The organism is Shewanella sp. SM21, from assembly GCF_025654335.1.
Taxonomy (GTDB): Bacteria; Pseudomonadota; Gammaproteobacteria; order Enterobacterales; family Shewanellaceae; genus Shewanella; species Shewanella oncorhynchi.
Genome location: NZ_JAKKRL010000002.1, coordinates 1 through 57,671 on the forward strand (window position 1 = coordinate 1; position 57,671 = coordinate 57,671).

The window sequence follows — 57,671 nt, forward strand, 5'->3', positions numbered from 1 at the left end:
CTTTAGGTAAATCTCGCCAAGGGATACCTGTTCTAAGGCGGTAAAGAATACCTTCGAATGTTTGTCTATGTTCAGGTTTGTCATAAACACGGCCTGTGCTTTTCATTAAATGAAATAGCTTTTCCCAGCGTGCATCGGTTAGCATAAGTCTTGGCATGGCTTGAGGTTATGGTTACTTTTGGCGAAGCAAATTATAACGTCTTGCCATGCTGTCTAAAAATCACTCTCGAAAGATCAACAGACCCTAGTCGTTATGACGTTTGCCTGAACGTTTAAGTCTCTCTGCTGCCAATTTGGCTTCTTTCTCTGCTTCTTTTTCGGCCATGATACGGGCGACTTCAATCTTTTCAAGCTCTGCCATCGCAGGCGTTTCTAGCGAGAGTAAGCCTATTTTTCCCGAGCGATATTCATGCAGTAATAACTCTGATGCTTTGTGCATATCGATGCGACCACCGGGACGCAGTGCACCACGTTTACGGCCTATTTCCTCGAGAAGTGCGACATCATCCTTTGGTAATTCACTTAAGTTATAGCGCTCACAAATCTCTTTTGGATAAGCGGTTAAGAAATACTTGGCGGCGAACAGGGCCACATCTTCATATTCCATCGCCGTATCTTTAATCGCGCCAGTGACGGCAAGGCGATAGCTGCTCGCTTCATTATCTACTTTGGGCCACAAAATACCCGGGGTATCCGACAGCACGATACCGTTACGTAAATTGATCCGTTGCTGGGTTTTGGTTACCGCAGGTTCGTTACCGGTTTTGGCGATAACACGGCCAGCTAAGGTATTGATGATGGTAGATTTCCCAACATTGGGTATCCCCATGATCATAGTGCGAATATCTTTTTCGGTTTTATCGCGACTTGGCACTAGCTTACGGCAGAGATCAGGGATTTTTTTCACCATTGCTGCTTGCAGTGTCGTGATCGCCGTGGCTTTGACGCCTTGCTCACGCTCTAAGTATTCAATCCATTGTGCGGTGATCTCTGGATCGGCCAGATCAGATTTATTGAGCAGTTTGATACAAGGTTTGTCGCCTCGAAGCTGAGCCACCATGGGGTTTTCGCTACTGTAGGGAATACGCGCGTCCAGCACTTCGATAACAAGATCGACCTGAGGCATTGCCTCTTCAATCTCCTTGCGTGCCTTGTGCATATGCCCCGGATACCACTGAATTGCCATGATAACGCCTTGTCCTAAATAACTTAAAGAACGGCTATTCTACCTTGAAGGTGGCGAATGTCATAAAAAAAGCGCCCTAAGGCGCTTTAATCGCTTAATCCTTGACAGTCTCTTGCGATTGTTGCTTGGATTAATAGGCTGAATTAAGGCTTAGATCACCCCGAGTTCGCGCAATCTTTCCATCAGATAACTGTCGGCGGTATAGCGATCCGATAGCACTACAGCAGGGTTTGGATGTAAAAATAACGGCAAAGAGATCCGTGACTTGGTTTTATCCGTACCTTCAGGATTGATGACGCGGTGTGACGTCGATGGGAAATAGCCGCCAGAGGCTTCCTGTAACATGTCACCGATATTGATAATAATGTTGCCAAAATCGCTTGGAACATCTAACCAAGTGCCATCTTTGGCTTTCACTTGCAATCCAGGCTCATTGGCAGCAGGTAACACTGTGATAAGGTTGATATCTTCATGTGCTGCGGCGCGAATGGCGCCCATTTCTTCACTGCCCGTCATCGGTGGGTAATGCAGAATGCGCAGCAAGGTTTTTTGGCTGTTGGCGATCATTTCTGGCAATGGCATCGAAAACTTGGCTTTTACGTCTTCTGGTGAGTAGGTTTCGATCCACTCTAATAGTTCTGCAGCCAGTGCGTTGGCTTTATCGTAATAGGCGAGAATATTGGCACGCAGTGAATCGGGGATACGGCCCCAAGGGTACACGTGGTAGTACTCTTTAATGTCTTTGACTGTGTTGCCTTTGGCGGTTTCAGAAATCGACGCAGGGAAGAAACCGTCGTGGGTTTCTTTTTTAAACATATAGTCGTTTTTGGCTTCTGAATTAAAAAAGGCTTGCCACTCGGTGTAGATGTCTTCAACTAAGCGCTTATCAATCGGATGATTAGATAAAACACCAAAGCCAGTTTCCCGAAGTGATTCAACGAATTGCTGGGCACTGTTTTCAGCGCGGTAATCAATGGTTTCTAATTTCATTTTGGTTTCTACTTGTTATATTTAGTTGTAATTTGACCCGCTGCAAGTGTAGCCGTGCGCTGATGTGGGTGCAAATACTCAGCGACTGTGATCTGGATCAACTGCCGTATTTTCCGTCATTTATGCAGTCGCTTATATGAGCACTTATATTAGTAGTTACTTGAGTGGTAAGATTTTAGTCACTAAATCCGTTAGTATGGGCATTAGATTTGTTGTGATTGGATTGATGTCAGCCGCATTTTGAAGCCGAGTGCAAGAAATCTTACTTGGAGTGGGTCTTATGTTGGCTTCCTTATAAATCAGCTTCTTAATCAAAGAATATCGAAATACACAACGACGTGAGTCGAAAGGGCATTAATATGAATAAACTGACCGATTTTGAACGCTATGTTATCGAAGAGAAAGGCACTGAACGCCCCTTTAGTGGTGAGTATTATGAGCACGATGCTAAGGGTTTGTATTTATGCAAAAAATGCCATGCCCCCTTGTATCGCTCTGAGCATAAATTTAATGCCCATTGTGGCTGGCCTGCCTTCGATGATGAAATTGCTGGCGCTGTAACCCGCCACATAGACGCCGACGGCCGCAGAACTGAAATTGTTTGTAGCCAGTGCGGCGGTCACTTGGGGCATGTCTTTGAAGGTGAAATGTTAACACCTAACAATATCCGTCACTGTGTTAACTCAGTTTCTATGGTGTTCAAAGGGATGGATGATGCTGTTGAACCAGCACCGAATCACTTTGCGACTTTGGGTGCTGGGTGTTTTTGGTGCGTCGAAGCGATTTTTAAAAGCCTAAAGGGCGTGGTGAATGTCACTTCAGGTTATGTCGGCGGCGAAGCCCATGATGCCGATTATAAATCTGTTTGCTCGGGCCAAACCGGCCATGCAGAAGTTGTGCATATCGAGTTCAACCCTGAGGAAATTGATTTTACGACGTTATTACAGGTCTTTTTTGAGAGCCATGATCCGACCACGCTTAATCGCCAAGGTAATGATAAGGGGCCACAATATCGCTCCGTGGTGTTTACCCATAATGCTGAGCAGATAGAGCAAACTACCGCTATGCTGACTCAGTTAGCAGCAGCCAAGGTTTTTGATGCGCCGATAGTGACCCAAGTTTCAGCGTTTGATACTTTTTATCCCGCTGAAAATTATCACAATGACTACTTCGCTTTACACGGTGAGCAGCCCTATTGTCAGATGGTCGTGCGTCCTAAAGTCGAAAAAGTAAAAGCCTTGTTTGCAAGATTGCAGAAGGTTTAAGTGAATAGGGTGTTAAATACAAAAACGCCACCGATAAAGGTGGCGTTTTTTATGGGGTTTCTAAAGTGCAAAACCTAGTTGTTCTCTTAACAAGCCGCTTAGCTATCGGTTTAACGATTAGCGTAACTTTTGATTCGCTACCGACGCAACTATCGGCTTTCAGTTAACCATTGGGCGTATTGTTTGGTGTAATAGCTGACAATCAAATCTGCACCCGCCCGCTTTAAGCCGATAAACGTTTCTGTCACCACAGCACGCTCATCCAACGCGCCCGCAAGGGCTGCAAATTTAATGCCCGCATATTCACCGCCGACTTGATAGGCGGCGAGTGGCAAGTGGGTTTCTTGTCTTAAACGGCTGAGCACATCTAAGTAGGGGGTGCCGGGTTTAACCATCAGGATATCGGCGCCTTCGGCTTCATCTAATGAAGCTTCTAACAGGGCTTGACGACCATTAGCATAATCCAGTTGATATCCCTTGCGATTTCCGCTGAGTTCACAATCAACCGCGGCTCTAAAAGGACCGTAAAAAGAAGAGGCGAATTTTGCCGAGTGGGCCAGAATCGCCACATGTTCAAAACCTGCGGCATCGAGCCCTTGGCGAATGGCTTTCACTTGACCGTCCATCATGGCCGATGGTGCTAACATATCGGCGCCAGCTTTGGCGGCCGTTATCGATTGCTTAACTAAATTTTCGACGGTGAGGTCGTTGCAGACTTCATTATTGTGTACGACGCCGCAATGGCCGTGATCTGTGTATTCACAAAAACAAATGTCGGGGATCACCATCATCTCAGGCACGGTAGCTTTAATGGTGCGAACCATACGGGCGAGTAAACCATTGTCGTCCCATGTATCGCTGCCCTTATCATCCTTAGTGTGGGAAATCCCAAAGGGCATCACATAACGGATCCCAAGGGCGTAAAGCTCGCGAACTTCATCCGCCAGTGCGCTCTCAGGTAAGCGGCTGATGCCAGGTAGCGTGGAGATGGGCACGGCATGGGTGATGTGCTCTTCAATGAACAGGGGATGGATAAGATCGCTCAGTGAAATATGGGTTTCGCGCAGCAGATCGCGCATTGCTTCTGAATTACGTAAGCGTCTTAGGCGACGCAATGGAGGCGTGTTTAACATGAAATGTCCTTATCGAAGGCGGGTTAAAGCAATCGTACAATACTAAGGGAATGGCAAGGGATAAATTCGCCCCATACTTTTCTGCTCTGACAATCAAAGTTGAAAAAGTTTCCCCAAGCGAGCTATATTCATTAATGAGTTTATTGATCATTGACTTAGATCACATAAATTCATCTTGTCCAGATTTGCGACTGAATATCATACGAGCGCTATTTTAGCTGAGTTGCTTGCTTAGCCCTTTGTTTTCGGGCATTTGATGTTATTATTTGCGCCAGTTTTCTCATGGCATATTCGCGCAATACAGATTATGTAAATTTGATGCGAAATATTGCCCGCTAATCCGGTTTTGAAATGACAATAACACACGAACACTCTGCTTGTATTCTTGCCTTAGACACTTGTACCGAATCCTGCTCAGCTGCGCTGCAATACCAAGGTCAGATTTATGCTGAACTTGCCGATGCACCGCGTGAACACAGTCAACGTCTGCTGCCTATGGTCGATTCAGTGCTCAAGCAAGCGGGCATTCGCTTAGATAAAGTGACTGCGATTGCTTACGGACGAGGCCCTGGCAGTTTTACGGGGATCCGCATCTGCACTAGCATGACGCAAGGTCTGGCACTGGGGTTAGATTTGCCTGTGATTGGTATTTCAACCTTAGCGGCAATGGCACAAATGGCGATTAGCCAGTATCAAGCCGAGCAAGTTTTGTGCGCCATTGATGCGCGCATGGGGGAAGTGTATTGGGGCCAGTTTGTGGCCGTTGACGGTATTGCAACGCTTGTCGGTAAAGAAGTGGTCAGTGCGCCTGCGGACGTACTGCTTCAGCTCGATACTCAAGCGCCAATTGTGGGCTGCGGCACAGGTTTTGATGCTTATCCCGATTTGCTGGCACTCGGCAAGGGGATTTTAGCTCTCGAGGCCGTGAAATATCCCGATGCAAAGGCTATGCTGATATTGGCTGAAGCAGGCATAAAAGCTGGACTGACAACCTCGGTCGATGAGCTTGAACCTGTGTATTTACGTGATACAGTCACATGGAAAAAGTTACCCGGCCGTGAATAAGCTGTTCTTTGCTTGAGTATCTGCGATAGAATCTCAGGCAATTAATGCTAAGCATTCTTAACTATGAATGGCTTAACGATGGATAGTGCAAACTTAAGGCTTCTTGATGCAAGTTAATGTGAATCAAATGAGTTTGACGAATGCTGTAGCGAGTAATAGACCCGCTATCGCTCAGGGGCTGACTGCGCCTGAATCGTCACGCCCAGTGATTGAGCAAGATGCCGTCGAAGCCCTTAGTTTAGATACTCAGCCTAAAAGTAAAAGCGCAGCAGGAAATTTACAGTCAAGGCTTGGTGCGCACCTCGAGTATGAGCAAGATACTCGCGGCCATCAGGGAGCGATTGCCCAATATTTACAAACCCAACATGCCGCCAAACGCGATGAAATTCAGCAAATGGTGGGTGTGGACTTGTATGCTTGAGCATCAAAAAACGTCTTCTAGTTCAACCTCGCGATTTTCCTCTTCTAAACTGACAGGCTTAGCCACAAGCGGTGTGCCAAGCCGTGGTTTGTTTATTATCGAGCTAGTTTTAGCTTTATTGATAACTCGAATTCCCTATTTGAGCGTGCCGTTTAAATGGCTTGAAAGCTATTTTCATGAACTGTCCCATGCCATTGCAACGATTTTAAGCTCGGGCGTGGTCAGTCATATTCAGTTGTTTCCGAACGGCGCAGGATTTTGTTTTAGCCAAGGCGGCTCGCCGATGTTTATTGGCTTTGCTGGGTATTTTGGTGCAGCCTGTTGGGGATATTTAATCTATTTATTAGCGACTTGGCCAAAGGGGATCCGCGTGAGTTTTGCCTTGCTAGGTGCCTTAGTTGTGCTAAGCGGCTTGCTTTGGGGCAGGGATATTCTCACGTTAGCGATTTTAGCTGTGCTGACTATTATTTTGTTGTTACCGCTTAAACTCAGTCAAAACAAAATGTTGACTCAGTTTTTGCGTATTATTGGCTTGATGATCATGCTTAATGCGCTTGCGAGTCCGACAGTGTTGCTCGGGCTTGATGGTCAAGGTGATGCAGTGATGTTGGCTGAGCGTTCTTGGATCCCCGCGTGGATTTGGGTGGGATTATGGTTATTAACCAGTGCCTGCGCTTTGTATTTTGCGTGGCGCCGCGTAGATAATGCCGCAAGTCGTTAGTTCTCAAGCTTGTTTAATGCCTCAGTCGTCTAGTGTTTTCCCCATCGTTTTTCTGCTTTGAACTTTGTTGATTTAGGTAAAGGTGATTTTGCTCATCACTTTGAGCTATAAACACTTATGTCGCTTAAAGCTTAGTTTTCCGACTTCTATTCCTTGGATTTTTGGCCATTGGCTGCTAGGTTAAGCCTTCGGTATCCATGGAGAATTACAATGAAAAAAGTCACCTTAGTTGCCAGTCTGCTGCTTGCTGGTTTATGTTCGAGTGTTACCTATGCCGATGAAAGCTTAGATAAAGTCTTAAAAAGCGATTTTCGTCAGGCTAAAAATGCCAGTCGTGACGTTTATCGTCATCCCGCTGAAACCTTAACTTTTTTTGGCATTACTCCAAAACAGACTGTGATTGAACTCTGGCCGGGTAATGGCTGGTACAGTGAAATATTAGGGCCTTATCTTGCTAAAGAGGGCCAATATATCGCAGCCAGTTTCGAAATGGCTCCTGCGACAGATACTCCCGGGAATCGTTATCGCGCGAACGCGGGCACTAAGTATGCTGCGTGGATGACGGCCAATAAAGACGTCATGGGCAATGCTAAGATTGTTACCTTCGATCCTCCACATAAGATGGATTTAGGCGCTGATGGTAGTGCTGATCTGGTATTAACCTTCCGAAATCTACATAACTGGGCATCAACAGATCAGTTGGAAAACGTGTTTGCCGCGTCTTATAAAGTGTTGAAGGACGGCGGTATCTTTGGCGTGGTAGAGCATAGAGCCAACGAAGGAATGAACTTCAGCACTGGCTATATGGATCAAGCTGCTATGGTTGCTTTAGCCAAAAAAGCAGGTTTTACCTTAGTTGAAAGTGCAGAAATCAATGCGAACCCCAAAGATACGAAAGATTACGCCAAAGGTGTTTGGACGCTACCGCCCTCTTTTGCCTTGGGTGATACCGATAAAGAAAAATACCAAGCGATCGGTGAAAGTGATCGTATGACACTTAAATTTGTCAAAAAATCATCTTAATTACCTGACATCAGAGGCATTATGTGGCAATCTTTCGCCCCCAAAAATCAAATCGAATTTGTATTACCTCATATTACGGTCGCGGGCCGATTATGGGGGGCGAAGGATAAACCTTTATTGCTTGCCTTACATGGTTGGTTAGATAACGCCAACAGTTTTGAACCTTTAACAGCGCATTTACTCGATTATCAAGTGCTCGCCATTGATTGGCCAGGACACGGCTTTTCTGCACATAGGCCGGGACACTATCCGCTGCATTGGATTGATTATTTGTATGATTTAGACGCGTTGTTAACGGCATTACCGCAAAAGCCAGCGGCAATGATTGGGCATTCGCTCGGCGGTATAATCGCCTCAGCTTACACGGCGACGTTTCCCGAAAAGGTTAACAAGCTGGTATTGATCGAAGCGTTAAGCCCCTTGTCTGAGTTGCCAACGCAAGCTAAGGCGCGATTGAAAAAAAGTTTCTATCAGCATGAGAAGTATTTAACTCAGAAGCATGGGCAGGTAAAGATTTACGACAGTATAGATACTGCGGTGCGGGCGAGGGCACATTTAACAGGACTTGCCGAACCTTGGTGTCGTTTGTTGCTCGATCGTAATATGCAGCCCGAAGGTGATGGCATAGGTTGGCGTAGTGATCCTCGATTAAGATTAGATTCACCCCAACGATTAACCTTCGCCCAAGTTGATGCCTTGATGCAGGACATCAATGTTGAAACCTTATTAATTTGTGGCAAACAGGGATTTAGCCAGTTGCAGAGCGCGATACCTAAGGCCAGAACGTGGTTCAAGCATTTGTCTGAGCACATAATTGAGGGCGATCATCATGTGCATATGGACAATGCCGAAGGCGTTGCACGTTTGATCCGCAAATTCGTTTAATAGGTTGCTTATATGGGTATAAAAAAGACGCTAGGTTTTTTGTTTTTTTTATGTGATGATGATCAAAATTAAAACGCTCGTATGATTTATGACGAGTAAATTAATAACTATAAAATGTAAGCCGGTATTTTAACTCGGTATTTATCGAGTCTTGACGCTTGTATGGATATTGTTTCCGCAGTTGTGGGGATTTAGGAGAGAGTAGTGGATCAGCCTTGGATTAATCATTTGCCAGAAGATGTGCCTGCTGAAATTAATGTGGAACAATACTCATCGCTTGTCGACATGTTCGAGACAGCGGTGGCTAAGTATGAAGATCAACCTGCATTTATCAACATGGGTGCCACGCTAACCTATCGTAAATTGGAAGAACGCAGCCGAGCATTCGCTGCGTATTTACAAAATGAATTAAAGCTTGAAAAGGGCGACCGTGTCGCTTTGATGATGCCAAACCTGTTGCAGTATCCCATTGCACTGTTTGGTGTTTTGCGTGCAGGTATGGTGGTTGTTAACGTTAACCCACTTTATACACCGCGCGAGCTTAAACATCAGTTGATTGACTCTGGCGCTAAAGCCATTGTGGTGGTGTCAAACTTCGCCCGCACTTTAGAAGAAGTGGTCGATCAAACTCCCGTTGAAAGCGTGATTATCACCAGTTTAGGTGATCAATTAAGTGCACCAAAACGTACCTTAGTGAACTTTGTGGTGAAGTACATCAAGAAGTTAGTGCCAAAATACGATTTACCCCATGCCTTATCAATGCGCGATACCTTATCAACGGGTCGTCGCATGCAATACATCAAACCTGAAGTCACTAACGATGACTTAGCGTTTTTACAATACACAGGTGGCACCACTGGGGTCTCTAAAGGCGCTATGTTGACCCATGGCAATATTGTCGCAAACGTATTGCAGGCCGATGGTGCATATTCTCCCGCTTTAAACGATGGCAGTGAGTTTGTCGTAACGGCCTTGCCGCTGTATCACATCTTCGCCTTGACCGTGAATTGCCTGCTGTTTTTGCACAAAGGAAGTCAGAATTTACTCATCACCAATCCTCGCGATATCCCAGGATTTGTGGCTGAGTTGAAAAAGTATCCTTTCACCGCATTAACTGGGGTGAATACCTTATTTAACGCTTTAGTGAACAGTGATGATTTTTCTCAGTTGGATTTCTCACGCTTAAAACTCTCTATCGGTGGCGGCATGGCGGTACAGAAAGCCGTGGCGGATAAATGGCAAACCATTACTAAAACCCGTTTACTTGAAGGTTATGGTCTGACGGAAGCCTCACCCTTATTAACCTGTTGTCCATATAACTTAGACGGTTATAACGGTTCAATTGGTTTTCCTGCACCTTCGACACTGATCCAAATCCGTAATGATGACGGCAAGGTATTAGCCCAAGGCGAAACCGGCGAGCTGTTTGGTAAAGGTCCTCAGGTGATGAAAGGCTATTGGCAACGTCCTGAAGAAACCGCCAAAGTGATCGACACTGACGGTTGGTTAGCTACGGGCGATATTGGTTATATGGATGAGAAAGGTTTCTTCTATATTGTCGACCGTAAGAAAGACATGATCTTAGTCTCAGGCTTTAACGTATTCCCTAACGAAGTCGAAGAAGTGGTCGCACTTCATCCCAAAGTGATTGAAGTGGCTGCCGTTGGTGTGCCAAACGACGCCAGTGGTGAGTTAGTGAAGGTATTTGTGGTGGCAAAAGATAAATCTTTAACCGCTGAAGACATCATTAAGCACTGCCGTATTCATTTAACGGGATATAAAGTGCCGAAGCTGGTAGAATTTAGGGACGAGTTACCTAAAACCAACGTGGGTAAAATCTTGCGACGAGAGCTTAGAGACGAAGCTAAGCGCGCGTAAGATTGAAGCCGGCATTTGCCGGCTTTTGTTTTTATGGACTGTGATTGACCCACAGGATCTGGAGAAGAATTTGTCAGCGTTTCAATATGTGAGTGATGAAGCAAGCCTTAATGCCCTCGTTGCCCAATATAAACAGAGTAAGATACTCGTGTTAGATACCGAGTTTGTTCGTACTCGTACTTATTATGCCAAGTTAGGTTTGATTCAAGCCTATGATGGTAAAACCTTAGCTTTGATTGATCCGGTCGCTTTACCTGATTTAGCCCAGTTTTGGGCGCTGTTATCGGACCCGAATATCGTTAAGCTAGTGCATTCCTGCAGTGAAGACTTAGAAGTTTTTGCCCACTATGGTAAATGTCAGCCTACGCCTTTGTTTGATAGCCAAATTGCCGCCTCTTTGTGTGGTATGGGCCACGGTGTGGGTTATGCCAAGTTAGTTGAAACTTGCCTTGGTGAAGTGATCGATAAAGGTGAGTCGCGTACAGATTGGATCCGTCGTCCTTTAACGGAAGCCCAGTTAAGCTACGCCGCCAATGACGTCCTGTATTTGTATCAGCTCTATCCTCAACTGGAAGCGAAACTCAGCGCCCAAGGGCGTTTAGCTTGGTTATACGAGGAAGGGGAAAGGATGACTCAGGGCAGGCTTGCCGATCCTGATCTTGATACAGCCTATTTGAAAGTGAAAAATGCTTTTCAACTCACTGAAATTCAATTGGCTTACCTTAAAGTGCTCGCCAAATGGCGCCTTGAAAAAGCCTTAGTCCGTGATTTAGCCTTAGGTTTTGTGATCAAAGATCATGGTCTTATTGCATTAGCGAAGAAGCAACCTAAAACTTCGGCTGATTTGTTTAAGCTCAATGACTTGACCGAACAGGAAAAACGCATCCACGGCAAAGATTTATTACGTGTGCTACAAACTGCGGATTTGGTTAATTTACCCGAGTTAGTGGATGTATTGGCGTTAAAATCAGGCTACAAATCGGCCTTTAAAGCGATTAAAAGTTGTTTGGTCGAATTATGCGAAAAGCATGATGTGCCGCAGGAAATGCTCGGTTCTAAACGTCATATCCATGAGTTTTTGCAATGGCGTTGGGATAAGCAACAAGGGGATTTACCGGCAGTGTTATGTGGTTGGCGAGGGGAATTGGCAACTGAGGCTTTAGCAAAGCTTGAGGTCTAGTGCTTAATATTTCGTACTTGAATCCATCGCGGAAAAACATCCACATCAAAATGTCATCTTCAATTGAAGATGACATTTTTTGTGTCATCGACTTATCTGTCAGGCAAAGTGACGTTAAGCTCGAGTACCGACAGGTTGGCGTCGTTTTGATCTAACTGCACAGAAACTTGATCATCAGAAATCGGCACATATTTGCGAATAACGGCAATGATCTCTTGTTTCATCTGTGGGAAATAATCGGGAGTGTCCCTTTGTCCACGTTGATGAGCCACGATGATCTGTAGGCGCTCTTTTGCCATTACCGCAGTGCTAGGCTTTTTCTTGCTTTTGAAATAGTCGAGTAAAGACATAATTAGCTACCAAATATCCGTTGTAAGAAACCTTTCTTTTCTTCCGTAATAAAGCGTACTGGTACATCTTCACCCAGTAAGCGTGCGACTGTATCACTGTAGGCTAAACCTGCATCACTCTCTTGGTCGATAATCACTGGTACGCCTGAGTTAGAGGCTTTCAGTACAGATTGTGACTCAGGAATAACGCCGAGTAACTCAATGGCCAGAATTTCTTGAACATCGTCGACACTTAACATTTCGCCCGATTTTACACGGCTCGGTGAATAACGAGTCAAGAGTAAATATTCTTTTATCGGCTCTAGATTCAGTTCTGCGCGGCGTGATTTGCTTTGCAACATACCTAAAATACGATCTGAGTCGCGCACTGAACTGACTTCTGGGTTAGTGGTCACAATAGCGATATCGGCAAAATACAATGCCATCATAGCGCCTTGCTCAATCCCTGCGGGAGAGTCACACAGAATAAACTCAAAGTCTTTGGCCAAATCGTCTAAAACACGGCCAACACCTTCTTTGGTCAGTGCATCTTTATCACGGGTCTGTGAAGCGGGTAAAACGAATAACTTATCGCAGCGTTTATCTTTGATCAGCGCTTGATTTAAATTGGCTTCACCATTGATCACATTAACGAAGTCATAAACAACACGACGCTCGCAACCCATGATCAAGTCTAAGTTTCGTAAACCTATATCGAAATCAATAACGACTGTCTTGTGTCCTTGCATGGCAAGACCGGTCGCAATTGCAGCACTCGATGTGGTTTTACCTACGCCGCCTTTACCTGAAGTGACAACAATAATTTGTGCCATGTTTCTCTCTATCCTTTGTTCTGCCATTTAGAGGGGCAATGATTCAACCATAAGCGACTCACCGTTTAGGCGAATGCAGCCGCTTTTATCTGAGCTATGTTGTTGTAGATTTTCAGCGAGCCAATATTGCCCTGCTATTGAAACGAGTTCGGCCTCCAGAGAGTGGGCAATGATAACGGCGCTGGTATCGCCCGCGGCGCCTGCCATGGCTTTCCCTCGTAATGCGCCATAGATATGAATGCTACCATCTGCGATGACTTCTGCGCCATTGCCTACCGCACCAAATATGATTAAATCACCATTTTTTGCGTAGACTTGTTGGCCTGAACGAATATTTTGCTTCACTATTTTAGTTTGGCGCGGGGCTGGCGGCGGGGTACTGCTCTGTTTTCCCGCTTTGACTATGGCAAGGCCTAAGTCTTTTGCTTGTTTACTGAGTACGGTTGTCGCGCCCGTTATGCCAACAATCACTAATTGACGTGAGATCAGCAGATCCTTTAACGCACTTAAATTCAAGCTGTCGTGCTGAATGGCACTCAGATTGACGACTAAAGGAGCACCCAGAAAAAACTGAGGAGCTTGTGCCAACTTACTGTCTAATTCAGTCATGACAGCTTGTAAATCGCTGCTATTAATATGAAGCACTGAAAGAGTAAAAGAAGCGCCTTTTAACTCTAAGCTAGGTTTTGACATCCCGGCACTATTCTCCAGAAATCATCAGTCGGTTCGCTGATTTTACAATTAAATTACTAGGCGACCATGTTATAGTGTGCCCCATTGACTGGCAAGTTTGAACTATTGGATATTTGATTCTTATGCTATGTGCCGTTTATAAAAGTAGCCGAAAGGCTGATACTTATTTATTTGTGAAGAAAAGAGATTGTTTTGACGATGTTCCAGTGCCTTTGATGGAAATGTTTGGCGTGCCAAAGTTGGTGATGGTGTTTCCTATCGCTAAACGCGACGCGTTAGGTATGGCAGATATACATAAAGTCAGAGCAGCAATGGCAGAAAATGGCTTTTATTTACAAATTCCGCCACCTCAGGTGAATTTATTGGCTGAGCATAAGCTGAGCCTTGGGATCAAAGATTAACCAGGTAGCATCAAGACGCTGCTAATGAGCTCTGGCGCGTCAAACCACACTCGTTAATCTCAGTGGCATTGCGTATCTGACGACAAATTAGTGTAAAATAGCCCGCATTGAGCGGGTTTTTTATTAAGAAGATATAGTTAATCATGGCATTTTGGCAGAGTAAAACATTAGCGCAGATGAGCACAACCGAGTGGGAATCCCTGTGTGACGGTTGTGGTAAATGTTGTTTAAACAAGTTGATAGATGATGAAACCGAAGACTTGTATTACACCAATGCAGCTTGCCTTTTGCTCGATCATCAAACGGCAGGCTGTCAGCATTACAGTGACCGTTTCACCCATGTCCCCCAATGTACAGTGATCACGATTGATAATATCCATGAGTTAACTTGGTTGCCCGACAGTTGTGCCTATCGCCGCCTAGCGGCAGGGCGTGAGCTACCGAGTTGGCATCCGCTGCTCACAGGCTCCAAAGAAGCGATGCATTTAGCGGGTATGTCGATCCAAGGCAAGGTGGTGGATGAAAGACGCGTGAAGGATATTGAAGATCATATCGTGCTATGGCCACTTAAAGACGTGGATTAACAGACGTGAATTCATTTTGCCGTAGTATTTTCGATTGAAAATTAACTTATTAATTGAAACGACACTTGTTGATTGGAAAGTGACCGTCAGAATGAAAACAACAAGGGAGCGATTATCGCTCCCTTGTGCATTTGGGGTGTTAAGTGAATTTAAATCCCATCAAATAATGCTCGACTAGATTTTTAATCCCACCATCAACTGATCAAGTTGACCAGCTGTTGCTTGCAGCTCATCGCAACCTGAAACCGACTGGTTGGCCGATTGCTCCACATCATGCGATTGGTTGCGAATTTCCATTAAGTTAGTCGCAATCTCGTTGGCCACTGCCGATTGCTCTTCGGCCGAGGTCGCAATTAGCACACTCATTTCAAACACTTTGTTGCTGTGGTGGGCGATAAACTCTAAGTCTTTACCCGTTTGCAGTACGTGTTGTTTACCTTCATTGGCTTGATTCACAGTACGCGACATCACTTGTGTCAGATTGCGAGTACCCGATTGCAGTGATTCGATCATGGTTTTGATTTCAACCGTTGCGGCCTGAGTTCTCCCCGCTAAAGTACGTACCTCATCGGCCACCACGGCAAAGCCACGACCTTGTTCACCGGCGCGCGCCGCTTCAATTGCCGCGTTGAGGGCCAGTAGGTTGGTTTGCTGGGAAATCGCATTAATGGTTGACACCACTTCATCAATTTTACTGGCGTTGTCATTGAGTACACCTACCGCATTTGAGGCCGCGGAGATTTCATCCGATAACACATCGATGGCCTTAACTGTGGTTTCAATATCTTTCCCGCCCGCGCTAACCTGTTGATTGGCTTCTTGGGTTTCAGCTGAGGATTGTTCGGCATTGCGGGCAACTTCTTTCACTGCGGTAGTCATTTCTTCCATTGCCGTCGCTAAGGAGTCCAGATGTTGTCTCTGGTTTACCGCCAAGGATTGACCTTGCTGCGCTGTGCTACGAAACGATGATACAACTTCGCGTATTTTAGCGGTCGATTCTGCGATTTGCTTTACTAAGGTATGTTGACGTTCTACTAAGGTATCTATGCTGATGGCTAAGATACTGAACTCGTCTTTTACTTCGAAGAAGTTTAAACGCCCCGTTAAATCACCCGATGCGGCCCGTTTTAATGCCATCACTGTCGTATAAAGTGCGCCGCCTACGAAGGTTGAAATGTAATAGCTGAACAAAAATAGCACAAACAAGAGTGCCGCCATTAGGCCATAAACCAGCAAGTTATCGTTGGCGAGCAAGGCATCAATTTCTTTGCTGTCTAGGGGAATAATCGTGATCAGGTTTTGATCGTTAACCTGACTCACAGCTCTAGGTTGCTTACCGCTATCATCGATACCACCGCCACTGCGAGCGATGGATTGCGCTTTGCTATCGGCTTCATTTACCGAAACAATGCTGACATTACCTTCAATTTCGCGACTAAGTTGATTAAGGATAATTTGGCGTTCTTGCTCTGGTAGTTTGTTATATAAGCTGCCAGTGACTAGGTTGATTTGTTGTGAAGCATTTTGCAGACTGTTGAGCTGTCCTTGAATTAAGGTTCGCTGGGATTGGTTATCTAGGAAAAGCGCCAGTCCAACAATCATCAACATGGGAACGATAGAGAGAATAGCGAATTTAGTTTTTAAGGTCATATGGATAAGATATTGATCTATCCAGCGAAATTGTACTTCTTTCATGAGTGCCTCGATAAAATGGGCCATGAACCGAATTTATATCGGTCAGTTTGCCATAGACTTTATAGTTTTCTGTTTTGTAATGATTTATATGGTTAATGTAGTCCAATTGCAGTCGTTATTGTGTTGTTTGCTGCAATTTTGGCAAGGTACAGGTGTGAGTTTACAGTTTAGTTACAAATGCTGCTAGTGGCTGAAAGCGGAAGTTGTTTACGTCAGAATCGAGGTTTGGGTTTCCCCTTGAGCAAAACTCAGGCTCTGAACTGGGGTAACACATGAATTTGCATGATAAAAACCCCCAATAAGCCCTAGTAATATGCCGCTCGCTCGCGTAAAATTTCTATCCTTTTATTTCGTTATAGCTAGCAAAGCGTCTGGCATTAACGCCCGATAACCTGAGCACCCAAATAGCCTGAAAGTTTGGCGCCCATAGCACTTGTTTATCAAGCGCGACTATGCAGTGGAAGAGAAAATGCAGCAGTTAACTGAGATCGTAGAACAAGCCTTAGTCATTATTGACCAGGCCAGTGATCTAAAAGCACTGGATGATATCCGTGTCGATTACCTTGGTAAGAAGGGTAAGATCACCGACATGATGAAAATGATGGGTAGCTTAAGCCCTGAAGAAAAGCCAGCCTTTGGCCAAGCGGTCAATGATGCTAAACAGGCTATTCAACAAAAATTAACTGAGCGCATCGATGGTCTGAAGAGTTCGGAATTGGAAGCCAAATTAATCGCTGAAAAGATTGATGTGACTTTGCCAGGCCGCACCCAAGAGATCGGTGGCTTACATCCTGTGACTCGAACCATTGAGCGCATCGAAACCTTTTTCGGGGAATTAGGGTTCTCGGTAAAGCAGGGGCCTGAAATTGAAGATGATTTCCACAATTTCGACGCACTGAATATCTCTGAGCACCATCCTGCGCGTGCTGATCATGATACCTTTTATTTCAATCCTAAACTGATGCTGCGTACCCAAACTTCGGGCGTGCAAATCCGTACTATGGAAACTGAAAAGCCACCATTACGCATTATTTCTCCGGGCCGTGTTTATCGTAACGATTACGACCAAACTCACACGCCTATGTTCCACCAAGTGGAAGGGCTTTTGGTTGATGAGCATGTTAACTTTGCTGAATTGAAAGGCATTTTGCATGACTTCCTGCGTAATTTCTTCGAAGAAGATCTGCAAGTGCGTTTCCGTCCATCTTACTTCCCATTCACTGAACCTTCAGCGGAAGTGGACGTGATGGGCAAAAATGGTAAATGGCTAGAAGTGCTTGGCTGCGGTATGGTACATCCGAATGTGCTGCGCAGCGTTGGCATAGATCCAGAAAAATACTCTGGTTTTGCTTTTGGTATGGGTGTCGAGCGCTTAACTATGTTGCGTTACGGCGTAAACGATTTACGTGCGTTTTTCGAAAACGACCTACGTTTCCTGAAGCAATTTAAATAACGGAGCTGTAATAGCATGAAATTTAGCGAATCTTGGCTTCGTGAATGGGTAAACCCTTCAGTCAGCCGTGAAGCATTATCCCACCAGATCACTATGGCCGGTCTCGAAGTCGATGACGTTGAAGCCGTGGCTGCCGATTTTAGCGGTGTCGTGATTGGTGAAGTGGTGGAGTGTGGTCAGCATCCCGATGCCGATAAACTGCGCGTGACCAAAATCAACGTTGGTGGTAGCGAACTTATCGATATCGTCTGCGGTGCACCAAACTGCCGTCAGGGTCTTAAAGTGGCCGTGGCTATGGTTGGCGCCGTATTACCTGGCGATTTCAAAATCAAGAAAGCCAAGCTGCGTGGCATGCCATCAGAAGGCATGTTGTGTTCGTACAGCGAGCTTGGCATCAACGTCGAAAGCGATGGCATCATCGAATTACCATTGGACGCGCCATTAGGCACTGACATCCGTGATTATCTGCAACTTAATGATGCCGTTATTGATGTGGATTTAACGGCTAACCGTGCCGATTGCTTAGGTATGGCAGGTCTTGCCCGTGAAGTGGGCGTGTTAAACCGCCAAACAGTGGTTGAGCCACAGTGGCAAGCCGTCACGCCAACGACAGATACACAGGTCACGATTAACGTTAACGCGCCTGCAGCGTGTCCACGTTACTTAGGCCGTGTGGTTAAAAACGTCAATGTGAAAGCGCCTACGCCATTATGGATGCAGGAAAAACTGCGTCGTAGTGGTATTCGCTCTATCGATCCTATCGTAGACATCACTAACTTTGTGTTGATTGAATTCGGTCAACCTATGCACGCTTTCGATCTGGCCAAATTAACAGGCGATATCCAAGTGCGTTTAGGCACTGGCGAAGAGAAAATCACCCTGCTTGATGGCAGCGAAGTGACCATCCCAAGCGATACCTTAGTGATCGCTGATGATGCGCGTCCATTAGCCCTTGCTGGTGTGTTTGGCGGCGAATATTCAGGCGTGAGCGACACGACCCAAGACATACTGCTTGAATGTGCGTTCTTCGCGCCGCTTGCCATTATGGGTAAGTCACGTCGTTTAGGTTTGCATACAGATTCATCACACCGCTTTGAGCGTGGTGTTGACCCTGAGATGCAACACAAGGTTATCGACCGTGCTACGCGTTTAGTTCTGGATATCTGTGGCGGTGAAGCTGGCCCTGTAGTTGAGGCTAAATCAGAGGCTGATTTACCCAAACCTGCACAAATCGTTTTACGTCGCAGCAAGTTAGATCGAATTTTAGGTCACCATGTACCTGATAGCGATGTCGTTGAAATCCTACAACGTTTAGGTTTTAGTGTGGTTGTTGGCCAAGATAGTTGGCAGGTCACTACCGCGACTTATCGTTTTGATATGGCGATTGAAGAAGATTTGATCGAAGAAGTTGCCCGTATTTACGGTTATAACAATATCCCGAATACGGCGCCTGTTGCCGCACTGCGTATGTCAGATCATAAAGAATCTGACTTAAGCCTAAAACGCGTGCGTGCCTTATTGGTCGCTCGTGGTTTCCAAGAAGCGGTAACCTACAGCTTTGTCGATCCAAAACTGCAAAATCTGGTTCACCCTGGTTTAGACGCTATGGTGTTACCAAACCCAATTTCCAGTGAAATGTCGGCCATGCGCCTGTCAATGTTCACCGGTTTATTGGCCGCCGTTGGCTACAACCAAAGTCGTCAACAGAGTCGCGTGAGACTTTTTGAAACTGGCCTGCGCTTTGTTCCTGATATCAATGCAGAATCCGGTGTAAGACAGCAAGCAATGCTCGCTTGTGTCATTACTGGGCTCCAAAATGATGAACATTGGGCTATGGAATCGAAAACTGTTGATTTTTTCGACCTTAAAGGTGATTTAGAAGCAATTATCGGCTTGACAGTTTCCGCATCAGAATTTAGCTTTAGAGGAGCGACGCATTCTGCTCTCCATCCGGGGCAATGTGCTGAAATATTGAGAAATGATCGAGTGATCGGTCATATAGGTGCAATCCATCCTAGTTTGGAGAAGCCTTTTGGACTCAATGGTAAAACCATCGTTTTTGAGTTGGAATTGGATGCTTTATTGCATACCAGTTTGCCGCTAGCCCAAGCTGTATCTAAGTTTCCAGCTAATCGTCGTGACATCGCAGTCGTAGTAGATGAGAGTGTATCTGCAGGTGATGTAATGAAATTGATAAGAAAAGTTGGCGAAAATCAGTTGGTTGGCATAAACTTGTTCGATGTATACTTAGGTAAAGGTGTTGAACCCGGCAAGAAGAGCCTGGCGATAGCACTTACATTACAAGACACTACTCGTACGCTTGAGGAAAAAGAGATTGCTGAGACCGTTGGTTCAGTCGTTTCTGCCCTTAAGTCCGAGTTCAACGCATCGTTGAGGGATTAAAGTATGGCACTTACCAAAGCCGAAATGGCAGAACATCTTTTTGAAACACTCGGAATGAACAAACGTGTCGCCAAAGAGATGGTTGAGTCGTTCTTTGAAGAGATTCGGGGCGCACTTGAAAGTGGTGAGCAGGTCAAGTTATCTGGCTTTGGCAACTTTGACCTTAGGGACAAGAATCAAAGACCGGGAAGGAACCCAAAAACAGGCGAAGATATCCCCATTTCTGCTCGTCGTGTCGTGACTTTCCGTCCCGGCCAAAAGCTGAAAACTCGTGTAGAAGCAGCAAACACGGGTAAGTAATTTCGTTTGTTTGATGGGAAAGCCACTCCTTAGAGAGTGGCTTTCCTGTTTATTTTTTCGTGCAATATCTCCATTGTTTTTATCCACTGTCTGAGGTGAATTCTTTGTCAAGACAGCCCAAACATTTTGACCGTCGTTTTAAACTCGCCTTATTACACCCTAGATACTGGGCCACTTGGTTAGTGATTGGTCTATTAGTAATTTTCGGACTCATGCCCGCATGGCTGCGTGATCCTATTGCAAGATTATTGGCAAAAATAGTGATGCCAATTGCCAAAAAGCCTATTAGCGTTGCGAGAGCCAACTTAAGGGCGTGCTTTCCTGAACAATCTGCCGCCGAGATTGAAGTGTTAATCCGTGAGAACGTGCAAAACTTCGTTTTGGTGTTGTTAGCACAGGGCGAATTGCTGGTGCGCTCAAAAGCGCATTTACGTCGTCGAGTTAATTTAATCGGCTTTGAACATGTGACTAAAGCGCAGGCTGCGGGGCAGCCGATCATTTTTATCATGCCCCATGTGTGGCCTATCGATTATGCTGGTTTACGCCTTAACCTTGAGTTGCCTATGGTGACTATGGCCAAAGCCCATAAAAACGGCTTATTTAATTGGTTTAGTAATCGTGTACGCAGCAGTTGTGGTGGCCATGTGTATATGCGCGAGGCGGGCATTCGGGCACTATTGGCCGAGCTTAAGCGCGGTAACAGTTTCTTTTATCTTCCCGATGAAGACTTAGGTCCTGAACAAAGCGTGTTTGCGCCTTTTTTAGGCACAGTGAAGGCAACGCTACCTGTTGTTGGGCGTTTAGCGCAGGCAGGGAATGCCCAAGTGTTGCCAGTAAAGATTGGCTACAACCAAACGTCACGCCAATTTGATCTCACTGTGATGACGGCCGTTGCGCCGGAAGACATGGTGGGCAAAGAAAACGAAGCGTTGGCACTGAACAAAGTGGTCGAGCAAGTTATCTTAGCTTACCCAGAGCAGTATATGTGGTTCCTGCGGTTGCTCAAGACGCGCCCAGAGGGTGAAGTTTCTATCTACAACTGATGTAGCGTGACTGAAATAGTGTGGTTTAAAATGGCTTTGAGCGCTGATTGCTCGAAGCCATTTTTGTGTTGAAGAGCGTTCTTTATTGAGCATTCTTTATTTATAGAGCGTTTTATCAATAGCGCTGTCGTTAACCATGCGTATCGTGGATGATTAATCCTCGTTCTGTTCCATCTCAAGTTGCATCAGTAACATATCTTCGCCATCGAGTACGCGAGTACGAAAGCTTTGACACGCAGGGCAGACGACCGTGCGCTCACTCAGTACGGATTCAGTCTGGCAGTCTTGGCAAAGTATCACTAGTGGCTGAATTTGCATATTGAGTAGGGCTTCTTTGCAAATCCCATCGAGCTTAAACGTATCGAAGGCCGTTTGCAGCAGGCTAGGTTCAACCCCGCTCATGACTCCCAGTTTGATATCCACTCGGGTGATTTTATCGGCATGATTGGCCTGAGCGTGCTGTTCGCATTGCTCAATCAGGGCACTCACAATCGAATATTCGTGCATCAGCAAATCCTTGGCAGCAGTTCACCTTGGGGAAGATCGAGATAACGCTTAGTATTCCAAGGCGTTCTTAGTACGACTTTCCCCACTAAATCTTCACTCACAGTGCCGATTATCGCTGCATGCTCACAGCGCCCAAAGCGTTGCATGATCTCGAGCGCACCTAAGGCGATGTCGTTGGGAACGGCGAGAATGAAAGTGCCTTCGTTGGCAAGATCCATGGCTTCGAAACCATAGAGTTCGCACAGACCTTTGACTTCATCGCTGACGGGAATACTGGCTTCATTCACTGTGATGCCAACATTGGAGGCGACAGCCCATTCGTTGAGCACCGCCGATAAGCCGCCGCGAGTCGCATCGCGCATCGCATGAATGGGAATATTGGCGGCGATCAATTGCTCGACTATGGGCCAGAGCGTCGCGCAGTCACTTTGCAATGCCGATTCGAGTGTGAGTCCTTCACGTGCCATTAAAATCGCTGCACCGTGGCAGCCAATATCACGGGAGACAATAATGGCATCGCCCACGGTGACATTCGCCGCGGAAATATTGGGACGCAAGATACGACCAATGCCTGAGGTATTAATAAATAAACCATCGGCGCACCCCTTGGGTACGACTTTAGTGTCGCCGCAGACTATCCGTGCACCACTGTGTTTTAATTCTTTCGCCATACTGCGGACAATCGTCGTTAAATCCTTGATAGAAAAGCCTTCTTCGATGATCACACTACAACTCAAATACTGAGGTTCTGCGCCCATCATAGCGAGATCGTTGACTGTGCCTGCGATGGCGAGCTTGCCGATATCACCGCCGGCAAAAAATAAAGGGGATACGGTGAAAGAGTCTGTGGTAAAGGCGTTGGCACCGTGCAAATCGAGTTTAGCAGCGTCTTCTTCGCTGCGAAGGATTGGGTTATCAAACTCGGCAAAAAACAGATCACGGATCAGTTTATTCATTTCTTTGCCGCCACCGCCGTGGCTGAGTTGAATGGATTTATCTTTAAGCGTATCAGCCATGATGTGGCTCCTTGATATCGACACCTTGATAGCGGTAATAGGCATTGCAGGCACCTTCGGAGCTGACCATGCAGCTGCCTAAGGGCGTTTCGGGATTGCAGCCGCGGCCAAAAACTTTACAGTCCTTTGGCTTAGCAAGCCCACGAAGTATATCGCCGCACTGGCAGGCTTTATGATCGTCAATTTCCTTCACGGGTAAGCGGTCTTTAAAGCGCAGTTCGGCGTCCCTGTGGGCATATTCGGGTTTGAGCTGCAGCGCTGAATTGGGGATTGGGCCTAGGCCACGCCAGCGAAATTGCGGTCTGACATTGAAGAATTGATTTACTTTGGCCTGCGCCGTGAGGTTGCCGTCCTGTGAAACTGCGCGGCTGTATTGGATATCGAGCTCAGCTTTACCCGCGGCTTTTTGGCGCACAATCCGTAAAATCGACTCCATCACATCGACGGGCTCAAATCCTGCGACAACCACGGGCGTGCCATAGTTTTCGACTGTGCTGCGATAGATTTTTGCACCGCTGATCACGCTTACATGGGCGGGGCCGATAAAGGCGTTGACCCTCGCTTTTGGGTCGTGCATCACGGCATCAATCGCGGGTGGCACTAATACATGATTGATATGAAACAGTAGATTTTCGAGTTTTTCTTGTTCGGCCAGTTGTAACAAAATTGCTGTCATTGGGGTTGACGTTTCAAAGCCAATGGCGAAGAACACTACGGTTTTATCGGGATTGTCGCGGGCAATTTTGAGCGTATCTAAGGGATCGTAAATTGGGCGAATATCGCAGCCCTTGGCCCTAAAACTGGCTAAAGAGCCTTGAGGACCGGGCACGCGGATCATATCGCCCAGGGTCACAAGAATAACATTTTCTTGGGAGGCAAGCGCCGCGGCTTGGTCGATGCGCTCTTTAGGCATAATGCACACTGGGCAGCCAGGACCATGGATAAATTCAATATTATCCGGCAGTAAATCTAGCAAGCCGTATTTCATAATCGTATGAGTATGGCCACCACAGACTTCCATGATATTGATTTGTTGCTTAACCAATTTAGCGGTTAACTGAATATCCCGTGCTAAATTGGCAATCGTTTGGGGATCGCGAAAGCCTTGATAGAGGTGTTTTAGTTCAAGCATGCTTTTTCCTCGGTGCACTCGATAGGGGTGCGCCTTGCGACTTAATCCTGCACTACTGATGGTCAGTGTATGGCTTCATTTTCAAGCTTAGTGACGATTTCTTTGTATAGTTCAATGCTTTGCTGCGCATCTTCCTTATCAATTTTGTTCATCACAAAACCAATATGAATAAGCACATAGTCACCAATCTCCAGTGGTTCATTCATTAAATGACTGCTGACATCGCGGCGCACGCCTAAGGTATCGACGGTGACACTCTGGCGCTCAATATCGACCGCCACCACTTGGGAAGGTATGGACAAGCACATTATTGTGCACCTCGAATATTGTCTTTAAGCCAAGCGGCTACAGCCTGCATGGAGTCGCCATCTTTAATTGAGACTTCAATAATTTGAGTTGCTGGATTGAGTTTTTTAAGCTGCGCTCTGGCTTCGTCCATCTTGAAATCAAAATAGGGCAGTAGATCGCACTTTGTGATAAAAACTACATCGGCGCGGCGGAACATCACAGGATATTTTTCAATCTTATCATCGCCTTCTGGCACTGATAGCAGCACGATATTTTTGTGAGTGCCCACATCATAACTGGCTGGGCAGACGAGATTACCGACGTTTTCGACAAAGCAAATATCGAGTCCTTCAAGCGGCAGATGATGTAGGGCACCGTGCACCATAAAGGCGTCGAGGTGACAGGCGCTGCCCGTTTGAATTTGATAGGCTTTAATGCCTTTAGCGATGAGGCGGTCGGCATCGCGGGAGGTTTCTAAGTCGCCTTCGATCACCGCATAGTTGAGCTGCGTGTATTCTTTGAGATTTTCTAATAGGGTGGTTTTGCCACTGCCCGGGCTACTCATGATGTTGAAGGCAGTAATGTTATGTGCCTCAAAGTGGGCGCGGTTATGACCTGCTTCGACATCATTTTTATCTAAAATTTTGTGGATGACTGACAAGGTTTTTTTATCGTTTAACTGAGGATTTGTGTGTAACTCTTGATGGCTATGCTCATGAGTATGTGAATGGTCATGATTATGCTCATGGCTATGGGCATGCGCGCCTAGATGATCATGGTCGTGGCGGGTAAGGGAGCAGCCGCAGTCTTTACACATTTTACCTCTCCTTGTATCGGCAGAGTACGAGGACTTTGCCTGACAAATAATGATTGATGTACGAATCGTTAATTTGGTTACGCTAATGTTGAGTGTGATACAAATTGCGCTACGGATCTTTGATGTTCGTCAGGTTTATGGGGATAAAAATGGCGAGCGAACATCAGGGGTTATCAAATAAGTAAGGTTATTGACTCTGATGAATGCCATACCAAAGTTGGCCTAGGGCGATGCCGCCATCATTGATGGGTATCTGTTTACTGGATAACACTTTATTTCCTTGGGCGCTGAGCTTGCTCAGGCAGTATTCCAATAGATATTTATTTTGAAATACGCCACCGCAGAGCACGGTTGGGAGGTGTTGATACTGGGCAGCATAATCACAAATAGCATCACCTAAGGTGTGTAAAAAGGCGCGGGCGATGGCATAGCATCTATTGTCTGTTAGCGGTTGTGCTGTAATCAATTCAACAATTTGCTTGAACATCTCACTGCTTCGCCACTGGTCGATGTCAAGAGGTAAGTTAAGCGAAATGACTTCAAGGGCTAATGCATCGGCGCGATTGGCCGCGGCTTCTATTGCCATGCCCGCTTGACCTTCAAACAGTGTGGTTTCGATTAAACCTAAGGCGCAGGCGAGGGCATCGAACAGTCGCCCGACAGAGGAGGTTTTTATCGCGCTGCCGTTCTGCCAGATCTTATGTAAGTTAGCCAGAGTGTTTGGGCGCATGTTGTTTAATATAGGTAATTGTAATGCGAGCACAGCATCGAGGCTCATTTGCTCGAACAATAATGCCAGTAACAACCTCACGGGTTGCTTAATGGCTTGCTCGCCGCCTAGCAGGGCTATAGGCTCAAAGTGCGCCAGTCGCTGCGCTTTATCGAGCGTAGTTAATAGCACTTCACCGCCCCATAAACTGCCATCGTCGCCAAGCCCAGTACCGTCAAAACTAAAGCCCAATACGGGATCTCGATATTGATTAACTGCCATTACGCCGAGCACATGGGCATGGTGGTGTTGCACCGATAAACATTGATTTTGACGGGTATCGCTGAGTTTTATACTTGAGTTTGAGTGCATTTCAGCCCAGCGCGAAGGGGTATAATCTGGGTGTTTATCGCAAATAATAAGATTTGGCGTAAAGTGATACAACCGAGCAAAAGTGGCTAAGGTGCGCTCAAAATACTGCTCGGCGCTGACACTGAACAGGTCGCCAATATGGGGACTTAAAAACACATTATTGCCAAAGCCTAAGGCAATGGCATTTTTTTGTTGTGCGCCCACGGCCAAAATTGATTGGGTCAGCGGTATCTCTAAGGGGAAACTTAACGGCGCATAACCACGGGCTAGACGCAGTACTTGTACCTCTGCAGGCAAATCCATGTTGGGCTGAATCACCTGCACCACACTGTCATCACAGCCATTAATAATCGGCCGATTATGATCGACTATCGCATCCACCACATGGCTTAAGTGACTAATAAGCTCATCACAATCAGTGATGATAGGCTCACCGGAAACATTGGCGCTGGTTGCAACTAATGGCCCTTTGAAGAGACCTAATAGCAAATGATGTAGCGGTGTATAGGGTAAAAATACCCCGAGTTTATTCAGATTTGGAGCGACAGCTAAGCTGAGATCATGTTCGGCTCGGCTGCTCATCAGCACTATGGGCCTTTCCTGCGAACTCAGCACTCGCCACTCGGCATCCGTCCCTGTGACATAGTGCTGCGCCATGGTGATATCCGCCATCATCACCGCTAGCGGCTTGGCTTGGCGCTGTTTTCGCAGCCGGAGTGCGTTGACGGCATAGTCACTTCGGGCATCACAGATTAAGTGAAATCCACCCAATCCTTTAATTGCCAGAATCTGCCCTTGGCGTAATCTGTCTGCTGCGGCTTGAAGCACCGCCAAATCCGAATTTAAGTCTGTGTCCTTAGGCGTAGTACATTCACCTTGAATGCACTCACTTTGAATGCTCTGCCTTTGGCCTTGGGGTGTTTTTAAACTGAGTCTGGGGCCGCAGACTGGGCAACTCACTGGCTGAGCATGATAGCGGCGATCGAGTGGGTTTTGATATGCTTTGGCGCACTCGGGGCACATGTCAAAATCGGCCATGGCGGTATTGTGGCGATCATAGGGTAAGGCATTGATTATAGTGTATCTTGGGCCACAATTTGTACAGTTGGTAAAGGCATAGCCAAAGTGGCGGTCATCAGGATTATGTATATCGTTCATGCAGTCTTGGCAGGTACTTTTATCTGCCGATACCGCCACCAGTGCACCTATCGGTGAACTTGGGTCATCGTCCTCATGGCTGTCGCTTTTTATAATCTCAAACGTGGTTTCGCTTAATAAAATTGGCAGTGGTATTTGGCTGATATTGTCGATACGAGCGAGTGGCGGTGGAGTGGTATTGAGTACAGTGATAAAGCGAGTGAGGTTTTCATCATTACCTTGCAGCTGAATGGTCACGCCCTTGGCATTGTTGAGCACAGTACCCGTCAGTTGAAACTCAAGGGCATAACGATAGACAAAGGGGCGAAATCCCACCCCTTGTACTATGCCAGTGACGTGCAACTGACAACGCTTTAACGTGGCTCCCTTGTGGACAAGGTATTCCAATGCCAGCCTTCGTTTTATCTGCAGGTCACTGTGCTTTTTGTGGCGACTATTGTGCCTATGTGGCTTCATACGTTGTGACTTAACTTTTGGCCTCCTAATCATGGGCATTTAGTTGTCGCTGCTTAACGTAAAGTGCCCCAACGGCTAAGTTATCGCCGTCTAAATCTAGGCTGCGATTGACCACTAAGGGGAAGTTCTTTCCTAAGCGCAAGCTGATGCGTTTGCACAGGGTTTCATTGATTAATTCATTGCCCGCTAAGGCTATATTGTGCACGCCGATATTTAAGTCGATATGCTCGATCCAGTTAGATAAATAGTCCGCCAGCGAGTCTTGCATCGCAAAGGCGAGCTGACTCGGATCGTCATTACCCGCAATACGAAAACTTAAGACAGTGCCTAAGGTTTTACACCAATTTAGGCTGCGGTGGGCTTCACCTTTGGTCAGCGGATAATCGATACGCGGTGCATTAGCACCGTGGTAGCGCATGGCGGCGGCCATGAGTGCATCGCTGAGCCTTGCTTGGCTTTGAGTCTCTTCTTGTGTATTAAGGCCAATTAAAATGGCAGCAATCGCCCACAGGCTTTGTAAGTTGTCCCGTCTGCCGTGAAGCTTCAGGCTTAAAAGTTTTAGGTAATCTTCGGGGAACAGGCTCTTAAATTTTTGCGCTACGGCTTTTTGCGGACTGCTGTCCAGTTGATGGAAGATTTCGTAACCGTTATCGGGCAGCTCGGGCAGGGCAAAGAAGAGTTCAGTGTCGCCCTTATTATCGCAGGTGACAATTTGACTGGCATGGGTATGGCTTAAGTAAATGACTGCGGCATTTTTTGCCTGTTTATGACTGGTAAACTTACCGTTGAGCAGCGCACTGAATAGCGCTGCGTCTGCAAGGGTGTGATTTTCTGTGTTGACTGTATTTTGATTATTATCGCTTAGCATACTAGTGCAATGAATATCACTGTCTTCACTTGACGGTACTTGAGTTAATACTGCCACACTCAGTTCGCCTTGGTGCGATCGTGAACGTTTCGCCGCTTGCCATTGGGCTTGATAGCCGTGAAAACTGACTTTTTCCCTTAAGGGTTCTGGAGCGATAAAGTGCTTGGTTTGAACCTGTGTTGAGCTTAAATTGTGACTGGCGATTTGTGCCCAAGCACCATCGACCCAAGCTAGCTTCGGCCTATTATGCGGCCCTTTAATGTAAACCCAATCGACCCCTTTTTGTCGTAATACTTCCCCGAGCACTAAGATCACTCGGCTGTAGGCAAAGCAAATGTCGTACAGTGGCGCACTGAGTTTGTCGTGTTCTTGCGTTGGTCTCGCGCAGATAAGCGGCTTTTCAATACTCGAAAGCGCGAGTACCTGCGCATCGTTCAGACAAAAATGGGCATTCAGCGTATTGGGATTACAAATTAACAGTTGTGGCCGCTCGCCTAAGGGCTGAGCAAACGGTGTCAGACTAAGTTGCAGATTATCGGCGGCCGCTAATATCAGCGGGCCTTGTGTCAGCAGTCCCTGTGCCATGGCTTTAATATCTGACAAGGTTAACGCTTTTTGTGCGGACGTTAATTGTGTTTCGCCCTTGCAGCAAGGGCAAATTAAATCGAGTGTGCCAAACTTAGCCGACTGATTATCGCCAATCAACGGATAACAATGCTGGCAAAAAGGCACTATGGCAGGGCTTGATCCAGACTGTGGAAAGGGCAGTAAGGTTTTACTGCCCTGGGGCTCGTCGATGACTTTAATACTAGAGTCAATCAACCAAGCGGAAATCAAAAAGTCCGCTGCAATGGCATCGGCCAATTGTTCTAGTTGGTTTTGCTCGCCCTGAGCTTCAATAAAATAGCTTTGAGGGCCAAAGTCATGTTGGCCACTATATTGACCTGAGCTATGTTGACCATCACAGCCTATGCTGATATTTAGTTCATCATAATTTAGATATTGATTACATAAATGCGCGTACAAAGGCACCTGACGTGAGCAGGTAAAATCAAATCTGATGTTTTTCATCTTCTATATACTTTCACCAGTAGTAACGCCACGTTTATAAGAGTCAGGGATCAGCGAGTCGATACTATGCTCGGCAACACGCGTCGCAGTGAACCCAAGGGAGGCTAAGTGGGATAACAAGCTTGATTCCATTAAAGGTACCGCGGCGGCGACTTTAGGGGTCAAGCCTAGCACCATAGGTTCGAGCACGGTTGGGGTGACGCCAAGCACGAAGGTTTTAGGCCTGTCACCGACCATTTCCATCATATTGAGGGTTTGCAGCATTTCGACTTCATGGGCGCTGCCTTGCCAGTCGATTTCCTTCGGCGCTTTATCAAAATCGAAGAAATAGACTTCGCCGGCTTCTACGCCATTGGCGTTAACAGTATCGACCACGATTAAATAATCGTATTGGCAAATAATAGGGATAAGTCCCTGAGCCAAGGTGCCGCCATCGAGCAGCGTTAGCTGGTGGGACTCATGGGTAAACTGATAATTATCAGCTATATAATTGACAAAATGTACGCCGATGCCTTCATCGGCGTACAGGACATTGCCAATACCGAGTAGCAATATCTTCATTGGACTCCTAGTGGTGTGAGTCTGGCTTTGGGTAGTCATAGCCAGAGACAATCGAGTCAACTGAGTTATGTTTGAAGCGTATCCCTGACCAAACCGCCATATAGACGTGGATAACCACAAAGATAACAAATGCCCAAGTGAGGTAGTGATGCCAAATCCTAACTTGTGCTAGCCCACCCATTTGTGCCGTGATCCAAGCGGCGCTGCCCCAAAGCATGCCACCTAAACCTTGGTGATACACATTGGCATACAACACCAGACCCGTTATACATATCACAAGAGCGACCAGTGAGATTGCTACATAAGTCACAAATTGCAGCGGTCCATAGACACCGGCTTTATGTAAGTGCCCCATCCATAAGTAAGATTTCAGCTGAGTGATCCAGCTTTTTACGCTCATGACATCGCGAAATGAGCGCCGCTCAATGTCGCTTCGGCTGAAAAAATACAGGTAGAAGCGCACTAAAGTGATTGCGGTTAGTACAAAACCGCAGATCAGATGAGCAAAGCGGATCCAGCCTTGTACGAGTACGTCCGTACTTTCAGGCGCCACAAGAAACGGCCAAGCAATATAGAATCCGGTGATCACTAGCACCAGAATTGATAGTGCCCTGAGCCAGTGAAAAATCCGTATTGCCGGACTAAAAATTAGTGTCCGAATGCGGGTTGCAGAATGGTTCATTTTGCGTTCCCTCCCTCGATTATTGACCATTGGGACTGACACGGAACTCGCTCAATGCTTGGCCTTTGAAATCCATTACGTGTACAGAACACGCCATGCAAGGGTCAAATGAGTGAATAATACGTATCACCTCAAGGGGCTTAGTAGGATCTTCCAGTTTCAACCCAATTAAAGAGGCTTCATAGGGACCCATTTTTCCGTTGGCATCCACAGGACCTGCGTTCCAGGTCGTCGGTACCACGGCTTGATAGTTCTCAATCACTCCATTTTTAATGCGGATCCAGTGGCTTAACATGCCGCGTGGCGCCTCGATCATGGCGTGACCTACATACTCTTTATTTGGATCAATATTGGGTTTTACATAGGTAGATTCATCGGACTGGATATTCGTCAGCAGCGCATCAAAGGTTTTTAACCCTTCTTGGGCGACGATGACTGTCTGCAACATACGGGCCGCAGTGCGACCTAAAGTGGTAAATAGAGCCGCTACGGGTAGACCTGTGCGAGCGAGCAGGCCATTAACCGAATCCACGACCACCTTGTTACCGCGGGCATAACTTACCAATAGGCAAGCGAGTGGACCCACTTCGACAGGTTCACCTTGATAACGGGGAGATTTCACCCATGAGTATTTGCCATCACCATCCAGTGTTGGCAATTTGCCGTAGACGGTATCGCGTTCAACAAAACCCGTGTAATTAGGAATCGTTGTACCGTCATAGGGATGTTGTGGTGCATCGGCGCTATACCAAGCGTGGCTGACGTCTTCGGCAATCAGATCTGGATTCACATCACTGACGCCGGCAAGGTCGCCATTCATGATCACGCCTTGATTAAACATGTATTCGCCATTGGCTAACACAAAGTCATCGGTCGCCATGAAGTTTTTCACGTTTACGCCGCCCAACACGCTAGGTTCAGTACCAAAGGCTTCGGCCGCCATCACGATATCTGCTTGATAGGCACGCAGAATAAAGTCAGTTACTGTCGCATGTTTTTGCTTCCATTCCTGCAGGCGAGCAGGGCTGAGCATGTCGCGCACCGAAGTCACACCACCGACAACAACGGATTGTGGATGTGGTGATTTGCCACCAAAAATGGCTAGCATTTCTGCTGCAACACGTTGTACTTCAAGCGCTTTAAGGTAGTGAGATAGCGCGATAAGGTTTTGCTCTGGGGTAAATTTATAGGTGCCGTTGCCCCAATAAGCGTTGGCAAATGGACCTAATTTTCCCGTTTCGACAAAGCCTTTAACTCTTTCTTGTACCGCTTTTAAATCACCTTCCCCCGCCGCTATGGGATGGTCTGTGTATTTCAGGGCAACTTGTGCCGCTTTAGCAGGATCGGCGCTCAGTGCAGAAACCACATCAACCCAATCTAAGCCGTGTAGATGGTAGAAATGCACAATATGGTCGTGCATGTATAAAGAGGTTTGCATTAATGAACGTAAGTATCTCGCGTTCAATGGAATTTGAATTCCTAACGCATTTTCAACCGCTTCAGTACCGCAGCGGTAGTGGGAATAGGTACATACGCCACAGATACGTTGCACAATAAGGCCAACATCCATAGGCGTGCGGCCTTTGAGAATGACTTCAATACCGCGCCAAAGTGTGGAGGATGACCAAGCCTTGTTGATGACGTTATTTTCATCAACTTCGACTTCGATACGTAAGTGACCCTCGATACGTGTGATAGGGTCGATAACAACGCGCTTGCTCATGGGTTATTCCTCCAGCGGTTTGGCAAAAATACTGGCAACGGCATGGGCTCCAATGCCCACCACTGTCGCGCCTAAAATCACCGCACCAATAGTATCTGCGGTCGCATCCAATCCATGGAGGAGTTGACGGCCAAGGGGTTTTTCAAAGTCAGCCATATCGTCCCAGAAGTTAGGTTCTGAGCAACCCATACAACCGTGTCCAGCGAGTACTGGCCAGCTAGTGTGATGGTTAAAGCGCTCGGTTGGGCAGTTGTTGTAGGTGTAAGGGCCTTTACAACCGACTTTATAAAGGCAGTAGCCTTCTTTCGCACCGTGATCGCCAAATTCTTCAACAAACTCACCGGCATCGAAGCGGCCGCGGCGTTCACAGTTATCGTGTACCCGTGCGCCGTAAGCCCATTTAGGTCTATTAAACATATCCAGCGCAGGTAATTTTCCGAACATGATGAAGTACATCAAAGTGCCGACTATGTTCTTTTCACTCGGTGGGCAACCGCCTAAGTTAATCACGGGTTTACTGACCACTTCATGCACGCCTTTAGCCCCCGTTGGGTTTGGATAAGCGGCTTGCACCCCACCAAACGCCGCACAAGTGCCGACAGAGATAATCGCGGCGGCGCCTTCTGCAGCATGCTTGATGATTTCTAACCCTGTGTGGCCTTTACAACCCACAGTTAAGAAACTGCCGTTATTTGCAGTCGGAATCGCCCCTTCAACGGCCAGTAAATAGCGGCCCTTGTAGGTTTCGAGTGCATGTTCGAGGTTTTCTTCGGCTTGCCAACCCGCTGCAGCCATTAAGGTTTCGTGATATTCCAAGGAAATATGATCGAAAATCAGTGAGTCTAGATTGGGGGTATCGGTACGAATTAAAGATTCGGAGCAGCCAGTACATTCGGCCATATGTAACCAGATTAAGGGTACACGATCGGCTAATTCGGCAGCTTCGGCCACTAAGTTACTAAAGGGGAGGGGTAATGCGAGCATGCTCGTCACCATGGCACTCCACTTCATAAAATCACGGCGACTAATGCCGTGCTGTTGCATTTTTTCAATCAGCGATTGTTGTTGACGGGGAGCGAATTGGCGTAACGCATCTAAGCGCGCCTTTCCCTGTTCATATAGGGCTGCATGTGTGTCCATGGGTCAACCTTTTTTGTTATTTAAATGTAAATTGGTAAGGGTTTACATAATTGACAGTGTCAGTTTAGGCCGTTGGAGTGTAAAGATTATTGATGTATATCAAGAATTTTTAAGAGATGTGACTGAACTGATTTTGACATTTAATTAACATGACACAGATCTAATTTCACTTTTTCTAATGGGACAAAATGTCTCACATTTGACATTTTGGATGAAATCGGTCACTTAATCAGCACTCATGTGATTAAGGCCATGCAGATGACTATGGTTCATTCGCGTGGTGAGTCTGGGCGAGCAGGTTAATTAAACTTATATAAGCTTGTTTAAGAAAACCTTAAGATTCAGTTAATAGATTCGAACGTAATCGTTAATGCGGAATATGCTATGAAGAAAATATTATTGTTACTCAGTTTATTGGCCGCAGACGTACAAGCCGCGCCATCGCTGGACTATCAAGTGTTTAATGCGCAAAACCAAGCCGTTTCCCTGAGTGGGTTTAAAGGCAAAGTCGTCTATGTCGATTTTTGGGCATCCTGGTGTGGCCCTTGTCGTAAATCGTTTCCTTGGATGAATGAAATACAAAAAAAGTATCAAGATCAGGGATTAGCTGTCGTGGCAATCAACCTAGATACAGATAACGAGTTAGCCCAGGAATTCTTAAAACAAGTCCCTGCCAATTTTTCAGTGCGTTTCAATCCAGAAGGTGATGTCGCGCGCAGTTTCGATTTGCTGGGCATGCCGAGCAGTTTTATGTTCAATCGACAAGGTCAGTTAGTACAGCATCATGTTGGCTTTTATGCCGATAAAACCGCTGAATACGAGCAAGAGCTCGTCAATTTACTGAAGGAGTAATTTATGCTTAAACCCGCATTAGTCGCAGTAACGCTCATCATAGGTTTGAGTGGATGTTCAAGTTTAGGAGTGCAGCCGTGGGAGAAAGGCCAGTTGGCCCGCAGCGATATGGCGCTCGACAGTGAAAAGCTCGATCTTGCACTCGATGATCATATTTATTTTAGTAAAGAAGGCAGTAGCGGCGGTCGTGCATTTGCCGGTGGCGGATGTGGCTGTAACTAAACTCTCCGTTGGTGTTATTTGCCCTTAGATGTAACGAATAGATGTAACGCACAGATGTACTAAAACAAATGTGACGAGCAGATGTTCTAAAATCTGGGGCGAAATCCCGCGGTATTGAATAGATTGAAGTGACCTACAGGTGTTGTCAGTTATGACCCAAAAAAAGAACCCAATAAATACAAGACAATCGAAGCAGATAGCGGGTGCTCTCGCATTAGCCAGTTGTGGACTGTTTGCAACAAGTGGCCATGCGACTGAATTATCTAAAAAAGCTGACGACTGGAAGATCGATGCTGCGTTAATGTATTACGGTGAGCAAGATAGAGTACAAGCCATCGAAGCCATAGGCACAGCGCAAAAAGCCTTTGGCGATGACAGTGTGCTGGATCTCAAACTCGTGGTTGACAGTCTAACGGGTCCTTCAGCATCGGGCGCCGTGGCCCAAAGTACCAGCCAAACTTTTACTCGACCATCTGGTAATGGTCAATATCATGTTTCAGCGGGGGAAACGCCGTTAGATGACACCTTTCACGATACTCGCGTACAAGCCAATGTCGGTTGGAGTGAAGTGCTAACACCAGATTGGAAACTCAATGTTGGCGCATATGGCTCGAAAGAGTTTGATTATATGTCAATGGGCATCAATGCCGGAATTGAGCGAGGGTTTAATAAAGACAACACCACTTTATTTTTAGGTACGGCTTATAGTTTCGATGTGGTTGACCCCGTTGGCGGTCGTCCGGTGGATTTATCTTCGATGGTCATTCGCGATAACTTCACCAGTGAGGAAGCTTATCGCAGCGCATTCGATGCGACTCGTCAAGGTGGCAGTGATAATAAGCAGACCGCGGATGTGATGTTAGGTATCACCCAAGTGCTTAGTCAGCGCTGGTTGTTGCAGGCCAATTACGGCTTGTCGAGTGTGAATGGCTATTTAACTGATCCCTACAAGGTGCTCAGTGTGGTGGATAACAACGGCATTACTCAGGATTTATTGTATGAGAGCCGCCCCGATTCGCGCTTGAAGCACAGTTTTTACGTGATGACCAAAGGCGCATTAGATGCGGGTGTGGTGGATTTTTCCTATCGTTATAATACCGATGACTGGGACCTCACATCGCATACCTTAGAAACCCATTATCGGTATTACTTTACCGGCAATTTCTATGGTCAATTACATCTGCGCTATTACCAACAAACTGCGGCTAACTTCTATCAACCTTTCTTGATGGCTGATACGCCACTGCCAGAGTTTGCCAGTGCCGATTATCGTATCGGTGATATGTCGGCTTATACGATTGGGGTTAAATTTGGCCATAGATTATCGGGCGGTCATGAAATGTCGTATCGCTTAGAGTATTACCAACAGGATCCGAAAAATAACGGCGCTACAATTCCTGGAGAGCTGCAAAACTTCGATCTGTTTCCGACTCAGAAGGCAATTACAGCACAGTTTAGTTATTCTTTTTAATACGAAATAATGCTACTGGCTCAGATAGCAAGGCGTTAAACTGTATGGGTAGCTTAGCTACCCATACTCAATTTACCCCTGAACTTATTCAATCGGAATCCCAGTGGGATGCCATGTGAAGAGGTGATTTATGATGTCGACATCGTCCCTAAAGACCGCGCCTTATTCGTTGCAACGCCGTGATTGGGGTTATGTGGGGGAATTTAGGGCCATGGCGAGTCCCTGTGAAATACTCATTGGGTGCGATCAATTTGATATTGCAGACGATATGTTGGATATGGCTGTCACTGAGGCGCTGCGTATCGAACATAAGTACAGTCGCTTTATCGCGCAGAATTGTCTGTGGCAATTAAACCATGCCAATGGTCATAAGCAGCTTATCGATGAAGAAACTTGGCAGTTATTGGCTTTTGCTAAACAATGTTTTCAGCTCAGTGATGGACTCTTTGATATTTCTGCAGGGCCGTTAATGGAACTGTGGCGCTTTGATCCCAAAGCCCAATTGCCCGAACATGGCCGCATACTTGCCGCGAAAGCCTTAGTGGGGTTTGAGCGTATCGAGTTTGATTCGCGTCATATTGAGATGCCAACAGGTATGAAATTGGATTTTGGTGGCGTTGCTAAGGAATATGCGGTCGACAGAGTCGCCTATGAGTTAGCCGAATGTTATCCAGACATTCCAGTGTTAGTGAATTTTGGCGGTGATATCGCTTGTCCCGTGTCTAAAGTGACGCCATGGCAAGTGGGAATTGAAGATCCACGACACCTTGACCACGCTGCGAGTGTACTGGCGATTAGTCAGGGTGCATTAGCGACCAGTGGCGATACGCGGCGCTTTTTTGAAGTCGATGGAAAGCGTTACGGCCATATTGTTGACCCACGCACTGGCTATCCCGTTATCCATGCGCCGCGCTCTGTGACTGTGTTAGGGCCAAACTGCGTGACTGCAGGTATGCTCGCCACTATGGCTATGCTGCAGGGGCGAGACGCGGAAGATTTTTTACAGCAACAAGGTGTTAAGTTCAGTATTTTCCGTTAGGGCTCAGTTAAGGACATTGAATGCGTATTATGTTGGTTGAAGACAATGAGTTATTAGCCCAAGGGATTTGCTTGAGTTTGGCAAAGCTGGGCATGCAAGTTGATCACCTTAATAGTTATCAGCAAGCCTTGCTGGGGGTTAAAAATGAAAGCTTCAGTGCCATAGTGCTCGATCTGGGATTGCCTGACGGTAATGGTAAAGAGTTGCTTAAAGCTTGGCGCCAGCAGGGAGTGTCAATTCCCACAATAGTTCTGACCGCTAATACGGATTTTGACACTAAGCTCGAATGTTTAGACATGGGCGCCGATGATTATCTCGGTAAACCTTTTGATGTGCGTGAATTAGCCGCGCGCATTCGTGCTATCGTCAGGCGTCAGTATGGGCTCGATCACAACAGTTTGATTATTGGTGCTTTGTGTATCGATTTAAATACCCGTGAAGTGACCTTTCGCGATCAAAATGTGCTGCTTTCACGGCGTGAATTTCAATTACTGCTCGAACTCGCTCAGTCGGCAGGGCGTGTATTGACCCGCAGCCAGTTAGAACAGTTAACCTATGGCTGGGATGAGGTCGGCAGTAATTCAATAGAAGTGCATATCCACCATCTGCGCAAAAAACTTGCCAATGAATTAATCAAAACCGTGCGTGGAATTGGCTATACCTTGATTGAAATAAATTAATTTGAAGAGTTAAGTGACAAGCTCCACGTTTGTGGGTACTGATAATGCAGTGATGACTTGAAGCATAGTCGTTAGGAAAAAGAAGTGATTCGATTAAAGGGGCTAGATGTGTATTCACTGCGTTTGGTACTGACATTATTAATTTTGTCAGGTATTTCAGTATCCGTCGCTGTATCTAGCTGGTTGAGTACTCGGGATTCTAAGCATCAAATCGAAGAACTCTTCGATGCGCAAATGCTCCAAACCGCTAAAATGTTGGAGTTGTTCTATCATACTGAGCCCAATGCAACAGCTCAGGATCTCGTCATACCCCAAGTGCTCCACGTTCCCGATAGCCAAATCAGTTCCTTTGCCGAAAAGGCCGATGCGCTGAAACTGGCCTATGAGCATAAATTGGCGTTTCAAATCTGGAGTGAGGCGGGTGAAGCCTTAGTTTTATCGGATAATATTGGTCATCAACCTATCAGTCGATTCGTACAGGGTTATCATAAGAAAGTGTTCGAAGGAGAACTCTGGCATGTGTTCAGTTTTTTTTCGGTTAAAAATCATGTTTGGATTGTCACTGCTCAACAGGATGAAGTACGCCAAGAGCTCGTATCGCAAATCATGCATAACGCCGTGATCGTGCCTTTAATGGTAGTGCCTTTAACATTAATTATTGTTAGCTTCTTGTTTTATCTCTTGTTTCGGCCATTAAAAACCTTTGAAAGAGAATTAATTGGACGTGCGCCCAACGATTTGACCCCGTTGACTATGTCATTGCCTAAAGAATTAGTCCCTGTTCGGCGCGCATTGAACTTATATATCAATAGTATCGCGCGATTTATCGCCCGTGAGCGTCGTTTTAGCGCCGATGCGGCCCATGAGCTTAAAACGCCATTATCTGTGATTAAATTACATCAACATGGCTTAGAGAGTCTGATTGATGATGATCCGCAGCAGAAATTCCATTTAGCTGCGATAGATGCTGGCGTAGTGCACATGAGTCATACCGTTGAACAATTACTCGTATTAGCAAGGGTGGACTCGATTAATGAGCTTAATGTGTCATCCCACGCCATTTTGCCTATGGTCGAAGATGCGCTTAATCAATTAATGCCACAAATCACAGATTATGAATGGAATATCGATATCGCATCCAATCTAACGGTGACCTGTGATCGTTTTTATTTGCTACTTGTACTGAAGAATATTATCGAAAATGCCTGTAAATACAGTCCACAGGAATCGGAAATTTCAGTGTCGGCCCATGCTTTGGATGATGAAATCTGTATTTGTGTCGCGGATCGAGGCCAAGGCATGACAGAGCCGCAGATTGCCAATGCGACAGAACGTTTTTATCGTGTGAATGAAAATGAAGGCATAGGCGCGGGATTAGGTTTGTCTATCTGCTATCACATCATAGAATTGCACCAAGGTCGTTTAGTGATTGCGCCTAGGGATCAAGGTGGATTATCTGTGACACTTTTTTTGCCAAAATAGTTCAGGCAATGAAATGTTAAAATAGATCCGCAGTTTAAGTGACATCAGCTCAGTTGTTTTGATACATTTAAGCGGGTAAAATTTTGAATTTTCCTGCTGTCTTAGTGTTAATCCTTAGGCTTACCAACGGATTGATTCGCTTATTGTGATATTTCATCTAAGATCATCAACACTTAGTTGAGGCGTAAAAAGGCTCATTTTACTTTCAATAATGTAGCATTTGGATCACTTAATTTGTTTTTGTAACTTTGAAAACAGAAATAAGCATGATAATGTTATTTTAATATTCATTTTTGGTATAAGCTTATTCTCAAATAGTATTGTGTAGAAGGGGTTAACTGCATCTTTATTTATGAGTTTTTTTCTCCTTCTGATATCTTTCGCGATATGTAAGCAACTGTTTTTTTTCATCCCTAAATCAGAGTGAAAAAAATTCACTGTATACATAAAAAACATTGATTTCTTAGTTTATTTTTTAGGTTACCTATCTATGGTTAGCTTGTTGCGTTGCCCATCGTCCAAACCTTATTCGTCACTCATATGTTCACTGACGCTAGGCGCTGTAGTCGCCCTGTCTGGTGTCGCGTACGCTGAAGAGACAAAACCCGCCGAGGCAGTTCCTGTGGTTACTCCACCGAAAGTGATTTCTCAGCCCAGTACAAAAAATCAAATCAGATTCACTAAGACAGGCGCTTTTGATAGCGAAACTGTCGTGAAGATTGCAAAACGTTTGGCAGCGAAACCTTATGTGACCCTCAAAGATCCTTTGCCAGCTGGCCTTGCTAAACTGTCATACGATGAGTACAGAGATATTCGTTTTAACCCGACTGCGTCTATTTGGCGTGATCAGGGCGTGCCATTTCAAATGCAAATGTTCCACCGTGGTTTCTATTTTCAAGATCTGATCGAGATTGCGATTGTAGAAGGTCAGAATGCAACGCACTTAGCTTATGAGCCTAAATATTTCACTGCGGGTGAAGTGATTACTCAAGCGCTGCCGAATGATGACATTGGCTACTCAGGATTTCGTATTCATAACCAATTGAATACGAATGGTGTATTTGACGAGCTTATGGTATTCCAAGGTGCGAGTTATTTCCGCGCTTTAGGTAAAGGTAACGCCTATGGCTTATCTTCCCGTGGTTTGGCGTTAAAAACGGCTGACGCTGAAGGGGAAGAATTCCCGATATTTCGCGCCTTCTGGGTTGAGCGTCCACACAATGACAGCAACTTGATTGTTGTGCATGCCTTGTTAGATAGCCCAAGCGTAGCAGGTGCCTATACTTTCTCTGTCCGTCCCGGTGATAACACCTTGATTGATGTAGAAGCGACACTGTTTCCTCGTGTTGAGCTGAGCAAAGTCGGTTTAGCACCAAGCACTAGCATGTTCTTACATTCACTCAATGGTCGTCACGACACCGATGATTTTAGACCTGAAGTACATGATTCTGATGGTTTATTGATGTTAAATGGTCGTGGTGAGCATTTATGGCGCCCATTAGCTAATCCACGTCAGTTACAAGTCAGTGCGTTTTCTGACAATTCGCCTCAGGGATTTGGTCTGATCCAACGTGAGCGTGACTATGCGTCATATCAAGATTTAGAAGCCCATTACGAACGTCGCCCAAGCCTATGGATTGAGCCTGTGGGTAATTGGGGGCAAGGTTCAGTGGTGTTGACTGAAATTCCGACAGAGTCTGAAATTCATGACAACATTGTTAGTTATTGGAAACCACGTCAGCCTATTCCTGCTGGCGGTGAATTTCATTTTGCCTATCGCATGAGTTGGGGTGAAGAACCTGCTGCGAAAGTCGGTGCCGTACATATTTCTCGCTCTGCCAGTGGTCGTGCCGATATTGCTAAGGCGACTCCAAGACGTTTATTTGTGGTCGACTATCAAGTTGAAGGTCCGATGACAGATGAAATGCCAGTCGCTAAAGTTGAAGCTTCTGGTGGTGTGGTCACAAATGTGGTGATTGCCCGTAATGCCGCTAAAAATGGCTATCGCTTAGCTTTTGAATTAGAGCCAGAAGATAAAGATCTTATCGAACTGCGCGCTGAACTTAAGTTCCCAACTCCTCGTCAGGTTGAAACCTGGCTCTATCGCTGGACGCTGTAAGGTTCATGACGGAGCAACATGATATGACTGTATCCGATAACTCGGTACTCGAGACGGAAGTCCTCGTGGGTGGTAGTGCTATGCCAAATGAACGGCCTGGCGCTATGGAACCCCAAAATTTAAGTAAGATGCCAGAGGGATTCCCTCGCCGTAGCACTGTGGCTGATGGGGTACGCTCGCGTACCTACCGTCGTGTGTTTGTGGTGGGTGGGGCTTTATTATTATCTTTGTTTGCTATCTATGAAATGGGGGCGGTATTTAGCATTGGCGGAATTACTCCTCTGGAATATTTAGTGCTAGTGCTGTTTGCGGTTAACTTCTGCTGGATTGCTTTGGCGTTTTGTAGCGGTATTGCAGGTTTTTTAATTTTACTGCGAAAACCGCGGGCAAAAGATTTGCAAGTGACTGAACTGCATACGCGCACCGCGATTTTGATGCCGACCTATAATGAATCTCCTGATAGGGTATTCTCGGCGGTTTCAGTGATGGCTGAAACCTTGTCGCAAACGGGTCATGGTCATGCTTTTGATTGGTTTATCTTAAGTGATACTACCGATCCCGATATTGCTTTACTCGAAGAGCAGGCATTTCTGGTGCTACGTCAAGAAACCCATAAGCATTCGCGGGTGTATTACCGTCGCCGTCGTAAAAACGTCGCCCGTAAAGCGGGTAACGTAGCCGATTTTTGCCGTCGTTGGGGGTCGCGTTATGATCACTTGTTAGTGCTTGATGCCGACAGTTTGATGGAGTCTTCAACCATCACTGGCTTAGCTCAGCGCATGCAGGCCGATCCTGATGCGGGTTTGATCCAAACGATTCCGTCGTTGATCAATGGCACCACTTTAATGGCCCGTTTACAGCAATTTGCAGCGCGCATTTATGGTCCCGTAATTGGTACCGGTTTAGGCTGGTGGGTACAAAAAGAAGGTAACTTCTGGGGCCACAACGCCATTATCCGCACCGAAGCCTTTATGACCGCGGCTGGATTACCCAACCTTAAGGGTAAGCCACCTTTTGGTGGTCATATCATGAGCCATGACTTTGTTGAAGCTGCGCTGATCCGCCGTGCTGGCTGGAGTGTGGTCATTGCCTATGACTTACCGGGTTCATACGAAGAATGTCCACCGTCGATTATCGACTTAGCCGTGCGTGATCGCCGCTGGTGCCAAGGTAACTTGCAGCATTCGCGTATTTTGCCGACTAAAGGTTTGCACTGGGTAAGCCGTTTACATTTACTGACGGGTATCATGGCTTATTTGTCATCTCCTTTCTGGTTGATGTTGATTTTGACCGGTTTGATGTTGGCTTTGCAGGCACACTTTATTCGACCTGAATATTTCACCGATCAATTTTCACTGTTCCCGACTTGGCCCATCATGGACTCGGATAGGGCATTAAGATTGTTCTACATTACTATGGGGGTTTTGTTTGGCCCTAAAGTATTCGGGGTCTTGTTGCTGCTTAAAGACGGTGAGTTTGCTCGCAGTGTTGGTGGTCGAATTAAAGCGATATTCAGTGTGATCTTTGAGGTCATACTTTCAGCGCTGATTGCACCTATCATGATGTTTATCCATTGTGGTGCTGTGATGTCAATTCTGATGGGGCGGGACAGTGGTTGGTCGCCGCAACGTCGTGATGACGGCAGTATGCCTTGGATGACGTTAATCTATCGTCACCGCTGGCATATGCTGGCAGGTGTGATGTTAGGTTATGCGGCTATTTTGGATTCTTTGACTTTGTTAGCTTGGATGAGTCCGGCGTTGATCGGTCTGTGGATTGCTGTGCCTATTTCGGCATGGACAGGTTCAGTTAAAATTGGCGAAGTGTTCAAGCGTGCTGGTATTCTTGCAACACCAGAAGAACGTAACCCTGCGCAAATTTGTCTGCAAGCGCAAGAAGCGCGCGCCGCTTACCAAAGACACATTGCTGAGCCTTGGACGTTAGCACAGGTACTTAAAGACCCTGCGTTGATGGAATTGCATTTAGCCATGGTGGATAAACAGCCTTTGCGTGCTGCGGGTACACCAATTGAAGCGATGGAAGCCATAGTGCATGTGAAGGTGCATGAAGCTCGTTGTCAACAGAGCGCATTAGCTTTACTCAATCGTCAAGAAATGGCGATGGTGTTGGCAAATCCTTTGATGTTACGTAGCCTACAGAAATTACCAGAGCAATTTGTCGAAGAAGATCTCGTGTCTTTTTGCTAACGAGCACTTGCTCAGCATATTTATGCGAGTTTGTTTGATATCAATGCCACTGACGACCTCAGTGGCATTTTTCTTTTCATTATCTGGAGTTAACCCCTAGTAATTAATTGATCTCCATGGAATAGTCATATAACAGTGTTGTTAACTGATATAACCGCTGGCTCTCAGGTGACCTTAAAAATAGCTAAGGGAGTATTTATGATATTGAAAAAGATCATTCGCTATTTGCCCCCATCCATGCGTGTAACGCTAAACGTGAGAGAACTCGAATTGATAGAGCAGGAGTTCCACATCGCGAACTTGAAAGCATTGCAGATTAACCCGATGCCGACGAGGCGTTATCTAGCGCAACTATTACTCAGTCTTTTTTTCTGTATTCCAATAATTTTAGTGCCAAAGGTAAGTGCAGCTGATGGCGCTCAATCCCTGACATCAAATTCGAGTATTGCTGCGCAGCCAAATCTTGAGGGTAAAGCTGAAGATCTTACTGCTGTGCTGCCGCTTGCGGCCTTAGTGCCAGAGGTGTTGCTATTGGATCTCGCCGGCGTTAATCCAGTATTTGGCCAGCATTATCGTGACTTAACACTTTCTCCTAATACCTTATCTACTGCTGATTTAGTACGAATCCAAGCTGATGTTACCGGTTACTGGCATTATGTGATGACATCCGCTGAATGTAACAACGCTGGAGCCCCAGGGACGGTTTCATCCGTTATTCCAGTGGATCCCCAATATCAAAGGGTGCTTAAGCAAATCGCCCATTTAGTGCAATTGGACACAATTGAACCATGGGAAACTTTAGTGCTAGATGAAAAGTTAACCTTAGGAATGAGTCATCAGATCGTTGATACCATAGCAAAGCGTATGTGGATATTGGGAGACTTAGCCACTGAGCCTAGAGTGAATCAAGTTTATACCGAAGAACTTATGATTGGCATTAAGCGCTTTCAGCAAAAGCATGGGCTAAAACAGGACGGGGTGATAGGTAAGCAGACCTTATTTTGGGTGAACCAATCGCCAAGGGCGAGGGCGGTACTATTAGCTAAAAACACTATTCGACAAAGAGTGTTTGAACGTAAATTAGAGCCGAGTTATTTGCTGATTAATGTGCCCGCTTTTGAGATGACGTTGGTCGATAATGGTACGCCAGTGTTAAGTTCCAAGGTCATTGTGGGTAAATCTTCTCGGCAAACACCGATTTTGGACAGTCAGATTTCTAGCGTGGTGCTTAACCCTAGTTGGCGAGTGCCTAGCAGCATTTTACGGCGGGACATTCTGCCGCAAATTCAGCGAAATGGTCATTATCTTAATGAACGTCAATTTGATGTGTACGATTATAACGGTCAACGGGTACAACGCATGCCAGAGGAATGGCAGGCCTTAGCCAGCGCTTCGTTTCCCTATCAGCTTGTACAACGCCCTGGGGCGAAGAATGCATTAGGTAAATATAAGTTTCACTTTGATAACAGTTTCAGTGTCTATTTACATGGAACTTCTGAGCCAAGTCTCTTTAAAAAGGACGATAGGGCACTATCATCTGGGTGTATTCGTATTGAAAAAGCCACTGAATTAGCCCAGTGGTTTAAAGAGCATTTAGTAAAAGACAAACGTTTATGGGACAAGTTAGCCCCTGGTATTACTGAACCTCAGTGGTTTTCACTTTCCGAAAAGTTGCCCGTGCATCTGGTTTACTGGACTGCATGGTTAGACGATAGTGGGCAGGAGCAATACCGTCGCGACATTTATGATTTGGAACCTGAGCTGACGAATGCTGTGCCTGCCACGGTTTTGGAACAACATTAACGTTTTTGTGCTGTAAAGTTGAGCAAGATAAGCATCTCAACTCGCTTGGCATTTTGAAATCCTACTCAGAATGGGGTTGGCAAAACTTGATCTTAGGGCTTATTCAGTATAATTTGCCTTACTAGTGACCAAAAAGCATACAAAAGGTGATCATGTGACTTTAATATGTCCTGCCCGTAGGCAGTTATTGTTAGGCCTTAGTGGTGTGGCATTATGTTCCTTTATTCCCTCAAAAGCGGTTGCCAGCCGTTCAACCAAAGGGATCCGCGAGTTAAGTTTGTTTAATCGTCATACTGGCGAGCGTGATGACGGTAGTTATTGGGTAGATGGTCATTATCAGAGCAAGGTGTTAGACAATTTTAATCATTTGCTGCGGGATCATCGTCAGAATGTGGCAGCGCCTATGGATAAGCGCTTATTTGATTTACTCCACTCACTCAAAACAACCTTGAATACCAATGATGAAATCCATGTGATTTCCGGTTACCGTTCACCAAAAACCAATGCCATGCTCGTGAGCCACAGTGGCGGAGTTGCTAAGAAGAGTTATCACATGCGCGGCATGGCGATGGACATAGCGATCCCTAGCGTTAAACTAAAAACCCTCAGAGAAGCGGCTTTATCCCTGAAACTCGGTGGTGTGGGTTATTATCCTAATTCTGGCTTTGTGCACGTCGATTGTGGTCCGGTAAGGCACTGGTAGCAATGATCTGTTGTTGGATCTGCTGATAAAAATCTTGTTCCAAGGCTTGCGATTCGATCAAGTAATGTCTGAGCAGCGGGATAAATTGTTGATTGAGTTTGTTCATTTCTCTATGTTGTTGCCAATCACAGATCAATAGGCTGAGACGTTGTGAAAATTGATATTGTCTTTGCCTCTGCGACTCAATATCGACGGACTCAATAATTTGCATAAGTAAGATCAAGCTGCGGTTTTTTTGTTGGGTACAGGCAAGCAATTCTAAGAATTTTAATTCGAGGGTATTTTGCTGATAAGGAACGGTTTCGATAAGAGAGACGAGTTCACGGGCCAGTTGGCATGAAAGTCTATTTTCTTGTTGTAACTGGTATAGCGCATGACGCATTTTTTGACACAGCAGTTATCGAAATTTGCCCGAGCTTAACAGGCTTCTCAATTTCCCAGTGTGATCTAGATCTCGTGTTTTTTGTTTGAGATCAAAGCCTTTTCTCTGCCGTAACAGCCAAGATACAAGTTCCTCAATTTGATAAATAGCGGTCTGTTTTGCTAACGCTGAAGCCGATAAATAGAGGGCTTGCGGTATTCTTGTGTGCCTTGGGTATCTATGTTAGTATTCGCGCGCTTTATATGAGCCGTCATTGGTCGAAAATGCCGGCAACTTTTTACTCTAAATTTAAGTGAGAAACACATGTCTTACACTATCCAAGCACAAACCCGCACTGAAATAGGGAAAGGTTCGAGCCGCCGCCTACGCCATGCTGGTAAAGTACCTGCTGTTATTTATGGCCAAGGCAAAGAGCCAGTTTCTATTGTTTTTGATCACAAAGATATCATTAACATTCAAGCTAATGCTGACTTCTACACTTCTACTCTGACTATCGTTGTTGATGGTAAAGAAGTGGGTGTTCGTGCACAAGCTATGCAACGCCACGTGTTCAAGCCAATCATTGAACATGTTGACTTCGTTTACGCTTAATTGTCGTAACTGAAGCAAAAAGCGCCTAAGGGCGCTTTTTTTGTGACTAATTTTTAGTTGTTTGTATTTATGGGTAGACACTTAGGCTTTACCCAAACAACCTCAACATACTGTAACCCGTATTTTGAGATTGTTTGGTTAGAGTGATTGGATGCTAATTTTGTAGTGTCAATATCTTGGTATTCATATGGTTACTTGATATTGAAGTTGTAATAGATATCAAGTGATTGGCCTAAAGTGCCTGACACGGTTTCTAGATAGAGTTGTGAGAGCAAGTAATACCTGACTGTCATTTCGTAACCAGGGTTAAATACACCTACTCCGTATTTCACCATTAAGTTATCGCCGATAAAGCCACTGATCGCCACACGCCCTTCATCATTAGTGTCGAGTTGCACGTTAGAGAAACCAAACTCTTCAATGAGTCCTGTCGCGGTATTCCCTAGGTTGTTAATTGCGCCGCCGCCCACTTGTGAACCTAAACCGAGTGCCGCGCCCATCATCAGCGAGTTATTTTGCTCATTGTTGGCGCTGTTAAAGCCACTGCCTTTGATAATGTAAGACAAGATTTCGGCCTGCTCTTTGGCGGGATTGGAGAATAAGGTCACTACTGGGCGTGATGGCGTGCCTGTGACGCGTACACCTGCCACTAAGTCTTCAGTCTTAATTTCCCGTATTGCTTCAATATTCAGGTTTGGTAATGACGTTGGCCCCACAAATTGCACTTCACCAGTGCGGATTTTTAGGGTTTGGCCCATAAACTTGTAGCTACCTTGATTGACTTTGATATTACCGAAGAGCAAAGGAGGACGGAAAGCTTGCTGCTGTAGCTTTAAGGTCCCTTGGAGTTTACCTTTGAGGCCCATACCATCAATTCTGAGTTCGTTCCCCACACTGATATTCAGATCTGCAACGATGGCGTAGGGGCTAGTTTTAGGCTGAGTGGCGGCAATGGAATCGTCAAATACCACGTCTTCGGAGGCTGCGACACCGCCTTCCGCTAATGGCACAATTTTAATGTTGCCCGAAGGCACAGCTATTTTTCCTTTTACTGCCAGTTGCTTACTGTTGAAGGTTAAGTTGATATCGGGGGAGACATCGAGAATAGCCAGTGGCGGTTGGATCACGGCGAGCTTATCGCCTTCGAGGGCTAACTCGCCACTAAATTGACCTTGGGGCCATTGCAGTTGACCATTCACTCTGCCTAAACCATTGCCCATCATCCAGCGTCCCTTAAGCTGCGCTTGTTGACCCGCAAATGACATCGACATGTCAATTTTGTCGATTAATGTTGGGTTTGCTGTTAGGGCTAAGGCGCCCTCAGTTAAGGCCATGCTCCCCGATACTTCAGGCGCATCTAGGCTACCCGCAAAGTTAAGTTGACTCGTCAGCAAACCTTGCACTGTATTTAATTGAGGGAAAAACTCCCCAAGTGGCTGCAAGTTGATTTGCTTGATATTGGCATAACCTGACAGGGTGCGATCGGGTGTGACATTGACGTTAATCTCACCCTGCCAACTGGCCACGCCTTCTGATTCAAAATCTAAAACCGTCGCCAGCCGTTTTGCATCTAAGGTCGCTTTTAATGACAGGTTTTGGTAATTAATGGTGACTTCACGATTTTTATCCCGTTTTAGCATAATGCTGCCGGGAGCAAAATCAAAGTTCACATCGGCAGTAGGCTTACGGCCAGCAGCCCATGCAACATTGGCTAATAGCGATGCAGGGCCATTCCAACGCATATTTGTTGGTAATATTGGGACAAGTAATTGCCCTGGATTACCTGAGTAGCTCACCTGTGCACTGCCTTTTTTACCTATTGGTGTATTACTGTTTAGGCAGATACGGCTATTGGGATTCATGAGGCAAAAGGGCGTAATGCTGCCTTGATTCTTGATTTGGTCCCAAGCCAGATTAATGGTGTTATCAAGCTGCCATAGGCCTACGGGCGTGTTGAGATTTAAACGATCAACATCGAGCTGTAGTCGTGACTTCTTCACATCGTATTGGCTGCTCATCGTTGCATCGAGCCCAAGATCGCCCGTGGCGTTGAGTGTGAGTTTTTGAGCGTTAATGGTACCTTTCGCCCCGAGTGTCACTGTATCTAAATTTTGTTCTGCAATCTGTAAGGTTTTTGATTTTAGCGAGATAGCAAACTCATGTTGATCTAGCGGTTTGTAATAGGCCTTTAAATTAGATTCCTGCAGTTTAATGTTTTGATAGTAAAGTTCTGCCAGCTGTGCTGTAAGCTCGACCTGGGGGTGTTTCTCGTCACCAGTGACATTGATCTGCGCCTGTAGTTGGCCGCTAGCCTTAGGTAACCACAGGCCAAAGTCGGGCACTTGTAATTCACCTTGGAGATCCCAGTTGGCATTGGCTTCGCCTTTGAGTGCCAGAGTTGAACCTAGTACTTTGGCGTTCAGCCCCTTAGCACTGACATACAGGGAATCATTCACACTGATATCCCCTGTAATGTCGAAGGGATAACCTTGCAAAGTGCCAGTGAGCTCAGTATCGCTCAGGGATACTTGCCAACGGGGGTCTGCAAATGAGCCTTTAGTGCGTAATTTTCCTGAAATCAAACTGTCCGGTAAACCCGTTGTACTTTGCGCTGTATCCGTTTGTGGCAGCTGTATTTCTTGTAATTTGACGTCATTGATCCAGAGATTGGCGTTCCAGCTAATGGCTTTTTGATAATCGAGTTCGCCTGTGAGTTTGACCTTACCAATCGCGCCCATTACATCAAGGTTATTGATGGTTAACTTAGCATCTTGATGTTGGATGTCAGTGTCTATGTCGAGTACTTTGTGAAAGGGTGTGATCAGTTGGCCAGTAAGACTCGCCTCTTGCCGATTAAGGTCGCCTTGGCTATCGAGCGTGGCATCGCTTACCGAGTATTCAGGGTTCTTCAGTGGCCACTGAAGCCGTGTCTGTTCAAGTCTCACCTTGTAGGGCAGGTTAGGGTCTTGCAGTGTTATTTGGCCATCTAGCGTAAAGTCGGCATCGCCCTTGGCGACGGCATTCACCTGAAGTTGCCCTAAACTTTGGCTCAGCTTTAACGTTAATACTTGATGAGTGAGATCTGGCAATTCGACTAGTTGGTTAAGGGTGAGATTTGCCTCTAAATCGAGTGGATAATCTTTATCAAGTGTTAGGCTGCCTGTGATATCGACGCTGCCATCGGTGTGGCTGATGGCGAGATGGTCTAAGGTCAATTGGTATTCACGGAAACTGCCTTGTAGTTCTGCATGGCTAAAAACATCTTTACGATCGCCGATTTGCAGTGTGGTGTTGTCTAGCGTTAGGGCATTGACTGTCACAGGGAAAGGCATAAATACTTGTGGCAATTGCGCTAAAGCCCATTCAGCCTCTTTTGGTAGCGACGGACTGGCCGATGGTGTCTGTGTTGTTACCGCGGCAGTGCTGGGATCTGCTGCATTCGTTACCGCTGCCGTGCTGGCTTGCGTTGCTACATCGGTTGATGCAGGGATCAGTATGAATAATCCTTCGCTGGATAGCTGTTTAACCGACAAACCTTCGGTAAACCATTGTGCTTCTGCGTTAAGACGATTAGCGGTAAATTGCATATCATCCACTTGGATATTAACGCCATTGAGTTCAGCAGAATCTAAAACAATATCAAAGGGTAATAGGAGCTCACTGGGTTCTTCATCAAGTGGCGCGACTGGCGCTTCGTTTGAGTCTGCAGAAAGCGCTAGGGTATCAATAGTGACATCGACTTTGGCCGCAGATAAGCTATTCACGCATAAGCGTTTTTGTAGCAAACAGGCGGGTTGCCACAGTAAATGCAGATCCTCAAGTTGCACGTTCATTCCGGCCATAGACCAAGCCGCGTGAGATAGGGCTAAGTCTTTGTTAATGGAACCAGAGGTATAAGTCAGTTCAAGATCGGGTACAAATTGATCGGCTAAACCCACGGTAATGCGCGAGCCAAATTCAGTGCCGAGTAATAGGGCGATTAACACTAAAAGCCCTAATGGCACATAGATAATAATCCGAGTCCAGAGTTTGAACTGCCGCCACAGTCTTTGAATGAATGACACCGATGGGGTGACAGAGGTCACTACGGTTTCAGTGGCTTCGGCTTCAGTGATGGGATTATCAACGATATCTTGTTCGTTTGGCTTATTATGCTCTGGGGGCTGGCTCATAGATCTGTCCCCATGGTTAGGTGAATTCGCCATGATCTTTCAATGGTCTCAGTTTCTTTCAATCCGACCCCTAAATCTAATTTGATTGGACCAATCGGGGAGATCCAATGGATACCGCCACCGACAGAGACGACAGGTTCAAATTGATTATTATCGAAGGCGTTACCCGCATCGATAAATGTGCCGACCCGCCAAGTGGGGGTCACATAATATTGATATTCCAAACTACCAACCATTAAATAGCGGCCACCGATAACCTCGCGATTGGTTTTTCCATCGTCAGCAACATAGTCTAAATAGGGGCCGAGTTCTTGATAACCATAGCCGCGCACACTCTGATCGCCACCGGCAAAATAGCGTAGTGATGGTGGGATAGAGGCAAGATCATTCTCGTTAGCTAAGTTGGCAGCTAAATCAATACGAGCAACGATTCTGTGGTTATCGAAGAAGGTATCAATCCATTTAAATTTAGCTTGCAAGCGGGCTAGGCGGGTTTCTGATCCTAAATAGGGATCGGCATAGTCTAGGCTGTAAATTTGTCTAAATCCGGATTTAGGATCCAGTGAGTTATCTCCCCGGCTAGTCCGAGAAAAGTTAATTCCTGCCAGATAAAACGACGGCATATAATCGACGTCAGACTGAGTATATTCTTCGCGTATAGCCTCCAACGAATAACTCATTAGCCATTGATTTTCTAGTCTTTGCTGACGTAATAGTCCCAGAAGGTACTTAGTCGACTCGAGCTGGCCTGTGTTACTAAAATCACGATTCTCGGCATCATATACTTGAGTCACACCGTATTTGTCCCGCAGCAAACCGAGGCGGATCTTTAATTGATCGTCTAAGGGATGTGTGAGCGGAATCGTATAAGTGGTTAATAACTTTGGTCTATCGGGCGACCATTCGAGACTGGTTTCTTGGGAATGCCCATATTTATTGATTTGTGGTGTACGCCAAGTCACGCGCACCCTCGGATCAAAGGCTTGATCTGTTTTGCCAATATCACCACCAAAACCGAGTTCAATTGCGTGACTTGCCTTAGGCGTTAATTCGACTCGCATTGGAATATGGTTATCTTCGACGTTATCGATTTGCGGGATCACTTTGATATTGGCGAAATAACCAGTATCTAATAACTGACGATTCAAGGCGCTTACACGGCGAGTTGAGTATGAAGCACCTTCTTTAAAGGGGATAAGATCCTCTAATATATCGGGTTCTAAGCTATGGCCATCGAAACTGACTTGGCCAAATCGGTAACGTTTGCCTGAATCAAAATGCAAACTTACCTGCGCGGTATTAATATCGCGGTTAACTTTAATTTGTGATTCAGTAAATTCGCCATCGAAGTAACCTCGTGCCAAGGCTAAGGTGACGAGTTGCGATTTTACGTCGCTGTAAACACCGTGATTTAACACATCGCCGGGTTTAATGTTGACCTTTGCGAGCCATTGATCGAAAGCTCGGTCATCAAGCATTTCACCACTAAAATTAATATCAACCCACTGAACAATGGTTGGCTCGCCGGGGCTGATTTCAAGTTTTAATTCCCACGGTCCCTTGTCATGCTCAATCAGCTTTTCTTCTACTTCACCGTGATAGTAGCCCATGGATTCTAAGGCGGTGCTGATATTGTCATCGACATTAAACAAAAAGGCACGGCGCTGCACCTCAGATTCAGGTAAAGCGCCTAAGTGAGCAACTATGTTGCTTCGAAGCGCTTCATTCACGCCTGTAACAGATAATTTGATAAAATCATCTGCTGCCGCGACTGATGTGACTGAAATCAGACTCAGAAACAAGCAAAGACGAATGTAATGTGAGGTGATTTGCAAAAATGGCTGCACTTTATAGTCCCTGTGATTTGGCATCATTGTCGCCAGAATAAAACCAACAGGCAAGGAGATGATTGAAATTACACGATGAAATGGTTACAAAGGACGCTACTTTTTAAGGGGATGTAAAGAATGAAAACAAAATTAGCCACCTTTAGTTTAATTATTTCGGGCCTACTTTTTATGTCACATAACACCTTTGCCAATGATAAACCGTTCGCCATTGCGATCCACGGCGGCGCAGGGACGATTTCTAAAGCTAATCTCACCCCTGAACAACGCCAAGCCTACAAAGATAAGTTAAAGGAAGCGGTCGATAAAGGCTCAAAAGTCTTAGAGGAGGGGGGTGACAGCTTAGTGGCAGTACAAACTGCAATTAATATCCTTGAAAATAGTGCTCTGTTTAATGCTGGTATAGGCGCGGTTTACACCTATGACGGCGGACATGAATTAGATGCCTCCATTATGGATGGCAAAACGATGAATGCCGGTGCTGTCGCTGGAGTGCGTCATATTGCCAATCCAATTGACTTAGCCTTGGCCGTGATGAATAAATCTGAGCACGTGATGCTCTCGGGCGCAGGAGCAGAAGAATTTGCACTGACTCAAGGTTTTACTTTAGTGCCAAATCATCATTTTGATACTGACGAGCGTTATCAGCAATTACTCGATGCACGGCAAAAACTGCAAGCTGCGGCTAAATCTGAACAAGTTGCTAATGTTGAGATGAAGGACCTCGATTACAAATTTGGTACCGTTGGTGCTGTCGCCTTAGATAAAAAGGGTAACTTAGCTGCAGGTACATCGACCGGTGGTATGACGGCAAAACGCTTTGGTCGTATTGGTGACTCTCCTGTCATCGGTGCTGGCACTTATGCTGAAAACGGTGTTTGTGCCGTATCGGCAACGGGTCATGGTGAATTCTTTATCCGTTACCTCGTCGCGGGGGATATTTGTGCCAAGGTGAAATATCAGCAAAAATCCATCATTCAGGCTGCAGATGAAGTTATTAATCAACGTCTTATCACTGCTGGCGGTTCAGGTGGTGTGATTGCAGTCGATCAGCGTGGCAATATTGCTACGCCATTTAATACCGAAGGTATGTACCGCGCTACCCGTAGTAATGGTGAGCCAGCCCAAGTGCTAATTTGGCATGATCAATAATGTCATTGGTAGAAGCATCTAGGTTTATAACTGACATGACTTAGAAACGTTAAAACTTCGAAACCTTAAAAAGCGAGTGCCGCAAAAGTGGACTCGCTTTTATTTTTATATCTTAATTGTACTAATATATTGAAAAATAACCAGATAAAGATCATTAAGCAGTATGGCTTATGATGTTTATCTGAGTGGTGCGGTTTGAGTTGGCCTAATAATTACCGCTGTTTTACCCTTTGAAATTCAAATCTAGCAGTATAGAAGCCTAGATGTCTATATATCTAAATGATCTATTATTACTGTTTAATATATCAAATAGTTATTAATTCATTATCCATCGACCCATAAAGGCATAGAATCCGGCTCAGACAATGCATTAAATGGGAGTCATTGATGGAACAATTACCGATATTGAATTTAAGTGATTGGCATGCGGGTGGACAACGTCGTAACGCTTTTATTACTAAGCTTGCCGATGCTGCCAGAAGAATAGGGTTTTTCTATCTCACCGGCCACGGCATTGAGCTTGCTAGACAGCAGCAAGTACTTCAGTTAGCGGCAGATTTCTTTGCGCTGCCCGTCGTAGATAAACTTGCGGTGAAAATGGCTAATACACCGCATTTTCGCGGTTATACCCGTTTGCAAGGTGAATTGACCTTAGGGAAACCGGACTTGCGGGAACAGTTTGATATCATGCAAGAAGAAGTGGCTAATCCTCAGCAGTCTGATGTGCCTATATGGTGGCAGCTACAGGGGCCTAATCAATGGCCGTCACAATTACCACAGATGAAATCGACTTTATTGGCATGGCAACAGGATTTAGCCGATACCAGTGTCACACTATTGAGGGCTTTAGCTGTTGCGCTAGAGCAGCCAGAAAGCGCCTTTGATGCCACGATCGAAGCGGGTCCTTATCAGCATATGAAGCTTATTCGCTATCCCAGCGCGGATGGACAGACTTCAGGCCAAGGTGTAGGGGCACACAAAGATCCTGGCTATTTGACCTTAGTGCTGCAAGATAAGCAATCCGGTTTAGAGGTTCAGACTGACAACGGTTGGTTAAGCATACCGCCATTAGAAGACGCCTTTGTGGTGAATATAGGTGAATTACTTGAGTTGGCTTCTAATGGGTATTTAAAGGCAACCAACCATAGGGTGACGAGCCCGCCTGCTGGGGTCGAGCGCTACTCGTGTGCCTTTTTTATGGCGGCGCAGTTGAATGCGACAGTTCCTTTGTTACCTTTGCCAAAGCATCTGGCGAACCAAGCTCAAGGACCGGCAAGCGATCCATTAAATCCTCTTTTCCACCAAGTGGGCCAGAACGTATTAAAAGGGCGTTTGCGCTCTCATCCCGACGTTGCTCAAGCACATTACGCCTCATTCGCTCATGCCATTTAATGGTTATTAGGATCTATTATGCAATTTAAAACTAAATTACTTCACACCCATTATGCCGCTGATAACTCGACGGGCGCGCTTACAACTCCTATCTATCAAAGTAGCACCTTCGCCTACGGTAGTGCCGAGGATGGTCGAGCCCGTTTTGCAGGTGAGCAACCGGGCTTTATCTACAGTCGCATGGCGAATCCGACAGTGCAGGCGCTTGAATATCAATTAGCACAACTGGAAGGGGCTGATGAATCACTCGTTGTTGCGAGTGGGATGGCGGCAATCAGCAGTATTTTCTATGCCTTAGCGAGTCAAGGTGATGAAATCGCATTTATCGACCCCGTATACGGTGGCACTGCGGCATTTTTAATCCAAACGTTAACCCGCGCGGGTATTACTGTGCGCCGTTATCAAGATGATGATCATTTATTGGCAGAGATTACCGCCGAAACAAAAATTATTTTATTTGAGCCCATCACCAATCCGACCTTAAAAGTCAGTGACTACCGTAAGGTTAAGCTTGCCGCCGAAAAAGTGGGCGCTATAACCATTTGTGATAATACGTTTTTAACCCCGTATTTATTCAAACCGCTGGAACATGGCATTGATATCGTGATGCACAGTGCCACTAAGTATTTAAGTGGCCATGGCGATTTAATCGCAGGTGTTGTCGCTGGACCTAAGGCATTAATGCAACCTATTCGCACTATAGCGCTTAAACATATCGGCGCCGCGATTGGGCCACAGGAAGCCTATTTATTACAGCGAGGCTTACGTACCTTAGCACTTCGAATGGATGCTCATCTTGCGGGCGCGGCTAAGGTCGCCGCTTTTCTTGCAACCCATCCGAGCGTTGCAAAAGTTTATTACCCAGGGCTAGCAGAGGATCAAGGTCATCAAGTTCTGAGTGAAACCATCAACGCCTTTGGCGGTATGGTGAGTATTGAGCTCGAAGGGGGCTTTAATCGAGCGGCGCAGTTTTTAGATCATTTGAACTTGTTTACTCAAGCGGTCAGTTTAGGCGACTTAGAGAGCCTTGCCTGCCACCCCGCTAGCACTACCCATGCCGCTATGGATGCTGCGAGTCGGCTAGCTTCAGGGGTGAATGACAACCTGATTAGATTGAGCATTGGCGTCGAAGATCCTCAAGATTTGATTGCCGATCTTGAGCAAGCCTTAGCCATTTAAGCATATTGATACTAGCCATCCCCAGTTAAATTGATTGGGGATTTCAAAAGTATAATGTTATTAATTTCGTCTATATAAAGTTAATTCCCGTAATTTTTTACGTTTTTTTTACGCGTCAGAATTGTTTTCGTCTGTTAAAGTGAAAATCTGTATGACATAACGACTTACATTTTGATGGACAAACTAAGTGTTTTTAAACTCTCTGTTAGGTTGAGCTTTATTTCTGAGTGCTTACTCGCTATTTGCTTGTATTTACCCTCTTGGAGGGTGTCATCTAAAGCATTATTATTGTACTCCAACTCGTTGTCGTTATGATTACACTTCAATGTTGTTTTCAATATGCGTATATGGCTGCATTTTTTGAAGCTATTCGTGTTCATTTTTTATTTAACGCTCC

At 45.9% G+C, this 57,671-nt stretch carries 51 protein-coding genes (1 of these 51 running past the window's edge); 29 read left to right on the forward strand and 22 right to left on the reverse strand.

What is annotated here, in order from left to right:
• From L5L94_RS02110 to L5L94_RS02120, 3 genes are all read right to left on the reverse strand, one after another.
• A partial coding sequence (locus tag L5L94_RS02110) for a transposase (RefSeq protein WP_259573881.1) occupies window positions 1-157 on the reverse strand: 157 nt, incomplete at its 3' end.
• Window positions 158-244: 87 nt separating this feature from the next.
• Complete coding sequence (ylqF, locus tag L5L94_RS02115; RefSeq protein ID WP_011919190.1) at window positions 245-1,186, reverse strand: ribosome biogenesis GTPase YlqF; 942 nt, start codon at window positions 1,184-1,186, stop codon at window positions 245-247.
• Between the two features lie 150 nt (window positions 1,187-1,336).
• A complete protein-coding gene (locus tag L5L94_RS02120) occupies window positions 1,337-2,176 on the reverse strand; it encodes an isopenicillin N synthase family dioxygenase (protein WP_113939512.1) in 840 nt (279 codons plus the stop codon).
• 359 nt (window positions 2,177-2,535) lie between these two features.
• Between L5L94_RS02120 and L5L94_RS02125 the strand changes: the two genes are divergently transcribed.
• On the forward strand, window positions 2,536-3,441 hold the full coding sequence (locus tag L5L94_RS02125) for a bifunctional methionine sulfoxide reductase B/A protein (protein ID WP_263160931.1): 906 nt from the start codon (window positions 2,536-2,538) through the stop codon (window positions 3,439-3,441).
• A 149-nt stretch (window positions 3,442-3,590) separates the two neighbouring features.
• Here L5L94_RS02125 and hemB read toward each other — a convergent pair whose 3' ends face one another.
• On the reverse strand, window positions 3,591-4,574 hold the full coding sequence (gene hemB, locus L5L94_RS02130; protein ID WP_028760201.1) for a porphobilinogen synthase: 984 nt from the start codon (window positions 4,572-4,574) through the stop codon (window positions 3,591-3,593).
• A 351-nt stretch (window positions 4,575-4,925) separates the two neighbouring features.
• On the opposite strand from hemB, the gene tsaB reads away from it, so the two are divergent.
• The 7 genes from tsaB (at window position 4,926) to rnd (ending at window position 11,747) form a co-directional block, all read left to right on the forward strand.
• A complete protein-coding gene (gene tsaB, locus L5L94_RS02135) occupies window positions 4,926-5,639 on the forward strand; it encodes a tRNA (adenosine(37)-N6)-threonylcarbamoyltransferase complex dimerization subunit type 1 TsaB (RefSeq protein WP_263160932.1) in 714 nt (237 codons plus the stop codon).
• Between the two features lie 106 nt (window positions 5,640-5,745).
• Window positions 5,746-6,060 (forward strand): hypothetical protein, encoded by a 315-nt coding sequence (locus tag L5L94_RS02140; RefSeq protein ID WP_131525917.1) that lies wholly within the window; start codon window positions 5,746-5,748, stop codon window positions 6,058-6,060.
• Window positions 6,053-6,781 carry a M50 family metallopeptidase gene (locus L5L94_RS02145; RefSeq protein WP_263160935.1) on the forward strand — a complete coding sequence of 243 codons (729 nt, stop codon included), beginning with the start codon at window positions 6,053-6,055 and terminating at the stop codon, window positions 6,779-6,781. Before L5L94_RS02140 ends, L5L94_RS02145 begins: the two co-directional genes overlap by 8 nt.
• Window positions 6,782-6,991: 210 nt before the next feature.
• A complete protein-coding gene (locus L5L94_RS02150) occupies window positions 6,992-7,804 on the forward strand; it encodes a class I SAM-dependent methyltransferase (RefSeq protein WP_263160936.1) in 813 nt (270 codons plus the stop codon).
• A gap of 21 nt (window positions 7,805-7,825) precedes the next feature.
• The gene (locus L5L94_RS02155; protein ID WP_263160937.1) at window positions 7,826-8,689 is read left to right on the forward strand and encodes an alpha/beta fold hydrolase; all 864 of its coding nucleotides are present in this window, start codon (window positions 7,826-7,828) and stop codon (window positions 8,687-8,689) included.
• A gap of 204 nt (window positions 8,690-8,893) precedes the next feature.
• Window positions 8,894-10,567 carry a long-chain-fatty-acid--CoA ligase FadD gene (fadD, locus tag L5L94_RS02160; protein ID WP_028760195.1) on the forward strand — a complete coding sequence of 558 codons (1,674 nt, stop codon included), beginning with the start codon at window positions 8,894-8,896 and terminating at the stop codon, window positions 10,565-10,567.
• Between the two features lie 70 nt (window positions 10,568-10,637).
• Complete coding sequence (rnd, locus tag L5L94_RS02165; protein ID WP_028760194.1) at window positions 10,638-11,747, forward strand: ribonuclease D; 1,110 nt, start codon at window positions 10,638-10,640, stop codon at window positions 11,745-11,747.
• A gap of 92 nt (window positions 11,748-11,839) precedes the next feature.
• On the opposite strand, the gene minE is transcribed toward rnd, so the two are convergent.
• The 3 genes from minE to minC are packed head-to-tail and all read right to left on the reverse strand — an operon-like array spanning window position 11,840 to window position 13,602.
• Window positions 11,840-12,097 (reverse strand): cell division topological specificity factor MinE, encoded by a 258-nt coding sequence (minE, locus tag L5L94_RS02170; protein ID WP_028760193.1) that lies wholly within the window; start codon window positions 12,095-12,097, stop codon window positions 11,840-11,842.
• A gap of 2 nt (window positions 12,098-12,099) precedes the next feature.
• A complete protein-coding gene (minD, locus tag L5L94_RS02175; protein ID WP_006086391.1) occupies window positions 12,100-12,909 on the reverse strand; it encodes a septum site-determining protein MinD in 810 nt (269 codons plus the stop codon).
• A gap of 27 nt (window positions 12,910-12,936) precedes the next feature.
• Window positions 12,937-13,602 (reverse strand): septum site-determining protein MinC, encoded by a 666-nt coding sequence (minC, locus tag L5L94_RS02180; RefSeq protein WP_106650327.1) that lies wholly within the window; start codon window positions 13,600-13,602, stop codon window positions 12,937-12,939.
• 122 nt (window positions 13,603-13,724) lie between these two features.
• Here minC and L5L94_RS02185 point away from each other — a divergent pair, with 122 nt between their 5' ends.
• Entirely contained in the window at window positions 13,725-14,003 is a 279-nt protein-coding gene (locus tag L5L94_RS02185; RefSeq protein ID WP_028760191.1) for a YcgL domain-containing protein, read from the forward strand.
• Window positions 14,004-14,146: 143 nt separating this feature from the next.
• Window positions 14,147-14,587 carry a YcgN family cysteine cluster protein gene (locus tag L5L94_RS02190; RefSeq protein ID WP_131525467.1) on the forward strand — a complete coding sequence of 147 codons (441 nt, stop codon included), beginning with the start codon at window positions 14,147-14,149 and terminating at the stop codon, window positions 14,585-14,587.
• 174 nt (window positions 14,588-14,761) lie between these two features.
• Here L5L94_RS02190 and L5L94_RS02195 read toward each other — a convergent pair whose 3' ends face one another.
• Entirely contained in the window at window positions 14,762-16,282 is a 1,521-nt protein-coding gene (locus L5L94_RS02195; protein WP_263160939.1) for a methyl-accepting chemotaxis protein, read from the reverse strand.
• A 469-nt stretch (window positions 16,283-16,751) separates the two neighbouring features.
• On the opposite strand from L5L94_RS02195, the gene pheS reads away from it, so the two are divergent.
• The 4 genes from pheS to lpxM all read left to right on the forward strand — a co-directional run bounded on the left by pheS (window position 16,752) and on the right by lpxM (window position 21,481).
• Window positions 16,752-17,735 (forward strand): phenylalanine--tRNA ligase subunit alpha, encoded by a 984-nt coding sequence (gene pheS / locus L5L94_RS02200; RefSeq protein WP_006081368.1) that lies wholly within the window; start codon window positions 16,752-16,754, stop codon window positions 17,733-17,735.
• 15 nt (window positions 17,736-17,750) lie between these two features.
• Window positions 17,751-20,138 (forward strand): phenylalanine--tRNA ligase subunit beta, encoded by a 2,388-nt coding sequence (gene pheT, locus L5L94_RS02205; RefSeq protein ID WP_263160941.1) that lies wholly within the window; start codon window positions 17,751-17,753, stop codon window positions 20,136-20,138.
• A 3-nt stretch (window positions 20,139-20,141) separates the two neighbouring features.
• Window positions 20,142-20,438 (forward strand): integration host factor subunit alpha, encoded by a 297-nt coding sequence (gene ihfA / locus L5L94_RS02210; RefSeq protein ID WP_006081370.1) that lies wholly within the window; start codon window positions 20,142-20,144, stop codon window positions 20,436-20,438.
• Between the two features lie 104 nt (window positions 20,439-20,542).
• Window positions 20,543-21,481: a lauroyl-Kdo(2)-lipid IV(A) myristoyltransferase gene (lpxM, locus tag L5L94_RS02215; RefSeq protein WP_263160942.1), complete on the forward strand. Its 939-nt coding sequence runs from the start codon at window positions 20,543-20,545 to the stop codon at window positions 21,479-21,481.
• A gap of 153 nt (window positions 21,482-21,634) precedes the next feature.
• Here the strand turns inward: lpxM and hypA are convergent, their stop codons facing one another.
• The 11 genes from hypA to hyaA form a co-directional block, all read right to left on the reverse strand.
• Complete coding sequence (gene hypA, locus L5L94_RS02220; RefSeq protein ID WP_168824038.1) at window positions 21,635-21,988, reverse strand: hydrogenase maturation nickel metallochaperone HypA; 354 nt, start codon at window positions 21,986-21,988, stop codon at window positions 21,635-21,637.
• On the reverse strand, window positions 21,988-23,004 hold the full coding sequence (gene hypE, locus L5L94_RS02225) for a hydrogenase expression/formation protein HypE (RefSeq protein ID WP_028760185.1): 1,017 nt from the start codon (window positions 23,002-23,004) through the stop codon (window positions 21,988-21,990). Before hypE ends, hypA begins: the two co-directional genes overlap by 1 nt.
• A complete protein-coding gene (hypD, locus tag L5L94_RS02230) occupies window positions 22,997-24,136 on the reverse strand; it encodes a hydrogenase formation protein HypD (protein WP_263160944.1) in 1,140 nt (379 codons plus the stop codon). Before hypD ends, hypE begins: the two co-directional genes overlap by 8 nt.
• Window positions 24,137-24,198: 62 nt before the next feature.
• Complete coding sequence (locus L5L94_RS02235) at window positions 24,199-24,444, reverse strand: HypC/HybG/HupF family hydrogenase formation chaperone (RefSeq protein ID WP_113939526.1); 246 nt, start codon at window positions 24,442-24,444, stop codon at window positions 24,199-24,201.
• A complete protein-coding gene (hypB, locus tag L5L94_RS02240; RefSeq protein WP_105252278.1) occupies window positions 24,444-25,241 on the reverse strand; it encodes a hydrogenase nickel incorporation protein HypB in 798 nt (265 codons plus the stop codon). The genes L5L94_RS02235 and hypB overlap by 1 nt, the downstream gene beginning before the upstream one ends.
• 187 nt (window positions 25,242-25,428) lie before the next feature.
• Window positions 25,429-27,969, reverse strand: a complete 2,541-nt coding sequence (gene hypF, locus L5L94_RS02245) for a carbamoyltransferase HypF (RefSeq protein WP_411569216.1) — start codon at window positions 27,967-27,969, stop codon at window positions 25,429-25,431.
• Complete coding sequence (locus L5L94_RS02250) at window positions 27,962-29,875, reverse strand: NiFe hydrogenase (RefSeq protein WP_263160948.1); 1,914 nt, start codon at window positions 29,873-29,875, stop codon at window positions 27,962-27,964. Before L5L94_RS02250 ends, hypF begins: the two co-directional genes overlap by 8 nt.
• Before the next feature lie 3 nt (window positions 29,876-29,878).
• Window positions 29,879-30,436: a HyaD/HybD family hydrogenase maturation endopeptidase gene (locus tag L5L94_RS02255; RefSeq protein ID WP_105252281.1), complete on the reverse strand. Its 558-nt coding sequence runs from the start codon at window positions 30,434-30,436 to the stop codon at window positions 29,879-29,881.
• A 7-nt stretch (window positions 30,437-30,443) separates the two neighbouring features.
• The gene (gene cybH, locus L5L94_RS02260; RefSeq protein WP_028760178.1) at window positions 30,444-31,118 is read right to left on the reverse strand and encodes a Ni/Fe-hydrogenase, b-type cytochrome subunit; all 675 of its coding nucleotides are present in this window, start codon (window positions 31,116-31,118) and stop codon (window positions 30,444-30,446) included.
• Between the two features lie 19 nt (window positions 31,119-31,137).
• Window positions 31,138-32,841 carry a nickel-dependent hydrogenase large subunit gene (hyaB, locus tag L5L94_RS02265; protein WP_028760177.1) on the reverse strand — a complete coding sequence of 568 codons (1,704 nt, stop codon included), beginning with the start codon at window positions 32,839-32,841 and terminating at the stop codon, window positions 31,138-31,140.
• Window positions 32,842-32,844: 3 nt separating this feature from the next.
• A complete protein-coding gene (hyaA, locus tag L5L94_RS02270; RefSeq protein ID WP_028760176.1) occupies window positions 32,845-33,981 on the reverse strand; it encodes a nickel-dependent hydrogenase small subunit in 1,137 nt (378 codons plus the stop codon).
• A 384-nt stretch (window positions 33,982-34,365) separates the two neighbouring features.
• On the opposite strand from hyaA, the gene L5L94_RS02275 reads away from it, so the two are divergent.
• The 10 genes from L5L94_RS02275 to L5L94_RS02320 all read left to right on the forward strand — a co-directional run bounded on the left by L5L94_RS02275 (window position 34,366) and on the right by L5L94_RS02320 (window position 46,559).
• Window positions 34,366-34,833, forward strand: coding sequence for a TlpA disulfide reductase family protein (locus tag L5L94_RS02275; RefSeq protein WP_263160950.1), 468 nt, complete (start codon window positions 34,366-34,368; stop codon window positions 34,831-34,833).
• A 3-nt stretch (window positions 34,834-34,836) separates the two neighbouring features.
• On the forward strand, window positions 34,837-35,055 hold the full coding sequence (locus L5L94_RS02280) for a DUF4266 domain-containing protein (protein ID WP_028760174.1): 219 nt from the start codon (window positions 34,837-34,839) through the stop codon (window positions 35,053-35,055).
• 151 nt (window positions 35,056-35,206) lie between these two features.
• Window positions 35,207-36,526: a DUF3570 domain-containing protein gene (locus L5L94_RS02285; RefSeq protein ID WP_173496597.1), complete on the forward strand. Its 1,320-nt coding sequence runs from the start codon at window positions 35,207-35,209 to the stop codon at window positions 36,524-36,526.
• Window positions 36,527-36,656: 130 nt separating this feature from the next.
• The gene (locus L5L94_RS02290; RefSeq protein WP_263160951.1) at window positions 36,657-37,565 is read left to right on the forward strand and encodes an FAD:protein FMN transferase; all 909 of its coding nucleotides are present in this window, start codon (window positions 36,657-36,659) and stop codon (window positions 37,563-37,565) included.
• 20 nt (window positions 37,566-37,585) lie between these two features.
• Window positions 37,586-38,245 (forward strand): response regulator transcription factor, encoded by a 660-nt coding sequence (locus tag L5L94_RS02295; RefSeq protein ID WP_028760171.1) that lies wholly within the window; start codon window positions 37,586-37,588, stop codon window positions 38,243-38,245.
• A gap of 84 nt (window positions 38,246-38,329) precedes the next feature.
• Entirely contained in the window at window positions 38,330-39,727 is a 1,398-nt protein-coding gene (locus L5L94_RS02300; protein WP_173245233.1) for an ATP-binding protein, read from the forward strand.
• Window positions 39,728-40,217: 490 nt separating this feature from the next.
• The gene (locus tag L5L94_RS02305; protein ID WP_049821716.1) at window positions 40,218-41,846 is read left to right on the forward strand and encodes a glucan biosynthesis protein G; all 1,629 of its coding nucleotides are present in this window, start codon (window positions 40,218-40,220) and stop codon (window positions 41,844-41,846) included.
• A gap of 23 nt (window positions 41,847-41,869) precedes the next feature.
• A complete protein-coding gene (mdoH, locus tag L5L94_RS02310; RefSeq protein ID WP_105252289.1) occupies window positions 41,870-44,053 on the forward strand; it encodes a glucans biosynthesis glucosyltransferase MdoH in 2,184 nt (727 codons plus the stop codon).
• Between the two features lie 324 nt (window positions 44,054-44,377).
• Window positions 44,378-45,856: a L,D-transpeptidase family protein gene (locus tag L5L94_RS02315; RefSeq protein ID WP_411568913.1), complete on the forward strand. Its 1,479-nt coding sequence runs from the start codon at window positions 44,378-44,380 to the stop codon at window positions 45,854-45,856.
• A 154-nt stretch (window positions 45,857-46,010) separates the two neighbouring features.
• Window positions 46,011-46,559 (forward strand): DUF882 domain-containing protein, encoded by a 549-nt coding sequence (locus L5L94_RS02320; RefSeq protein ID WP_028760165.1) that lies wholly within the window; start codon window positions 46,011-46,013, stop codon window positions 46,557-46,559.
• Here L5L94_RS02320 and L5L94_RS02325 read toward each other — a convergent pair.
• Window positions 46,510-46,941: a hypothetical protein gene (locus tag L5L94_RS02325; RefSeq protein ID WP_106650352.1), complete on the reverse strand. Its 432-nt coding sequence runs from the start codon at window positions 46,939-46,941 to the stop codon at window positions 46,510-46,512. The two genes, L5L94_RS02320 and L5L94_RS02325, sit on opposite strands and share 50 nt — an antisense overlap.
• Window positions 46,942-47,244: 303 nt before the next feature.
• On the opposite strand from L5L94_RS02325, the gene rplY reads away from it, so the two are divergent.
• Complete coding sequence (gene rplY / locus L5L94_RS02330) at window positions 47,245-47,532, forward strand: 50S ribosomal protein L25 (RefSeq protein ID WP_028760163.1); 288 nt, start codon at window positions 47,245-47,247, stop codon at window positions 47,530-47,532.
• 191 nt (window positions 47,533-47,723) lie between these two features.
• Here rplY and L5L94_RS02335 read toward each other — a convergent pair whose 3' ends face one another.
• On the reverse strand, window positions 47,724-51,704 hold the full coding sequence (locus L5L94_RS02335; protein ID WP_263160954.1) for a translocation/assembly module TamB domain-containing protein: 3,981 nt from the start codon (window positions 51,702-51,704) through the stop codon (window positions 47,724-47,726).
• Entirely contained in the window at window positions 51,701-53,551 is a 1,851-nt protein-coding gene (locus L5L94_RS02340; protein ID WP_173245224.1) for an autotransporter assembly complex protein TamA, read from the reverse strand. The genes L5L94_RS02335 and L5L94_RS02340 overlap by 4 nt, the downstream gene beginning before the upstream one ends.
• Window positions 53,552-53,671: 120 nt before the next feature.
• On the opposite strand from L5L94_RS02340, the gene L5L94_RS02345 reads away from it, so the two are divergent.
• The 4 genes from L5L94_RS02345 to L5L94_RS21860 form a co-directional block, all read left to right on the forward strand.
• A complete protein-coding gene (locus tag L5L94_RS02345; protein ID WP_168824061.1) occupies window positions 53,672-54,703 on the forward strand; it encodes an isoaspartyl peptidase/L-asparaginase family protein in 1,032 nt (343 codons plus the stop codon).
• A gap of 387 nt (window positions 54,704-55,090) precedes the next feature.
• The gene (locus tag L5L94_RS02350) at window positions 55,091-56,095 is read left to right on the forward strand and encodes an isopenicillin N synthase family dioxygenase (protein WP_113939536.1); all 1,005 of its coding nucleotides are present in this window, start codon (window positions 55,091-55,093) and stop codon (window positions 56,093-56,095) included.
• A gap of 18 nt (window positions 56,096-56,113) precedes the next feature.
• The gene (locus L5L94_RS02355; RefSeq protein ID WP_173496602.1) at window positions 56,114-57,274 is read left to right on the forward strand and encodes a trans-sulfuration enzyme family protein; all 1,161 of its coding nucleotides are present in this window, start codon (window positions 56,114-56,116) and stop codon (window positions 57,272-57,274) included.
• Window positions 57,275-57,561: 287 nt separating this feature from the next.
• On the forward strand, window positions 57,562-57,671 hold the start of the coding sequence (locus L5L94_RS21860) for a DUF4118 domain-containing protein (RefSeq protein WP_411569090.1). The gene runs 250 nt beyond the window's last position; only the first 110 of its 360 coding nucleotides appear in the window; its start codon is at window positions 57,562-57,564; the stop codon falls past the right edge of the window.

Excerpts from the sequence above, each read along its gene's own strand:
- ylqF (WP_011919190.1), bottom strand. The coding sequence starts at position 1,186 with ATGGCAATTCAGTGGTATCCGGGGCATATGCACAAGGCACGCAAGGAG.
- L5L94_RS02120 (WP_113939512.1), bottom strand. The coding sequence starts at position 2,176 with ATGAAATTAGAAACCATTGATTACCGCGCTGAAAACAGTGCCCAGCAA.
- L5L94_RS02125 (WP_263160931.1), top strand. The coding sequence starts at position 2,536 with ATGAATAAACTGACCGATTTTGAACGCTATGTTATCGAAGAGAAAGGC.
- hemB (WP_028760201.1), bottom strand. The coding sequence starts at position 4,574 with ATGTTAAACACGCCTCCATTGCGTCGCCTAAGACGCTTACGTAATTCA.
- tsaB (WP_263160932.1), top strand. The coding sequence starts at position 4,926 with ATGACAATAACACACGAACACTCTGCTTGTATTCTTGCCTTAGACACT.
- L5L94_RS02140 (WP_131525917.1), top strand. The coding sequence starts at position 5,746 with ATGCAAGTTAATGTGAATCAAATGAGTTTGACGAATGCTGTAGCGAGT.
- L5L94_RS02145 (WP_263160935.1), top strand. The coding sequence starts at position 6,053 with ATGCTTGAGCATCAAAAAACGTCTTCTAGTTCAACCTCGCGATTTTCC.
- L5L94_RS02150 (WP_263160936.1), top strand. The coding sequence starts at position 6,992 with ATGAAAAAAGTCACCTTAGTTGCCAGTCTGCTGCTTGCTGGTTTATGT.
- L5L94_RS02155 (WP_263160937.1), top strand. The coding sequence starts at position 7,826 with ATGTGGCAATCTTTCGCCCCCAAAAATCAAATCGAATTTGTATTACCT.
- minE (WP_028760193.1), bottom strand. The coding sequence starts at position 12,097 with ATGTCTTTACTCGACTATTTCAAAAGCAAGAAAAAGCCTAGCACTGCG.
- minD (WP_006086391.1), bottom strand. The coding sequence starts at position 12,909 with ATGGCACAAATTATTGTTGTCACTTCAGGTAAAGGCGGCGTAGGTAAA.
- minC (WP_106650327.1), bottom strand. The coding sequence starts at position 13,602 with ATGTCAAAACCTAGCTTAGAGTTAAAAGGCGCTTCTTTTACTCTTTCA.
- L5L94_RS02185 (WP_028760191.1), top strand. The coding sequence starts at position 13,725 with ATGCTATGTGCCGTTTATAAAAGTAGCCGAAAGGCTGATACTTATTTA.
- L5L94_RS02190 (WP_131525467.1), top strand. The coding sequence starts at position 14,147 with ATGGCATTTTGGCAGAGTAAAACATTAGCGCAGATGAGCACAACCGAG.
- L5L94_RS02195 (WP_263160939.1), bottom strand. The coding sequence starts at position 16,282 with ATGAAAGAAGTACAATTTCGCTGGATAGATCAATATCTTATCCATATG.
- pheS (WP_006081368.1), top strand. The coding sequence starts at position 16,752 with ATGCAGCAGTTAACTGAGATCGTAGAACAAGCCTTAGTCATTATTGAC.
- pheT (WP_263160941.1), top strand. The coding sequence starts at position 17,751 with ATGAAATTTAGCGAATCTTGGCTTCGTGAATGGGTAAACCCTTCAGTC.
- ihfA (WP_006081370.1), top strand. The coding sequence starts at position 20,142 with ATGGCACTTACCAAAGCCGAAATGGCAGAACATCTTTTTGAAACACTC.
- hypA (WP_168824038.1), bottom strand. The coding sequence starts at position 21,988 with ATGCACGAATATTCGATTGTGAGTGCCCTGATTGAGCAATGCGAACAG.
- hypE (WP_028760185.1), bottom strand. The coding sequence starts at position 23,004 with ATGGCTGATACGCTTAAAGATAAATCCATTCAACTCAGCCACGGCGGT.
- hypD (WP_263160944.1), bottom strand. The coding sequence starts at position 24,136 with ATGCTTGAACTAAAACACCTCTATCAAGGCTTTCGCGATCCCCAAACG.
- L5L94_RS02235 (WP_113939526.1), bottom strand. The coding sequence starts at position 24,444 with ATGTGCTTGTCCATACCTTCCCAAGTGGTGGCGGTCGATATTGAGCGC.
- hypB (WP_105252278.1), bottom strand. The coding sequence starts at position 25,241 with ATGTGTAAAGACTGCGGCTGCTCCCTTACCCGCCACGACCATGATCAT.
- hypF (WP_411569216.1), bottom strand. The coding sequence starts at position 27,969 with ATGATTAGGAGGCCAAAAGTTAAGTCACAACGTATGAAGCCACATAGG.
- L5L94_RS02250 (WP_263160948.1), bottom strand. The coding sequence starts at position 29,875 with ATGAAAAACATCAGATTTGATTTTACCTGCTCACGTCAGGTGCCTTTG.
- L5L94_RS02255 (WP_105252281.1), bottom strand. The coding sequence starts at position 30,436 with ATGAAGATATTGCTACTCGGTATTGGCAATGTCCTGTACGCCGATGAA.
- cybH (WP_028760178.1), bottom strand. The coding sequence starts at position 31,118 with ATGAACCATTCTGCAACCCGCATTCGGACACTAATTTTTAGTCCGGCA.
- hyaB (WP_028760177.1), bottom strand. The coding sequence starts at position 32,841 with ATGAGCAAGCGCGTTGTTATCGACCCTATCACACGTATCGAGGGTCAC.
- hyaA (WP_028760176.1), bottom strand. The coding sequence starts at position 33,981 with ATGGACACACATGCAGCCCTATATGAACAGGGAAAGGCGCGCTTAGAT.
- L5L94_RS02275 (WP_263160950.1), top strand. The coding sequence starts at position 34,366 with ATGAAGAAAATATTATTGTTACTCAGTTTATTGGCCGCAGACGTACAA.
- L5L94_RS02280 (WP_028760174.1), top strand. The coding sequence starts at position 34,837 with ATGCTTAAACCCGCATTAGTCGCAGTAACGCTCATCATAGGTTTGAGT.
- L5L94_RS02285 (WP_173496597.1), top strand. The coding sequence starts at position 35,207 with ATGACCCAAAAAAAGAACCCAATAAATACAAGACAATCGAAGCAGATA.
- L5L94_RS02290 (WP_263160951.1), top strand. The coding sequence starts at position 36,657 with ATGATGTCGACATCGTCCCTAAAGACCGCGCCTTATTCGTTGCAACGC.
- L5L94_RS02295 (WP_028760171.1), top strand. The coding sequence starts at position 37,586 with ATGCGTATTATGTTGGTTGAAGACAATGAGTTATTAGCCCAAGGGATT.
- L5L94_RS02305 (WP_049821716.1), top strand. The coding sequence starts at position 40,218 with ATGGTTAGCTTGTTGCGTTGCCCATCGTCCAAACCTTATTCGTCACTC.
- mdoH (WP_105252289.1), top strand. The coding sequence starts at position 41,870 with ATGACTGTATCCGATAACTCGGTACTCGAGACGGAAGTCCTCGTGGGT.
- L5L94_RS02315 (WP_411568913.1), top strand. The coding sequence starts at position 44,378 with ATGCCGACGAGGCGTTATCTAGCGCAACTATTACTCAGTCTTTTTTTC.
- L5L94_RS02325 (WP_106650352.1), bottom strand. The coding sequence starts at position 46,941 with ATGCGTCATGCGCTATACCAGTTACAACAAGAAAATAGACTTTCATGC.
- rplY (WP_028760163.1), top strand. The coding sequence starts at position 47,245 with ATGTCTTACACTATCCAAGCACAAACCCGCACTGAAATAGGGAAAGGT.
- L5L94_RS02335 (WP_263160954.1), bottom strand. The coding sequence starts at position 51,704 with ATGAGCCAGCCCCCAGAGCATAATAAGCCAAACGAACAAGATATCGTT.
- L5L94_RS02345 (WP_168824061.1), top strand. The coding sequence starts at position 53,672 with ATGAAAACAAAATTAGCCACCTTTAGTTTAATTATTTCGGGCCTACTT.
- L5L94_RS02350 (WP_113939536.1), top strand. The coding sequence starts at position 55,091 with ATGGAACAATTACCGATATTGAATTTAAGTGATTGGCATGCGGGTGGA.
- L5L94_RS02355 (WP_173496602.1), top strand. The coding sequence starts at position 56,114 with ATGCAATTTAAAACTAAATTACTTCACACCCATTATGCCGCTGATAAC.